This window comes from Bordetella genomosp. 7 (assembly GCF_002261265.1).
Taxonomy (GTDB): Bacteria; Pseudomonadota; Gammaproteobacteria; order Burkholderiales; family Burkholderiaceae_B; genus Bordetella_A.
Window position 1 is genome coordinate 113323 of the sequence record NZ_NEVK01000006.1, and the last position, 55790, is coordinate 169112.

Annotated in this window: 55 protein-coding genes and 1 pseudogene (2 of these 56 only partly in view); 15 read left to right on the forward strand and 41 right to left on the reverse strand. The window is 66.0% G+C overall.

Annotated features, from left to right (window positions below; translation table 11 throughout):
- Positions 1–396, forward strand: the final stretch of a protein-coding gene (locus tag CAL19_RS11430) for an ABC transporter substrate-binding protein (protein WP_094796830.1). The gene continues 1107 nt to the left of window position 1, outside the view; only the last 396 of its 1503 coding nucleotides appear in the window; its start codon lies beyond the left edge, outside the window; it ends in the stop codon at positions 394–396.
- Positions 397–416: 20 nt separating this feature from the next.
- Positions 417–2216 carry a gamma-glutamyltransferase family protein gene (locus CAL19_RS11435; protein ID WP_170941540.1) on the forward strand — a complete coding sequence of 600 codons (1800 nt, stop codon included), beginning with the start codon at positions 417–419 and terminating at the stop codon, positions 2214–2216.
- Between the two features lie 381 nt (positions 2217–2597).
- Here CAL19_RS11435 and CAL19_RS11440 read toward each other — a convergent pair whose 3' ends face one another.
- Positions 2598–3296 (reverse strand): GntR family transcriptional regulator, encoded by a 699-nt coding sequence (locus tag CAL19_RS11440; RefSeq protein ID WP_026639051.1) that lies wholly within the window; start codon positions 3294–3296, stop codon positions 2598–2600.
- A 104-nt stretch (positions 3297–3400) separates the two neighbouring features.
- On the opposite strand from CAL19_RS11440, the gene araD reads away from it, so the two are divergent.
- From araD to CAL19_RS11455, 3 genes are read left to right on the forward strand one after another with little or no spacing between them, the layout of a single operon-like run.
- Complete coding sequence (araD, locus tag CAL19_RS11445) at positions 3401–5134, forward strand: L-arabinonate dehydratase (protein ID WP_094796832.1); 1734 nt, start codon at positions 3401–3403, stop codon at positions 5132–5134.
- A 42-nt stretch (positions 5135–5176) separates the two neighbouring features.
- Positions 5177–5896, forward strand: a complete 720-nt coding sequence (locus tag CAL19_RS11450) for a ribonuclease activity regulator RraA (protein ID WP_432759163.1) — start codon at positions 5177–5179, stop codon at positions 5894–5896.
- Between the two features lie 51 nt (positions 5897–5947).
- Positions 5948–6937 carry a Bug family tripartite tricarboxylate transporter substrate binding protein gene (locus CAL19_RS11455; protein WP_026639054.1) on the forward strand — a complete coding sequence of 330 codons (990 nt, stop codon included), beginning with the start codon at positions 5948–5950 and terminating at the stop codon, positions 6935–6937.
- Positions 6938–6968: 31 nt separating this feature from the next.
- Here the strand turns inward: CAL19_RS11455 and CAL19_RS11460 are convergent, their stop codons facing one another.
- Together CAL19_RS11460 and CAL19_RS11465 are read right to left on the reverse strand one after the other, a co-directional pair.
- Entirely contained in the window at positions 6969–7565 is a 597-nt protein-coding gene (locus tag CAL19_RS11460) for a carboxymuconolactone decarboxylase family protein (RefSeq protein WP_094796833.1), read from the reverse strand.
- Positions 7562–8746, reverse strand: a complete 1185-nt coding sequence (locus tag CAL19_RS11465; RefSeq protein ID WP_094796834.1) for a YbfB/YjiJ family MFS transporter — start codon at positions 8744–8746, stop codon at positions 7562–7564. Before CAL19_RS11465 ends, CAL19_RS11460 begins: the two co-directional genes overlap by 4 nt.
- Positions 8747–8809: 63 nt before the next feature.
- On the opposite strand from CAL19_RS11465, the gene CAL19_RS11470 reads away from it, so the two are divergent.
- Positions 8810–9688, forward strand: a complete 879-nt coding sequence (locus tag CAL19_RS11470; RefSeq protein WP_094796835.1) for a LysR substrate-binding domain-containing protein — start codon at positions 8810–8812, stop codon at positions 9686–9688.
- 30 nt (positions 9689–9718) lie between these two features.
- Here the strand turns inward: CAL19_RS11470 and CAL19_RS11475 are convergent, their stop codons facing one another.
- Positions 9719–10681, reverse strand: a complete 963-nt coding sequence (locus CAL19_RS11475; protein WP_094796836.1) for a GlxA family transcriptional regulator — start codon at positions 10679–10681, stop codon at positions 9719–9721.
- A gap of 135 nt (positions 10682–10816) precedes the next feature.
- Here CAL19_RS11475 and CAL19_RS11480 point away from each other — a divergent pair, with 135 nt between their 5' ends.
- Positions 10817–11173 carry a DUF1428 domain-containing protein gene (locus tag CAL19_RS11480; RefSeq protein ID WP_026639058.1) on the forward strand — a complete coding sequence of 119 codons (357 nt, stop codon included), beginning with the start codon at positions 10817–10819 and terminating at the stop codon, positions 11171–11173.
- A 22-nt stretch (positions 11174–11195) separates the two neighbouring features.
- On the opposite strand, the gene CAL19_RS11485 is transcribed toward CAL19_RS11480, so the two are convergent.
- On the reverse strand, positions 11196–12107 hold the full coding sequence (locus CAL19_RS11485; protein WP_231494550.1) for an SDR family oxidoreductase: 912 nt from the start codon (positions 12105–12107) through the stop codon (positions 11196–11198).
- A 57-nt stretch (positions 12108–12164) separates the two neighbouring features.
- On the reverse strand, positions 12165–13436 hold the full coding sequence (locus CAL19_RS11490; RefSeq protein WP_094796837.1) for an NTP/NDP exchange transporter: 1272 nt from the start codon (positions 13434–13436) through the stop codon (positions 12165–12167).
- A gap of 254 nt (positions 13437–13690) precedes the next feature.
- Between CAL19_RS11490 and CAL19_RS11495 the strand changes: the two genes are divergently transcribed.
- The 3 genes from CAL19_RS11495 (at position 13691) to trhA (ending at position 15541) form a co-directional block, all read left to right on the forward strand.
- Entirely contained in the window at positions 13691–14104 is a 414-nt protein-coding gene (locus CAL19_RS11495) for a winged helix-turn-helix transcriptional regulator (RefSeq protein ID WP_026639061.1), read from the forward strand.
- Between the two features lie 118 nt (positions 14105–14222).
- Positions 14223–14720 (forward strand): VOC family protein, encoded by a 498-nt coding sequence (locus CAL19_RS11500; RefSeq protein WP_094796838.1) that lies wholly within the window; start codon positions 14223–14225, stop codon positions 14718–14720.
- A gap of 164 nt (positions 14721–14884) precedes the next feature.
- Complete coding sequence (trhA, locus tag CAL19_RS11505) at positions 14885–15541, forward strand: PAQR family membrane homeostasis protein TrhA (RefSeq protein ID WP_026639062.1); 657 nt, start codon at positions 14885–14887, stop codon at positions 15539–15541.
- A 7-nt stretch (positions 15542–15548) separates the two neighbouring features.
- On the opposite strand, the gene CAL19_RS11510 is transcribed toward trhA, so the two are convergent.
- Positions 15549–16385, reverse strand: a complete 837-nt coding sequence (locus tag CAL19_RS11510; protein ID WP_026639063.1) for a class II glutamine amidotransferase — start codon at positions 16383–16385, stop codon at positions 15549–15551.
- Between the two features lie 265 nt (positions 16386–16650).
- Here CAL19_RS11510 and CAL19_RS11515 point away from each other — a divergent pair, with 265 nt between their 5' ends.
- Both CAL19_RS11515 and CAL19_RS11520 read left to right on the forward strand, forming a co-directional pair.
- Positions 16651–17889, forward strand: coding sequence for a sulfite oxidase (locus CAL19_RS11515; RefSeq protein ID WP_094796839.1), 1239 nt, complete (start codon positions 16651–16653; stop codon positions 17887–17889).
- Positions 17886–18263: a c-type cytochrome gene (locus CAL19_RS11520; RefSeq protein WP_094796840.1), complete on the forward strand. Its 378-nt coding sequence runs from the start codon at positions 17886–17888 to the stop codon at positions 18261–18263. Before CAL19_RS11515 ends, CAL19_RS11520 begins: the two co-directional genes overlap by 4 nt.
- Positions 18264–18282: 19 nt before the next feature.
- Here CAL19_RS11520 and CAL19_RS11525 read toward each other — a convergent pair whose 3' ends face one another.
- Complete coding sequence (locus CAL19_RS11525) at positions 18283–18705, reverse strand: VOC family protein (RefSeq protein WP_094796841.1); 423 nt, start codon at positions 18703–18705, stop codon at positions 18283–18285.
- Between the two features lie 115 nt (positions 18706–18820).
- On the opposite strand from CAL19_RS11525, the gene CAL19_RS11530 reads away from it, so the two are divergent.
- On the forward strand, positions 18821–19867 hold the full coding sequence (locus tag CAL19_RS11530; RefSeq protein WP_026639067.1) for an NADP(H)-dependent aldo-keto reductase: 1047 nt from the start codon (positions 18821–18823) through the stop codon (positions 19865–19867).
- A gap of 42 nt (positions 19868–19909) precedes the next feature.
- Here CAL19_RS11530 and CAL19_RS11535 read toward each other — a convergent pair whose 3' ends face one another.
- The 13 genes from CAL19_RS11535 to aceA all read right to left on the reverse strand — a co-directional run bounded on the left by CAL19_RS11535 (position 19910) and on the right by aceA (position 30563).
- Positions 19910–20632 (reverse strand): haloacid dehalogenase type II, encoded by a 723-nt coding sequence (locus CAL19_RS11535; protein ID WP_026639068.1) that lies wholly within the window; start codon positions 20630–20632, stop codon positions 19910–19912.
- A 9-nt stretch (positions 20633–20641) separates the two neighbouring features.
- The gene (locus CAL19_RS11540) at positions 20642–21403 is read right to left on the reverse strand and encodes an ABC transporter permease (RefSeq protein WP_094796842.1); all 762 of its coding nucleotides are present in this window, start codon (positions 21401–21403) and stop codon (positions 20642–20644) included.
- Entirely contained in the window at positions 21400–22326 is a 927-nt protein-coding gene (locus CAL19_RS11545; protein WP_026639070.1) for an ABC transporter ATP-binding protein, read from the reverse strand. Before CAL19_RS11545 ends, CAL19_RS11540 begins: the two co-directional genes overlap by 4 nt.
- 199 nt (positions 22327–22525) lie before the next feature.
- Positions 22526–22780, reverse strand: coding sequence for a hypothetical protein (locus CAL19_RS11550; RefSeq protein ID WP_231494551.1), 255 nt, complete (start codon positions 22778–22780; stop codon positions 22526–22528).
- The gene (locus CAL19_RS11555) at positions 22777–23001 is read right to left on the reverse strand and encodes a FixH family protein (RefSeq protein ID WP_094796843.1); all 225 of its coding nucleotides are present in this window, start codon (positions 22999–23001) and stop codon (positions 22777–22779) included. Before CAL19_RS11555 ends, CAL19_RS11550 begins: the two co-directional genes overlap by 4 nt.
- 19 nt (positions 23002–23020) lie before the next feature.
- A complete protein-coding gene (gene ccoG / locus CAL19_RS11560; RefSeq protein ID WP_094796844.1) occupies positions 23021–24538 on the reverse strand; it encodes a cytochrome c oxidase accessory protein CcoG in 1518 nt (505 codons plus the stop codon).
- A complete protein-coding gene (ccoP, locus tag CAL19_RS11565) occupies positions 24538–25488 on the reverse strand; it encodes a cytochrome-c oxidase, cbb3-type subunit III (protein WP_026639074.1) in 951 nt (316 codons plus the stop codon). The genes ccoG and ccoP overlap by 1 nt, the downstream gene beginning before the upstream one ends.
- The gene (locus tag CAL19_RS11570) at positions 25485–25652 is read right to left on the reverse strand and encodes a cbb3-type cytochrome oxidase subunit 3 (protein ID WP_026639075.1); all 168 of its coding nucleotides are present in this window, start codon (positions 25650–25652) and stop codon (positions 25485–25487) included. Before CAL19_RS11570 ends, ccoP begins: the two co-directional genes overlap by 4 nt.
- Before the next feature lie 3 nt (positions 25653–25655).
- Entirely contained in the window at positions 25656–26348 is a 693-nt protein-coding gene (gene ccoO, locus CAL19_RS11575) for a cytochrome-c oxidase, cbb3-type subunit II (protein ID WP_026639076.1), read from the reverse strand.
- A 10-nt stretch (positions 26349–26358) separates the two neighbouring features.
- Positions 26359–27840 carry a cytochrome-c oxidase, cbb3-type subunit I gene (gene ccoN / locus CAL19_RS11580; protein WP_094796845.1) on the reverse strand — a complete coding sequence of 494 codons (1482 nt, stop codon included), beginning with the start codon at positions 27838–27840 and terminating at the stop codon, positions 26359–26361.
- Between the two features lie 86 nt (positions 27841–27926).
- Positions 27927–28070: a cbb3-type cytochrome oxidase assembly protein CcoS gene (ccoS, locus tag CAL19_RS11585; protein ID WP_094796846.1), complete on the reverse strand. Its 144-nt coding sequence runs from the start codon at positions 28068–28070 to the stop codon at positions 27927–27929.
- Entirely contained in the window at positions 28067–29053 is a 987-nt protein-coding gene (locus CAL19_RS11590; RefSeq protein ID WP_026639079.1) for a membrane protein, read from the reverse strand. Before CAL19_RS11590 ends, ccoS begins: the two co-directional genes overlap by 4 nt.
- A 184-nt stretch (positions 29054–29237) precedes the next feature.
- Positions 29238–30563 carry an isocitrate lyase gene (aceA, locus tag CAL19_RS11595; RefSeq protein WP_026639080.1) on the reverse strand — a complete coding sequence of 442 codons (1326 nt, stop codon included), beginning with the start codon at positions 30561–30563 and terminating at the stop codon, positions 29238–29240.
- A 313-nt stretch (positions 30564–30876) separates the two neighbouring features.
- On the opposite strand from aceA, the gene queF reads away from it, so the two are divergent.
- Positions 30877–31698, forward strand: coding sequence for an NADPH-dependent 7-cyano-7-deazaguanine reductase QueF (queF, locus tag CAL19_RS11600; RefSeq protein WP_094796847.1), 822 nt, complete (start codon positions 30877–30879; stop codon positions 31696–31698).
- A gap of 15 nt (positions 31699–31713) precedes the next feature.
- Here queF and CAL19_RS11605 read toward each other — a convergent pair whose 3' ends face one another.
- From CAL19_RS11605 to CAL19_RS11665, 13 genes and pseudogenes are all read right to left on the reverse strand, one after another.
- Positions 31714–32712, reverse strand: a complete 999-nt coding sequence (locus CAL19_RS11605) for a cytochrome-c peroxidase (RefSeq protein ID WP_094796848.1) — start codon at positions 32710–32712, stop codon at positions 31714–31716.
- Positions 32713–32833: 121 nt separating this feature from the next.
- On the reverse strand, positions 32834–34117 hold the full coding sequence (locus tag CAL19_RS11610) for an MFS transporter (protein WP_094796849.1): 1284 nt from the start codon (positions 34115–34117) through the stop codon (positions 32834–32836).
- 60 nt (positions 34118–34177) lie between these two features.
- Entirely contained in the window at positions 34178–34750 is a 573-nt protein-coding gene (gene pgsA / locus CAL19_RS11615; protein WP_026639084.1) for a CDP-diacylglycerol--glycerol-3-phosphate 3-phosphatidyltransferase, read from the reverse strand.
- A gap of 88 nt (positions 34751–34838) precedes the next feature.
- A complete protein-coding gene (gene uvrC / locus CAL19_RS11620) occupies positions 34839–36668 on the reverse strand; it encodes an excinuclease ABC subunit UvrC (RefSeq protein WP_094796850.1) in 1830 nt (609 codons plus the stop codon).
- Complete coding sequence (gene nagZ / locus CAL19_RS11625; protein WP_026639086.1) at positions 36631–37686, reverse strand: beta-N-acetylhexosaminidase; 1056 nt, start codon at positions 37684–37686, stop codon at positions 36631–36633. The genes uvrC and nagZ overlap by 38 nt, the downstream gene beginning before the upstream one ends.
- A 40-nt stretch (positions 37687–37726) precedes the next feature.
- Complete coding sequence (gene acpS, locus CAL19_RS11630; RefSeq protein WP_094796851.1) at positions 37727–38164, reverse strand: holo-ACP synthase; 438 nt, start codon at positions 38162–38164, stop codon at positions 37727–37729.
- 84 nt (positions 38165–38248) lie between these two features.
- The gene (locus CAL19_RS11635) at positions 38249–38989 is read right to left on the reverse strand and encodes a pyridoxine 5'-phosphate synthase (RefSeq protein WP_026639088.1); all 741 of its coding nucleotides are present in this window, start codon (positions 38987–38989) and stop codon (positions 38249–38251) included.
- Positions 38986–40488 (reverse strand): efflux transporter outer membrane subunit, encoded by a 1503-nt coding sequence (locus CAL19_RS11640; protein ID WP_026639089.1) that lies wholly within the window; start codon positions 40486–40488, stop codon positions 38986–38988. The genes CAL19_RS11635 and CAL19_RS11640 overlap by 4 nt, the downstream gene beginning before the upstream one ends.
- Positions 40485–43709 (reverse strand): efflux RND transporter permease subunit, encoded by a 3225-nt coding sequence (locus tag CAL19_RS11645; protein WP_026639090.1) that lies wholly within the window; start codon positions 43707–43709, stop codon positions 40485–40487. Before CAL19_RS11645 ends, CAL19_RS11640 begins: the two co-directional genes overlap by 4 nt.
- Positions 43710–43768: 59 nt before the next feature.
- Complete coding sequence (locus tag CAL19_RS11650) at positions 43769–45028, reverse strand: efflux RND transporter periplasmic adaptor subunit (protein WP_094796852.1); 1260 nt, start codon at positions 45026–45028, stop codon at positions 43769–43771.
- A gap of 155 nt (positions 45029–45183) precedes the next feature.
- Positions 45184–45567: a helix-turn-helix domain-containing protein gene (locus CAL19_RS11655; RefSeq protein WP_094797155.1), complete on the reverse strand. Its 384-nt coding sequence runs from the start codon at positions 45565–45567 to the stop codon at positions 45184–45186.
- Positions 45568–45748: 181 nt separating this feature from the next.
- Positions 45749–46934, reverse strand: a pseudogene (locus tag CAL19_RS11660) (DUF3734 domain-containing protein).
- Positions 46934–47524, reverse strand: a complete 591-nt coding sequence (locus CAL19_RS11665) for a DUF4136 domain-containing protein (protein ID WP_038852188.1) — start codon at positions 47522–47524, stop codon at positions 46934–46936. Before CAL19_RS11665 ends, CAL19_RS11660 begins: the two are co-directional and overlap by 1 nt.
- Positions 47525–47717: 193 nt before the next feature.
- On the opposite strand from CAL19_RS11665, the gene CAL19_RS11670 reads away from it, so the two are divergent.
- Positions 47718–48521, forward strand: a complete 804-nt coding sequence (locus CAL19_RS11670; RefSeq protein ID WP_094796853.1) for a TOBE domain-containing protein — start codon at positions 47718–47720, stop codon at positions 48519–48521.
- Positions 48522–48603: 82 nt separating this feature from the next.
- On the opposite strand, the gene CAL19_RS11675 is transcribed toward CAL19_RS11670, so the two are convergent.
- The 7 genes from CAL19_RS11675 to CAL19_RS11705 all read right to left on the reverse strand — a co-directional run.
- On the reverse strand, positions 48604–49398 hold the full coding sequence (locus tag CAL19_RS11675) for an ABC transporter ATP-binding protein (protein ID WP_094796854.1): 795 nt from the start codon (positions 49396–49398) through the stop codon (positions 48604–48606).
- A gap of 2 nt (positions 49399–49400) precedes the next feature.
- The gene (locus CAL19_RS11680; protein WP_094796855.1) at positions 49401–50291 is read right to left on the reverse strand and encodes an ABC transporter permease; all 891 of its coding nucleotides are present in this window, start codon (positions 50289–50291) and stop codon (positions 49401–49403) included.
- A gap of 99 nt (positions 50292–50390) precedes the next feature.
- On the reverse strand, positions 50391–51365 hold the full coding sequence (locus tag CAL19_RS11685; RefSeq protein ID WP_026639098.1) for an ABC transporter substrate-binding protein: 975 nt from the start codon (positions 51363–51365) through the stop codon (positions 50391–50393).
- A 199-nt stretch (positions 51366–51564) separates the two neighbouring features.
- A complete protein-coding gene (locus CAL19_RS11690) occupies positions 51565–52548 on the reverse strand; it encodes a Bug family tripartite tricarboxylate transporter substrate binding protein (protein WP_026639099.1) in 984 nt (327 codons plus the stop codon).
- A gap of 155 nt (positions 52549–52703) precedes the next feature.
- Positions 52704–54245, reverse strand: a complete 1542-nt coding sequence (locus CAL19_RS11695) for a malonate--CoA ligase (RefSeq protein ID WP_094796856.1) — start codon at positions 54243–54245, stop codon at positions 52704–52706.
- A gap of 5 nt (positions 54246–54250) precedes the next feature.
- Positions 54251–55045, reverse strand: coding sequence for an enoyl-CoA hydratase/isomerase family protein (locus CAL19_RS11700; RefSeq protein ID WP_026639101.1), 795 nt, complete (start codon positions 55043–55045; stop codon positions 54251–54253).
- 6 nt (positions 55046–55051) lie between these two features.
- Positions 55052–55790, reverse strand: the 3' portion of a protein-coding gene (locus tag CAL19_RS11705) for a malonyl-CoA decarboxylase domain-containing protein (RefSeq protein ID WP_170941520.1). 563 nt of this gene lie beyond the right edge of the window; the window shows 739 of its 1302 coding nt (coding positions 564–1302); its start codon lies beyond the right edge, outside the window; its stop codon occupies positions 55052–55054.

Below are 55790 nucleotides of genomic sequence, written 5' to 3' on the forward strand. Positions count from 1 at the left end.
GCGGGTTTCGATATTTCATTGCGCCCCATGGAATTCGCCGCCCTGCAATCCGCCCTGCCGCGCGGCGACTTCGAGGTCGGCCAGACGGGATGGTCCGGGCGGGTCGATCCCAGCGGCAACATCTACCAGTACATCACCTGCAAGGGCAGCCTGAACGACGGCAAATACTGCAATGCCGAAATGGACAGGCTCATGAACGAGGCGCGCAGCATCGCGGACGAAGACCAACGCAGGCAACTGTACGCGCAGGCCATGCAGATCATGCAGGAAGACGACCCCCGCATCTATCTGTTCTACCTGCCCTGGATTTTCGGCACCCAGGCCAAGGTGCAGGGTTTCGTGCCCTACCCCGACGGCCTGATCCGTCTGAAAGGCGTCACGGTGGCCCGGCAATGAGCATCGATTCCGGATACCGCATGTTCACCACGCGCCCGGAAATCCTGGGCACCTTCGGCGTGGTGACCTCGACGCACTGGCTGGCCAGCAGCGCCGGCATGTCGTTGCTCGAACATGGCGGCAACGCCTTTGACGCAGCCGTGGCCGCGGGCTTTGTGCTGCAAGTGGTCGAACCGCATCTGGTGGGCCCCGCCGGCGAAGTGCCCGTGGTGTTCCATTCGGTACGCACGGGGCGCACCGAAGTCCTGTGCGGGCAAGGCCCCACGCCGGCCGGCGCCACGCTGGCGCACTATCGGTCGCTCGGCCTGGACCTGATACCTGGCAACGGGCTGCTGCCGGCCGTCATCCCGGGCGCCTTCGACGCGTGGATGCTGCTGCTGCGCGACCATGGCACGCTTACGGTGCGCGACGTGCTGGAGCCGGCCATCTACTACGCCGACCACGGCCATGCGCTGATGCCCCGCATCGCCAACACGATCGCGGGCCTGAAAGATTTCTTCACCACGCATTGGCCCACCACGGCCCAAGTCTATCTGCCCGGCGGCGCGCCGCCACAGGCGCGCAAGCTGTTTCGCAACCCATGGCTGGCGGCCACCTGGCGGCGCGTGCTGCGTGAAGCCGAAGCGGCAGGCGCCGATCGCGAGCGCCAGATCGAAGCCGCGCGCCACGCGTTCTATCGCGGGTTCGTGGCAGAATCCATCGACCGCTATGTGCGCAGCCACGAGGTCATGGACGAAAGCGGCCGCCCCCAACGAGGCGTCATCACCGCGCACGACATGGCGGGCTGGTCCGCCAGCTACGACGCGCCCGTCACGTACGACTACCACGGCCATACCGTCGCCAAGGCGGGCGCCTGGAGCCAGGGGCCCGTGTTCCTGCAGACGCTGGCGCTGCTCAAGGGCCTGGACCTGCAATCGGCCGGGCCCAACGACGCCGAATTCGTGCACCGTGTCACCGAGGCCATGAAACTGGCGTTCGCGGATCGCGAAGTCTATTACGGCGATCCGGCATTCGTGCGTGTGCCGCTGGATCACCTGCTGTCCGATCCGTACAACCAGGCGCGGCGCGCCCTGATCGGCGAACACGCCTCGCACGAGCTGCGGCCCGGAAGCGTGCCCGGCCACGAAGCGCAGGTCGAGCGCGTCATGGACGTGCTGTCGCGCCTGTCGCGAGTTGCGCAGCCGGGCAAGACGGGCGGCAAACCCGCGCCGGCCGACATGCGTGCTTCGGCCAGGCGCGGCGACACCACCCACGTGGACGTCATCGATCGCTGGGGCAACATGGTGTCGGGCACGCCGTCCGGCGGCTGGCTGCAGTCCTCGCCCGTCATTCCCGATCTGGGCTTTCCGCTGAACACGCGCGCCCAGATGTTCTGGCTGGAACCGGGCCTGCCCGGCACGCTGGCGCCGGGCAAGCGGCCACGCACCACGCTCACCCCTTCACTGGCCCTGCGCGACGGACAACCCTACATGGTGTTTGGCACGCCCGGCGGCGACCAGCAGGAGCAATGGCAATTGCTGCTGTTCCTGCGCCACGTGCACCATGGCCTGAACCTGCAGGAAGCCATCGACCAGCCCATGTCGCACACGCAGCATTTTCCGTCGTCCTTTTATCCGCGCGACCGCAAGCCGGGCCATCTGGCCGTCGAAGCCTCATTCGGCCCGGACGTCATCGCCGACCTGCGCCGGCGCGGCCATCTCGTCGAAGAAGAACCGGAATGGTCCACCGGCCGCCTCACCGCCGCCGCCCGCGACCCCGACGGCCTGCTGCACGCCGCCGCAACCCCGCGGCTGATGCAGGCCTATGCAGTAGGCAGATAACACGGCCGCAGACTCCGACGTATCCGGCACGCGGCAATGGCAGGCATCGGCAGATGCCGTGACACCTGGCGCGTTCAAGGCCACGGACGGTGTCTGACACCTCCGGAGTCAGACACCCGGACACGGAAAAAGGCGCTCGGCCTTGCCCGGTGTCTGACACCCTTGGGTGTCAGACACCATACACCCGATGCACGAATCACGGGTGTCGGCCACCATCACCGCCGTTGCCCCGGTGTCTGACGCCCTCGGGTGTCAGACACCACACACCCGATGCACTAATCATGGGTGTCAGCCACCATCACCGCCGTTGCCCCGGTGTCTGACACCCTCGGGTGTCAGACACCACACACCCGATGCACTAATCACGGGTGTCGGCCACCATTACCGCCGCACAAACTCCGGATACCGCTCGCAAATCTCGTCCACCTGGCTGAGGGTGCCCGACAAATGCTCCCGCAGCGCCTCCTGCGCGCCCGCCGCATCATGGCGCGCCACAGCGTCCACGATCCGCTGATGGTCACGCAGAATGCGCTCGGCCTTGCCCTCCTCGGGCAAGTGCAGCCTGCGCAGCCGATCCACATGCCCGCTATAGCGCTGCTCCAATTCCCATAGCCCCGCCACGCCCGCGGCCTGGTGCATCTCGCGATGAAACGCCCGGTCGGCGTCCAGGAACGCCTGGTATCGGTCCGCCCCGCGGTTGGCCCGCTGCATATCGATATGCGCGCGCAGCCGCTCGACCAAGGCCGGGTCGTCGCGCTCGGCCAGCATGCGCACTATTTCCAGTTCCAGCGAGCGCCGCAGAAAATGCGCCTGGCGCGCCGCCGCGATATCGATGCGGCTCACCACCGTCGTGTGCTGCGGGAAAATGTCCACCAGCCCCTCGTCGCGCAACTGGATCAACGCATCACGTATCGGCGTCTGGCTCAGGCCGAACGCCTCCGCCAGCTCGGCCCGCGCCAGGGGCGCGCCAGGCTTCAATTCCAGCGACACAATCAATTCGCGCAGTTTCTCGAACACCTGCGGGGCCGCGTGGCGCGAACGGTCCAGGCGCAAGTCGACAGGCAAGCTCAATGTAGGCATAGGCAGAGACAAAGATGAGACCGGGATTGTAACCGCCGCTAGCTCATTGACGTACTAATATATTAGTGTTTTAATTTGCCACACCTTTTGGCGGACACCTTTCCATGCCCCGTTCCTACGAATCCCTGCGCAGCGCCCGCTGGATGGCACATGACGACCTGCGCTCTTTCGGCCATCGCTCGCGCATGATGCAAATGGGCTACGCGCCCGAAGACTGGGCCGGCCGCCCGGTCATTGCCATCATCAACACCTGGTCCGACCTGAACCCCTGCCACAGCCATTTCAGGCAGCGCGTCGATGACGTCAAGCGCGGCGTATTCCAGGCGGGCGGCTTTCCCGTCGAACTGCCCGCCATTTCGGTTTCGGAATCCTTCGTCAAGCCCACCACCATGCTGTACCGCAACTTCCTGGCCATGGAAACCGAAGAGCTGCTGCGCAGCCATCCGGTAGATGGCGCGGTGCTGATGGGCGGATGCGACAAGACCACACCCGGCCTGCTCATGGGCGCGGCCAGCGCCAACCTGCCCTGCATCTATCTGCCCGCCGGCCCCATGCTGCGCGGCAACTGGAAAGGCAAGGTCCTGGGTTCCGGTTCCGATGCCTGGAAACTGTGGGACGAACGCCGCGCCGGCAACATCACCAGGCAGGAATGGACGGAAGTCGAAGGCGGCATCGCGCGCAGCTACGGCACCTGCATGACCATGGGCACGGCCAGCACCATGACGGCCATCGCCGAAGCCATCGGCATGACGCTGCCCGGCGCATCATCCATCCCGGCCGCCGACGTCAACCATATGCGCATGTCGGCCGAATGCGGCCGACGCGTGGTCGACATGGTGTGGGAAGACCTCACGCCGCAGAAGATCCTGACCCATGCGTCCTTCAAGAACGCGATCAATGTGGCCATGGCCATGGGCTGCTCGACCAACGCCATCGTGCACCTGGTCGCCATGTCGCGCCGTGCCGGCTGCGCCGTGGGGCTGGACGACTTCGATGCCGCCAGCCGCAAGGTGCCCGTCATCGCCAACATCCGGCCCAGCGGCGACACCTACCTGATGGAAGACTTCTACTACGCCGGCGGCCTGCCCGGCCTGATGTCGCGCCTGGCCGACGGCCACCTGGACCTGTCGGCCCGCACCGTCACAGGCCGCACGCTGGGCGAGAACATCGCGGGCGCGGCGGTGTACAACGATGACGTCATCCGCACGCTGGACAACGCCATCTACCAGGAAGGCGCGCTGGCCGTGCTCAAGGGCAACCTGGCGCCGGACGGCTGCGTCATCAAGCCCAGCGCATGTGCGCCGCAGTACTTGCAGCATACCGGCCCCGCCCTGGTGTTCGATGACTACCCCAGCATGAAAGCCGCGGTAGACGACGAGAACCTGGACGTCACGGCCGACCATATCCTGGTGCTGCGCAATGCCGGCCCGCAAGGCGGCCCCGGCATGCCCGAATGGGGCATGCTGCCGATCCCGGCCAAGCTGGTAAAGCAGGGCGTGCGCGACATGCTGCGCCTGTCCGACGCGCGCATGAGCGGCACCAGCTACGGCGCATGCATCCTGCATGCGGCGCCCGAGGCCTATATAGGCGGCCCGCTGGCGCTGGTGCGCACCGGCGACCTCATCACCGTAGACGTGCCCGCGCGCCGCATCCACCTGAATATCAGCGACGCGGAACTGCAGGCGCGCCGCGCGGCCTGGACACCGCCCCCCAGGCGCTACGAGCGCGGCTATGGCTGGATGTACTCGCAGCACATCCTGCAGGCCAACGACGGATGCGACTTCGATTTCCTTGAAACCGGCTTCGGCGCCCCCGTGGCCGAACCCGACATTTTCTGACCGGGCCTGCCTGGCCCGACCGACACGAGACCCACGATTGCCATGACTGCCCTGTCCGAAGAAACCCGCGCCCGCCTGTCGGCCGTAAGCACCGCGACCCTGTGCACGGCGCTGTTCAAGCGCGGCCTGCGCAACCAGTTCATCCAGGACGTACATCCGCTGGCCTCTGGCCTGCCCAACATGGTGGGGCCTGCCTACACTTTGCGCTACATCCCGGCGCGCGAAGACCTGAACCCCATCCAGGTATTCGAAGACCCCCGGCATCCGCAGCGCGTCGCCATCGAGGCCTGCCCCGCCGGCGCCGTGCTGGTCATGGACAGCCGCAAGGACGCCCGCGCCGCATCGGCGGGGTCCATCCTGGTGACGCGGCTGATGAAGCGCGGCGTGGCCGGCGTGGTTACCGATGGCGGTTTCCGCGACTCGCCTGAAATCGCGCGGCTGGGCATTCCGGCCTACCACCAGCGTCCGTCAGCGCCCACCAACCTTACCCTGCACCAGGCCATGGACCCGAACGTGCCTATCGGCTGCGGCGACGTGGCCGTGTTTCCGGGCGACATCATCGTGGGCGATGCCGAAGGCGTGGTGGTGATCCCCGCGCACCTGGCCGACGACATCGCGCGCGAAGCCGAAGAGATGACGGCTTTCGAAGATTTCGTTACCGCGGAAGTCCAGGCGGGCCGCAGCATCGTCGGCCTATACCCGCCCACCGACCCGGCAACTCGCGAGCGCTACGCGGCCTGGCGCGCGCAACACGGGCGCTGACCGCGCCGCCCCCGGCCCAAACGCTTTCACCAACAACTACGGAGACAACTCATGAACCCAATCCGACGACGCGGCACGGCACTGATCGTGGCCGCCGCCACGCTGGCCTCGTGCGGGCTTGCCGCTCACGCGGCCGAATGGCCGGCCGCCAAACCCATTTCGTATGTCGTGCCCTTTACCGTGGGCGGCTCCACCGACGTAGTGGGCCGGCTGCTGGCGCAGAAGCTGGGCGATCGCCTGCAGCAGAGCGTCGTCGTCGAGAACAAGCCCGGCGCGGCGGGCGCCATCGGCGCAACGTATGTCGCCAAGGCGCCGGCCGACGGCTACACCCTGTTCGGCGGCACCATCAGCACGCACGCCATCAATGCCAGCCTGTACAAGAACCTGCGCTACGACCCGGTAAAGGATTTCGAGCCCGTATCGCTGGTGGCGACCTTGCCCAATGTGCTGCTGGTCGATCCCAACCTCGGCGTCAATTCCGTGGCCGAGCTCATCGACCTGTTAAAGCGCGAGCCGGCCAAACGCACCTTTGCGTCGTCCGGCCCGGGCACGTCCACACACCTGGCCGGCGAACTGTTCGCCGACACGATAGGCGTGCCTCTTACGCACGTGCCCTACAAGGGCACGCCGCCCGCCATGGTCGATGTATCGTCGGGCGCGGTTACCTTCATGTTCGACCAGATGACGGCCGCGCTGCCCCTGCTGCAAAACGGCAGGCTCAAGCTGCTGGCGGTCACCACGCCCAGGCGCATTGCGCTGGCGCCCGATACGCCCACTATGGAAGAAGCCGGGGTGCCCGGCTTCCAGATGGCGTCGTGGCAGGCCGTCTATGCGCCCAAGGGCACGCCCAAAGCCGTGGTCGACCGGCTGTCTCAGGAAATCTCGGCCATTCTCAAAGAACCCGACGTGCAGGAAAAACTGGGCAAGACCATGGGCATGGAGCTGGTCGGCAGTACGCCCGAGGCCTTGCGCGACCTGATGGCCAGCGAAATTCCGCGGTGGGCCGAAGTGGTTGAAAAATCCGGCGCCACGGTCGATTGATCGCCCCTGCTGGCGGGCGCGCCCGGCGATCTCAAGCCGGGAACCCCGCCAAAGCGGTGACACCGCCCGGCGCGGGCGTGCGGGCGATGTTCATGATCCAGCAGATGCAGGCGAAATAGCCGATGAGCGCCCCGATCTCTATCACGCCCTGCTCGCCCCAGCGCTCGAGCGCCGCGTCATACGTCAAGTCGCTGACGCCGTGCCGGTGCAACAGCTCAACGGTGAATGCCCAGGCTTGCGCTTCTTCGTCCGTCATGGAGCGCGGCCGCGCGCCCTGCGCCAGGGCCTTCAGTGTTGCTTCCGATACGCCCGCCTTGATCGCCAGCGGATAGTGGGTCGCCCATTCGAACTGGTTGCCCAGCTCGCGCGCAACAATACACATGACAAACTCGTTGACGTTGCCCGGCAGTGTCGACTCAAAACGCAAGTACTCTCCGACACTGGCCAGGCGCTCAAGCAGAACCGGGCTGCGCATCAACGGAATAAAAGGCCCCTTCACGCCTTTCCTGGGCCCGGCAATCAGCGCTTGCGCAGCGGCGCGCTGTGTATCGTTCATGCTGTCCTGGGGCGGCAAAGGCAAACGCTCGGTAGTGTCCGGGCCGAACCCCTGATGTATAGCGGCATTCATTCCTTTCTCCTGATGATGCGGTCTTCGTGGTGGGTGAAAACAAGCAGGCCGCTACTGACCACCAAGGCGGCGGCGGCAAGCCATAGTGCAGCGTTGAACGGCCATCCCGCGCCCATCAACGCATTCGCAATGAGCGGCCCGGCGAGTTGCCCGACGGCAAACGCGGCGGTCATGGCTGCCAGCCATTCACGCGCCGTGGGTCCAAGCCTGTGACGCACTTCCTGCAGGCCAAGTAAGGTGATCAGCATGAAGGTGCCGCCCACGCACAGCGCAGCCAGTGCAAGCCCGAACAGGCCGGGAACCAGTATGGGCAGCAATACCCCCGCGGCCATGATCAGTTGGGCGGCAGCCCATGCGTGCTTGCGCGGCCAGCGCGCAAGCACGGTGACGGCCAGCGTCGACAGCGCCGCCGCCAGGCCGAATATGGGCCAGACCCAGCCGAACAGCGCCGGGTCGTCCAACAGCGCGCGCGCCTGCGAGGGCAAGTAGGTAGCCGGCAAAATGTAGCCAAAGCCGAACAGGCCATAGCACAGCACCAGCCGCCACGCGCCCCTTGCATTTCCGCTGGCGGGATGAGCATGCGGGGCCGCGCCCGCTTCGGTGGCCACCGCGGGCTGACCGCCCGACCACACGAACGACACGCCTGCCAGCGCGAGCACGGCCAGCGCCATCCAGAGACCCGCCGAGCGCATTCCCGCCAGAAGACCGGCGTGACACACCAGGCCCGCCAGGGCGATGCCAGCCCCCACGCCCGCAAACACGACGCCATCCAGCCGGGCGCCGTCAAACTCCGCCAGCCGGGCAAGCACCACGGACGCCGTTCCCACGAGCACCCAGGCGCTGGCGGCCCCCGCGATAAAGCGCATTGCCAGCCACCACACCAATGGGCCGGAAACCGCCATCGCCGCCGTGCCGGCAACGACCAGCGCCAGCCCCCATCGCATCAAGCGCGCGGCGCACGCCCCACTGCGGCCCGCCAGTACGGCGCCGACGAGATAGCCAAGATAGTTGGCGCCCGCCAGCCACCCCGCGGCATGCAGCGACAGCCCCAAGTCCGCCTGCATGACAGGCAGCTGCGGGGTAAACGCGAACCGGCCGATGCCCATTGCAACGGCCAGCGCGACGAGTCCGCGCAGGGCGATGCCCTGTTTGCTGGATGGGGTTGCCGGTGACGTGGCCATGCGTCATTCTTGCTCCGCATAATATTCTTGTATATTGAATATTTAAGAATTACGGTTCTTGAAATGAGAAAGTTCGACCTGGAAGATCTGGCCATCGTGCGCGCCGTCGTCACGCACGGCGGTGTCACGCGCGCCGCCAAGGCGCTGCACCGCGTGCCTTCCAACGTCACCACTCGCATCAAGCAGCTTGAAGCGCGCCTGGACGTCCACCTGTTCGCGCGACGCGGGCGCAACCTGGTGCCGACAGAAGAAGGCCGCCTGTTGACCAGCTATGCCGACCGGCTGCTTCGGCTGGCGCATGAAGCAGAATCGGCGCTGGTAGAAGGCCGGCTCCTGGGCACATTGCGACTGGGCTCGCTCGAAAGCACGGCGGGCACTCGCCTGCCCCATCTCCTGACGCGCTACAACCACGAAAACCCGGCCGTGCGCATCGAGCTCGTCACAGGAACCACCGGCGCGTTGATCGGCCGGCTTACGCGCCACGATGTCGAGGCCGCCTTTGTCTCCGAGCCTTTCCATGCGCCGGGCCTGCTCTCTCAACCGGTATTTGAAGAAGAGCTGGTGCTGATCACCGCGCGGCACATCCGTTCATTGAACGGCATCGGCGACACGAAGCGCGTCACCCTCATTGCATTTGCCAGAGGGTGCTCATACCGCCGGATATTCGAACAATGGCAAGGCGAACGTGGAATCATCACCCCTGGTGTACTGGAGTTCACGTCCTATCCCGCCATCGTGGCCTGCGTCGCGGCCGGCACGGGGGTGGCAATCGTGCCGCGCTCTGTCCTTGCCGGCCTGAAGTCGGCCGCATCGGTGCGCGCGCACGCATTGCCTGAACATCTGGCACACAGCCGTACGCATCTGCTCTGGCACGAAGGGCAGGAATCCCCGGCGTTGCGCAGCCTGCGCGATCTGTTGGCTGCGCACCAGGCGGGCAGTTAGCCGTTTTGCCGCCCCACGCGCCCGGCCCTGCTAGACGTAGCGGGCGCGGTATTCCACCGGCGACATGCCGCAATATTTGCTGAAGATCTCCCGGAACGCCTTGCTGTCGCCGTAGCCCACGTCGTACATCACTTCGGCCACGGTCTTGCGCGAGCTTTCGAGTTGCTTCTTGGCCGCTTCGACGCGGATGCGCTGCAGGTATTCCACGATGCTGTTGCCGGTGGCCTGCCGGAAGCGGCGCTCCAGGGTGCGGCGGCCCAGTGCATGGCGTCGCGCCAGGCCCTCCACGGTAAGCCGTTCGGCATAGCGCGACTCGATATGCTGCTGCACGGCCCGTACGGTGTCGTCGGCATGCTCCTTCTGCCCCACAAACACCGCGAACGGCAGCTGGCTTTGCCGGCTCCAGTCAAGCTGGAAGAACTTGGCGCACCAGATCGCCGTATCGCGGTCGGTGTATTTCTCGACCAGGTGCAGCACCAGGTGCGCCGCCGAAAAAGCGCCGCCGCTCGTATACAGGCCGCGCTCGGCGATGACGACACGGTCGCACACCCAGCGCACCGCCGGAAACCATTGCGCATACGATGCCTGCGCGGCCCAGTGCACCACCGCCTGCCGGCCGTCGAGCAGGCCGGCCGCCGCCGCAAGCGCGGCGCCCAGGCACAGGCATGCCAGCTCGCCGCCATTCTTGTAGTACTGCGCCAGCCAGTCGATAAGCGGGCCGTTGCGGGCCACCGCGTCGGGCGCCGGCCCCTGCAGCGGCGGCACGATGCAGATGTCCACGGGCCCGGCGTCATCCAGCAGCGCGTCGGCCTGGACGTGGATACGGCCCTGGTCCAGCTGCACCTGGGGCGTCGCGGCCAGGATGCGCACCGCAAAGCGCGGCGCGCGGCCCTGCGACTGCAGATACTGGTTGGCCACCAGGAAGCCCTGGCGCGCGTTCTCCAGCGACGCGATGTTGGCCCCCAGCGGCAGCAGGAAAGCAATGTTTTTCATGTGTGCAGCATACCCCCGGCCGCTGTCGCAATCCACCCGCTAGATTGTCGCAATTCCCCATGCGCAGCGGGCAAAATTATCGCTACAGTGGCGCTTCGGCCTCGCGCGCCGACATCCCAACCAAGGAGCATTGCCATGAGCGAACAATACGTAGACGGCTTCCTGCTTGCCGTTCCCCAAGACAAGCTGGACGCGTACCGCGCCATGGCCACGACGGCAGGCGCCGTGTGGAAGGAACACGGCGCGCTCGACTACCGCGAATGCGTCGCCGACGACCTGAACACCGACCCGCAGTTTGCATCGTTCACGCAGGCCGCCCGCGCCAACGACGATGAAGTCGTGATCTTTGCCTGGATCCTGTATCCGTCCCGGGCCGACCGCGACCGCATCAACGCTGCAGTCATGGCCGACCCGCGCCTGCAATGTTGCGAAGGCGTGTTCGATACCCAACGCATGGCATGGGGCGGTTTCCGCACGCTGGTGCACGCCTGAGGCGCGCCCGATGCATGCCGCGTCAGCGCTGCTGGGCCGCCGCGTCCGCCAGGCGGTCCAGCACCTGCCGGAAGCGGCCGTCTCGCTCGGCCCAGCGCAACACGCGGGCGCGTTCCACCACGATCTCGTCGGGGGTGGGCTGCTGGCCGAACAGCGCCATGACTTCGTCAATGAACAGATCCAGCGGCATATAGCCTTCGCGCACCGACTGCCCAGGCGTCAGCTCCGTCTGCACCGCGGGCGGAATCAGTTCCACCACCTTTACCCGGCCTTTCAACTGCTCGCGCAGCGACACACTGTAAGAATGGACGGCCGCTTTGGTGGCGCTGTATACGGCCGCATCCGGACGCGGTACAAAACCAAGCCCCGACGATACATTCACCACCGCCGGATTCGGCCGCGCCTTCAGATGTTCGATCAGCGCATTGGTCAGGCGGATCGGGCCCAGCAGATTGGTGGCAACCTGCGCCTGGGCATCGGCCAGGTCGCCCGCCGCCCCCGGATTATCGAAGCGCATGATGCCCGCGTTATTGACCAGGATGTTCAATTGCGGATGCTCGCGCACCACCTGCCGTGCAAACGCATCGATTGCCTGGGGGTCGGTGACGTCCAGCTCGGCCGCGTACATGTTCTGGCGCCCCGAGATCACTTCTTGCAGCGGCTGCAGCCGGCGTCCGGCCACGATGACGGTGTTGCCCAGGTCATTGAAGCGCAAGGCAAGCTCGCGTCCTATGCCGGACCCGCCACCGGTGATCAGTATGGTGTTGCCGCTCGCATGCATGGTCGGCTGGCCCGCGCGCGCAGTGGCGCGGGCTTTTTCGACTGCATAGCCGGCCTCGGGCAGTGCGACGGCGCACATCGCCGTGGCCGCAAACAACGTGCGGCGCAGCCATCGAGATATCCCGCTCGAAAAAGACAGCGTTTCAGTTGGCATCACAGAGCTCCTGTCAGGGTTGCACGTCGGTCACGACGTGGGGGCCGGCGTCCTGGCTCAGGCGGCCGGCGGCCGCTCCTCGAGCGCCTGCTCCCGGCGCCCGAGAAAAAAACCGCACAGCCCCCAGCACACCGCCAGCACGGCGCCGAAAATCATGGCCGCCGCGGGGCTGTCGCTCACCACATCAATGGCGCGCTTGATCCAGCCGCTGACGGCATCCCCGCCGCGGTAAACCACTGTGTCGATAAAGTTCTTCGCCTTGTATTTCTGCTCGGCCGGCACCACCGCGTACAGCATCTCGCGGCCCGGGCGCACGAGCGCGTATTCGCCTACCCGGCGGATGACCATCACGACGACAAACACCGCGAACAGCGGGGCGATGGCCAGGGCGATAAATCCCACGGCCATGGCAACCGGCACCGATACCAGCAGCACGCCCACGCCCAGGCGCCTGGCCAGCCGCCCCGTGATGAACGCCTGAATGAACAGCGACAAGGCCTGCACGGCCGCGTCAATCGCCCCGAAAACCTGGGTCTGCGTCGTGCGGTCCGGAAAATACTCGGCCACCAGGCGCGCCTGCTCGAAGTACAGGAACGTGTTGATGCTTGCCAGCAGCAGCACAAACGCCGTAATGCCCAACAGATACGGCGAGCGCAGCGTCTCGGTCGCGCCCGCAAAGGGGTTGCCCCCCAGCGGCTTGCGCCGCGCCGCCTCGTCTTGCCCGGCGGCCATGGCCGGGTGCGCATCGCGCCAGCGGTGCAGCCACGCCGCGGCCGCCGCGCTGCCCAGCAACAGCGCGGCCGACATCGCCAGCAGCCCCGCGTGGCCCAGGGGGCCTACCAGTACCGCGCCCAATATGGGCCCGGCCAGCCCGCCTATGCTGGCGCCGCTGGCGATCAGCGCAAAGGTGCGTCGCGCCTGGCCGGGCACGAGCACGTCGGCCAGCACACTCCACGCCAGCGAAATCGCAAACAGATTGAACACCGACAGCCAGATGTAGAAAGCGCGCGCGATCCAGATGTCCTGCGGCGCGGCCTGCAGGCCGGCGGCGAACCCTCCAAGCACCAGCGCGCAGCCGCCATACAGCCAGGGCAGCAGGGTGCGGCGCGGCAATCTCGAAGCCAGCCACCCGGACACCGGCAGCACGACCAGCGTGGCGACGAAGGTGGCGGTAAACAGCCACTGCAGATTGCGAACGCCGCCTGCCACGCCCATGGTCTCGCGCACCGGCCGCAGCATGAAATAAGACGTGAACAGCAAAAAGAACATCAGCAGCCCGGCCACCACGGCGGGCACTTCCCGCTGTTCTACATTGAACAGTCTTGCCATGGCGCCGGGTCTCGGCGGGCTGGACGAAACAGGCATGAGATTGCATCCAGGAAGGTGATGTCGTGCAGAATAAGTAGGTCACATACTTTTGGGAAGTAGGCACCGAAAAGTGCCGTAGTTACCTGGAAGAAACTATTGCGGCAGCACCGGGTACGGCCGCGCTTGACCAAACCCGCATCCGGGCACAGCATGCACAGACGCCGCCGCATCCAGGCCATACCGCCCCGTTAATACCGCCCCGCAAGAGAGCAAGCATGTCCATCGACGTCGCCAGGCACAAAGAAGTCCAGCGCAAGCTGCAACGCGAAAAAAAACCCGATCCGCGCGTGCAGGCGCTGGTCAACGAGGTCATCGCACGGGTGGCAGACAAATGGACGATGATCATCCTCGACGTGCTCGCCGAGCACGGCGCGCTGCGCTTTACCCAGCTGTCCCGGCTCGTGGGCGGCATCAGCCAGAAAATGCTGACCCAGACGCTGCGCGAAATGGAGCGCGAAGGCCTGGTCATCCGCACGGCATATCCGGTGATCCCGCCGAAGGTCGAATACCACCTGACGGACCTCGGCCTCAGCCTGGGCGACGCGTTCTGCGGCGTCTGGGAATGGGCCCAGCAAAACCTGGACACGATCGAACGGGCGCGCACCGAGTTCGACCGGCGCGCTGCCTGAAAGGCGGCTGTTTCCCGATGGCATCAAAATAACCGGCCTGGGCCTGTCGATCCGGGCCCGCGCCAATCGTCGTAGGTTCAACGGGCCACCATCCCGGCCCACTCTACCGGAGCTCAACATGACCCAAGTAAAGCCCATTCCCGACGGCATGCATTCGCTGACTCCCCACCTGATGTGCGAAGGCGCGGCGCAGGCCATCGACTTCTATGTGCGCGCATTCAACGCGGTGGAGCTCGCCCGCCTGCCCGGCCCGGACGGCCGCATCATGCATGCCTGCCTGCGCATCGGCGATTCGACGCTCATGCTGGCCGACGCCTTTCCCGAATGCGGGGGCGCGGGCCCCAAGGCGCTGCAGGGCTCGCCCGTCTACCTCCACTTGTATGTCGAAGACGTGGACGCGGCAATGGCCCAGGCACAGGCGGCCGGCGCCACCATCACCATGCCCGCGGCCGACATGTTCTGGGGCGACCGCTATGGCCAGCTGACCGACCCGTTGGGGCACAAGTGGTCGATCGCCACGCACAAGCAGGACCTCACGCCTGAACAGGTGCAGCAAAACATGCAGGCCGCGTTCGCCCAGGAAGGCGGCCACGGCTGCAAACCCGACGCACCCTAGGCTTGGCCGGCGGCGGCCGCCCCCGCGCCCCGGCCGCACCGATGCAAGAGCCGGCGCTCGGGGCCGGCCCTTGTTCGACGTCAACCCCTGCGTCGCCCATATCTTGCACCCCCGGTCTTCCGCACCTAAGGTGTTTGATCATCCATCCGCCGGACACCCCGCCCATGCTTGCAGCCGACCGCCCCCAGACCCGGGGCGAAGAAATCGCCAACAGTGTCAGTCACGGCATGGGCGCGCTCGGCGCCATGCTGGCCGCTCCCCTGCTCATTGTCGTGGCGGCACGCCGCGGCGATGCCGCCCTGGTGGCCGCGGCCGCCATCTTCGCGGCCAGCATGTGCCTGCTGTACCTGGCTTCCACGCTGTACCACGCGCTGCCGCGCGGCCGCGCCAAGCGGCTCTTCAACGTGCTGGACCATTCGGCCATCTACCTGCTGATCGCCGGCACCTATACCCCCTTTGCGCTGGGGCCGCTGCGCGGCCCGTGGGGCTGGACCCTGCTGGGCCTGGTGTGGGGGCTGGCGGCCATGGGCGTGGCGCTCAAGGCCAGCCGCCGCCTGGACCGCCCCGCCCTTTCCATCGGGCTGTACCTGGCCATGGGCTGGCTGGTGGCGATCGCCGTCGATCCCGTGTTGCGGCACGTGCCGCCCGGCGGATTATGGCTGCTGCTGGCGGGCGGGCTGGCCTATACCGGCGGGGTCGTGTTTTTTGTGTTCGATTCGCGTTGGCGCTACGCCCATTTTGTGTGGCACCTGTTCGTGCTGGCGGGCACGGCGTGCCATTTTCTTGCCGCATTGTGGTACGCGGTGCCCCCGGCCGCCTGACGGCCCGTCAGCCACGGTCCGGCGCAAACGGGTAACGCCGCACCTGGCCGCCGCCGGCCACAATGGCCGTCGATTCGGGCACTTCTTCCCATGCCCCCGGCAGCTCGACCAGCGGCTCCGACAACAACAGGTAAGCGTCGTCATCCAGGGCCGCGATGCGCGGCTCGTCGGGATACAGGTGCTTCAGGTGACGCACATCCGTGCTGTGAAAGAGCGAACGCGAGTTGCGCTCGCTCGAATAGCGCACCGCCACCAGATGCTTGCCATCCAGCGCGCATACCGTCATGTTCAGCGGATGCTCGACCCCGTGCCGGTACCCCGCTTCTTCCACCACCGCGGCCATGCGCTGCAGCGCCGTCACCGGCTCGGACTCCAGCCCCAGGGTAAGCGCCAGCAGAAACATCACTTCCGAATCCGTCGATCCTTCCAGCGAAGCAAAGTAGCGCGGCGCGATCTGCATCATCAGTTCGCGCCGCAGCACGGGGTAGTTGCGGATCAACCCGTTATGCACGAACAGCCATCGGCCGTGGCGAAACGGGTGGCAATTCGTTTCCTGGGCCGGCGTATCGGTCGCCGCGCGGATATGCGCGACGAACAGCGGCGCGTGGATGGCGCGCGCCGCCTCGCGCAGGTTGCGGTCGTTCCAGGCCGGGTGCACGCTGCGATAGCGAAACGGCGGCTCGGCGGGGTCGTGGCTGTACCAGCCCACGCCAAAGCCGTCGCCGTTGGTGGTGGTGGCGCCCAACCGCGAATGCAGGCTCTGGTCGATCAGCGAATGCTTCGCCTTGAAGAGCACGGTTTCGAGCTGCATCGCGTTTCCGGTATAGGCCAGCCAGCGGCACATGGGCGGCTCCTGCAGAGTAAGAACGATATATAACTATTTTTTCGTAGGAATCGGCCCGCCTGCGACCGATTGACATATGGGCCGGCTTTGCCGATGATGACACACAGCCGCCAGCATAATGGCATGCGGCGGCGGGTGCACGGCTGCCCTTGGGCGTGCTGCACCGAAGGGGCGCGCAGGCGGCGGCTTTGCATGCGGCCAGGCTGGTATCCATCATAAAGAAACCGCGCCTGCCCCGGCAGCGCGCGGCAACCGGAGAGCCGCAATGCAAAAACCGCTTACCAACCTTGCACGCCGCCGGCTGCTGGCCGGCAGCGCCGGCGCGCTGGCTGCCGCCGGCATGGGCGCCACGGGCCTCGCACGGGGCAGTTCGGCAACGCCGGCGGCCCCATCCGCCGCCCCCGCTGCCAAGCCGCTGCCGCCCTACGCCGCCTGGAAAGACCCCGACAGCGTCATCGTCCATAGCGCCAACACCATCGAGACCCGGCGCAGCGCGTTCGGCGATGGCGTCATCACGCCGTCGCGCGAGCTCTACGTGCGCAACAACCTGCCGCCCCCGGACGAATCCGTACTCGACGACCGCGACGCCTGGGCCATCGAAATCCAGGGAGTCAAGCAGCCCCGCACCCTCACACTGGGCGAACTCAAGACGCTGGGCGTGGAAACCATGGCCACCGTGCTGCAATGCTCGGGCAACGGCCGGGGCTACTTTCCGCACAAACCCAGCGGCACGCCCTGGCAGGTAGGCGCGGCCGGCTGCGTGCTATGGACCGGCCTGCCGGTGCGCGCGCTGGTCGAGCACCTCGGCGGCCTGGAAGGCGACCCGGCCTACCTGACAGGCACGGGCGGCGAGAAACTGCCCGACGGGCTCGATCCCAACACCGTCGTCGTCGAGCGCTCGGTGCCGCGCGACACCCTGCAAGACGCCATGCTGACCTGGGACATGAACAACGAGCCGCTTTCCCTGGCCCACGGCGGGCCGCTGCGCCTGATCGTGCCGGGGTATAACGGCGTCAACAACATCAAGTACATCAAGCGCCTGGCGTTCACCGCCGACCAAAGTCCCGCCAAGATCCAGCAGACCAGCTACCGTCTTGCGCCGCTGGATGCCAAGCCCGGGCCCGAGTATCCGTCGGCGTGGGCCATGACGCCCAAGTCGTGGATTACCGCACCGGGCGCGGACGGCGCCGCCGTCAAGGCGGGCCGGCAGCTGGTGCGCGGCGTGGCATTGGGCGGCATCCACGCCGTCAAGCGTGTCGACGTGTCCATCGATGGCGGCAAGACCTGGAAACAGGCTGCGCTGGTCGGGCCCGACCTGGGCAAGTATGCGTGGCGCCAGTTTGCGTTGGCCATGGAGCTGCCCGCCGGAGAACACCTGCTGGCCAGCCGCGTCGAAGATACCGAAGGCAACGTGCAGGTCGAAGAACGCGTCGAGAACGTGCGCGGATACATGAACTCCAGTTGGCGAGACCACGCCCTGAAGGTCACGGTGTCTCAGGCATGACGCAACCGATGCATGCGGTGCGGCGGGGCGGGCCGGCCCACCGCGCCAGGCCTTGGCGCATGTTGGCCGGGGCGGCGGCCCTGGCGTGCAGTGCCGCAGGCGCCATCGCCGCCGAACCCGCTGACGCCGACGCCGGCCGCGCGCTGTTCACCAAAGACACCACACCGGCCTGCGCGGTATGCCACACCCTGGCCGATGCGGGCGCCACCGGCACCATAGGGCCGAACCTGGACGAGCTCAAGCCAGACGCCGCGCGCGTGGCCCAGGCGATACGCAATGGCGTGGGCGTCATGCCCGCCTTCGAAACGCTCAGCGATGACGACGTGCAACGGCTGGCCCGGTACGTCGCGGGCGCAACCGGCGCCGCCCCATAGCGCGCACATGCCGCGGGGCTCAGTCCTGCGGCAGCATCTGCGGGTTCCAGGCCACTTCCCACACATGGCCGTCCGGATCCTGGAAGTAGCCCGCATAGCCTCCCCAGAACGTACTTGCCGCGGGCTTGAGGATGCTGGCGCCGGCTTCGCGGGCCTGCTTCATCACCTGGTCCACCTCGGCCCGATCGGACACATTGTGCGCCAGCGATAACTCGGCCGGACTGCGCGCCCCTACCGGCAGCCCGGTATCGTGCGCCAGGCTCGCGCGCGGCCACAGCGCAAGCTTCAGGCCGGGCTGCAGATCGAAGAACGCCACGGCGCCATGTTCGAATTCCGTGCCGACGATGCCTTGCGAGGGCAGGCCCAGCCCGTCGCGGTAGAAACGCACGGCGCGCTCCAGGTCGTCGACGCCCAGGGTGATCAAGCTGATGCGAGGTTTCATACGATGATTCCGTTATGCGGACATGAATGCCGGTGCCATAGCCGCCGGACGCGCATTGCTGGCCATGCTACGGTAGTAACATCACCCGACCCACCACTTTACCGGGGAGCACGCATTGAAATACCGCAAACTCGGCCGTACCGATCTTGACGTCAGCCTGATCGGCCTGGGCACCATGACCTGGGGCGAACAAAACACCGAAGCCGAAGCGCACCAGCAGCTTGATTACGCATTGTCGCGCGGCATCAATTTGGTGGATACCGCAGAAATGTATCCGGTGCCGCCCAAGCCCGAAACCCAGGGCCGCACCGAAACCTACATCGGTACCTGGCTGGCCAGGACCGGCCGCCGGCAGGACATCGTGCTGGCGAGCAAGGCCGCGGGCCCCGTGCGCGACGCCAAGCGCCCCGGCCATATCCGCGACGGCAAAACCTTCCTGGATCGCAAGAACCTTACCGAAGCGCTCGACGCCAGCCTCAGGCGCCTGCAGACCGACTACCTGGATATCTACCAGCTGCATTGGCCCGATCGCACCACCGCCACGTTCGGCCGGGATTACCCCTGGGTCGACGATGACTACACGGTGCCGGTACAGGAAACGCTGGAAGTCCTTCAGGATTTCGTGCGCGCCGGCAAAGTGCGCCACATCGGCGTATCCAATGAAACTCCCTGGGGCGTGGCGCAGTTTCTCAAGCATGCCGAGGCCCTGGGCCTGCCGCGCATCGAGAGCATCCAGAACCCGTACAGCCTGCTCAACCGCACGTATGAAAGCGGACTGTCGGAGTTCAGCCACCGCGAACAGGTCAGTCTGCTGGCGTATTCTCCCCTGGCCATGGGTGTGCTGTCGGGCAAGTATCTGGGCGGCGCACGGCCCGACAACGCACGCCTGACGCTGTTCACGCGGTTTACACGCTACAGCAATGAACGCGCCGAGGCCGCGACGCAGCAATACGTGCAGCTGGCGCGCCAGCACGGACTGTCGCCGGTGCACCTGGCCCTGGCCTGGGTCAACCAGCAGCCTTCGGTCGCCAGCAATCTGATCGGGGCCACCACGCTCGAGCAGCTCAAGCAAAACATCGACAGTGTCGACGTCACGCTATCGCAGGACGTGCTCGACGCCGTCGATGCCATCCACCGGCAAAACCCCAACCCGGCGCCGTAATCGCCACCGCCGCCAAGGCCTCGCGCGGCCGGCGTGGCGCTGTTATTCCACCAGCAGGTCGGCGAGCTCATCCAGGCTGCCGACCACGGCGTCCCAGTCTTGTTGCGGGTGCAGGTCGGTGGTCTGCCCAGGGCCGTGCTCGGCAGGCCGCCGGACGAAGGCGGTGCGCAACCCGCATTGCCGGGCAGCCGCCAGGTCGCCATTGTGCGCGGCCACCATGCAGATCTGCGCGGGCTGCAAGCCCAGCACTTCCGCCGTGCGCAGGTAAGCCTGCGGCGTGGGTTTGTACGCCTGCGCGACCTCGGCTCCCAGGATGGCGTCCCAGGGCAGCCCGGCACGCTTGGCCATGTCCAGCATGAGCCGTATGTTGCCGTTGGACAGCGGTGCGATGATGTAGCGCGTTTTCAGGCGCGCCAGCCCGCCCACCGAATCGGGCCAGGGGTCCAGGCGGTGCCAGGCCAGGTTCAGCGCATCGAGTTCGCTGGCAGGCACGCCGGCCGGGTCGACGCCCACGTCGCGCAGGGCGGCTTCGAGATTCTCGCGATGCAGTACGTCCAGCCTGACGAAAGGGCGCCGGCCGCTGCTCACGGCCTGCATCGACGGCACATAATGGCTGCGCCATCTGTCGGCAAAGTCATGGGCATCCACCCTGCCAGGCGCATGCCGCTCAAGAAATGGCGCGGCCTCGCGAGCCACGCCGTTGCGCCAATCGACCACTGTGCCGAACACATCGAATACCAGCGCCTGCACTGCATGCCATGCCATGGCCGTCTCCTAGGTCTTGAGGCGATACCCCGTCTTGAAAATCCACCGTATGGTCACCAGGCATACTGCCAGGAAGCCCAGCGTCATGCCCAGGCTGATCGCCACGTTGACGTCAGACACCCCATAAAAGCTCCAGCGAAAGCCGCTGACCAGGTACACCACCGGGTTGAATAACGTCACCGTCTGCCACACGGGGGGCAGCATGTTGATGGAGTAGAACGTGCCGCCCAGGAAGGTCAGGGGCGTAATGATCATCAGGGGGATGATCTGCAGTTTCTCGAAGCCATCGGCCCACACGCCGATGATGAACCCGAACAGGCTGAACGTCAGCGCAGTCAGCACCAGGAAGCCCAGCATCCAGACCGGATGCTCGATATGGAAATCGACGAACAGCCGCGCGGTGGCCAGCATGATCAAGCCCAGGATCACCGACTTGCTGGCAGCGGCCCCCACATAGCCGGTGACGATCTCGATGTAAGAAATCGGCGCCGAATGGATCTCGTAGATGGTGCCCGAAAACCGCGGCATGTAGATGCCGAACGACGCATTGGCCACGCTTTGCGTCAGCAGCGACAGCATGATCATGCCGGGCACGATGAACGCCCCGTAGCTGATGCCGTCGATCTGCACCATGTGCGACCCGATGGCAGAGCCGAACACCACGAAATACAGCGCAGTGGAAATCACCGGCGAAGCCACGCTCTGCATCAGCGTGCGCCATGCGCGGGCCATTTCGAACATATAGATGGCGCGAATAGCGTAGAAATTCATGATTTGGCGCTCACCAGGCTGACAAAGATTTCCTCCAGGGAACTTTCCGACGAACTCAGGTCGTTGAACTCGATGCCTGCCTCGTCCAGTTGCCGCAGCAGCCGCGCGATCTCGCCGCCCCCCTGCTGGTTGTCGTACGTGTATACCAGCGCGTGCCCATCGTCGGACAGCTCCAGCCCATAGCCCGCCAGCCCCGCCGGCACGGCGGCCAGCGGCTCTTTCAGGGCCAGCGTCAGCTGGCGCTTGCCGAGCTTCTTCATCAACGCGTGCTTTTCTTCCACCAGGATGATCTCGCCCTTGCGTATCACGCCGATGCGGTCGGCCATTTCCTGGGCTTCTTCAATGTAGTGGGTGGTCAGGATGATGGTGACGCCGTTATCGCGCAGTTGCCGCACCATATCCCACATGCCGCGGCGCAATTCCACATCCACCCCGGCGGTGGGCTCGTCCAGGAACAGAATCTGCGGTTCGTGCGACAGCGCCTTGGCGATCATCACCCGGCGCTTCATCCCGCCCGACAGGGCCATGATGCGGGAATCTTTCTTGTCCCAGAGAGACAAGTCCCGCAACACCTTCTCGATATAGGCCGGGTTGGCCGGCTTGCCGAACAGCCCGCGGCTGAACGTCACGGTGTTCCACACACTTTCGAACGCGTCCGTCGAGATTTCCTGGGGCACCAGGCCGATGCGCGAGCGCGCCGCGCGGTATTCGGACACGATATCGTGCCCGTCGGCGTAGACCGTGCCCTGGCCGGGGTTGACGATGCCGCAGATGATGCTGATAAGCGTCGTCTTGCCCGCGCCGTTGGGGCCCAGCAGCGCGAATATTTCGCCGCGGTGTATATCGAGGTTGACGTTTTTCAGGGCCTGGTGTCCCGACGCGTACGTCTTGGACAGGCCCTGCACGGAAATGACGGGCTGCACACGGATCTCTGCTTGACGTTGGACGTCACATTCTACTGGGTCGTTGTGCGCGGATCATTCCGCTGGCGGCACTACACTGTTCCGCCGCCCCCCGTGCGTCAGGGCGGCGTCAGGTACTGGGTGATGGACTGCGGCCACCGTCCGGCGCCGCCGCCTGGCTGTCATGCCCGGGGCTGGCGCACCCGCCCCGCAAAAGGGGCTAGAAGTCGTCGTCTTCTTCGGCGTCGCGCGGCGTCAGCCAGGCGGTCAGGCCGCTGGCCAGGCCGGCCATCAACCACAGTACGAAGAACGACACGGTGTAGAACTCCATGCGCGCGGGCTGCCAGCGTCCCAGCACCAGCACGTCCAGCGGGTCGATCAGGGCAAAGATCACGCCGCTGCCGACCCCCGCGGCCAGGAACGACGGCCACAGAATGCGCATGGTGACGCGCCAGCGCCGGGCGAGCATGATCATGGTTGCGCCGCCGGCCTGGAGCCGTCGGCCGCGGCGGGCACGGCGCGCTCTACCACCAGCCCGCGCTTGACGGCGCCTTCGACAATGGCCTGTCCGTCAAAGCGCGTTACTGCCAGATAGATGGTGATGATGCAGCCCACCATGGCCAGCAGCGGGCCCGCCATCAGGAACCACGGCCAGGGCTCGCGATACCAGGGCTTGGGCGATGAAGAAGTTGTCATGCAAGGCTCCGGGATTGGTTCATTCGGGCATATAGAAGCTGGCGTTCTCGTCGCGCTGTACCGTGTTGCCGGCTCGGTCGCGTCCGCTTGCCCGCACCATGATGGGATGCGCGCCGGGCGCCGCCGCCTGCGCCGGCGCGCGGATGACCACGGGAACCAGCTTGTTGGCATAGGGCTCGAGTTCGATGGCTTGCGCGGCCTGGCGCTCGACGTGCACGTCCAGGCCCGGCAACCCGCTGGCCTGCAGCTGCAGCACCAGGCTGGATTCGGACGTATTGATCAACTGGATGCGGTACACGTTCTCGATGATGCCGCCTGGCGCTTCGCGCGCCAGCACGCCGCGGTCGCGTATGACATCGACCCGCAAGGGGTTGCGCAACGCCAGGGCGGCCACGAACGCCACCGCCAACGCCGTGATGATCGCCGCATACACCAGCACGCGCGGGCGCAGCAGGCGCGCCCTGGCCTGGCGCGGCGACCAGCCCTGCTCCACGGCGCGCTGCGAGGCATAGCGGATCAGCCCCTGCGGATACTTCATCTTGTCCATGACCTGGTCGCAGGCGTCGATACAGGCGCCGCATCCGATGCACAGGTACTGCAATCCGTTGCGGATATCAATGCCGGTGGGGCACACCTGCACGCACAGGCTGCAGTCGACGCAGTCGCCCATGCCGGCGGACTTGTAGTCGAGCTTGCGCGACCGTCCGCCGCGCGGTTCGCCGCGCCCCTTGTCGTAGGTCACCACGAAGGTGTCGGGGTCGACCATGACGCTCTGGAAACGCGCGTACGGGCACATGTACTTGCACACCGATTCGCGCATGAACCCGGCATTGCCCCACGTGGCAAAGCCGTAGAACAGCATCCAGAACCATTGCCACGGCCCCAGTTGCAGGGTAAGCAGATCGTGGCCCAGGCCGCGGATGGGCGCGAAGTAGCCGATGAAGGTAGAGCCCGTCCACCATGCCACCAGTATCCAGAGCGCGTGCTTGGTGAGCTTCAGGCGCAGCTTGCGCGCCGTCCAGGGAGATTCGTCCAGGCGGATGCGAGCCAGGCGGTCGCCTTCGACCTTGCGCTCGATCCACATGAAAATTTCGGTATAGACCGTTTGCGGGCAGGCGTATCCGCAGAACAGGCGCCCCGCCACGGCGGTGAACAGGAACAGGGCCAGCGCGGATATCACCAGCAGCACGGCCAGGTACACGACGTCTTGCGGCCACAGCACCAGCCCGAAAAGGTAGAACTTGCGCGCGCCCAGGTCGAACAGCACGGCCTGCCGGCCTTCCCATTGCAACCAGGGCAACCCGTAGAACACCAATTGCGTCAGAAGCACGAACACGACGCGCCAGCGCGCAAAAACGCCGCTGACCGAGCGCGGGTAGATCTTGCCGCGCACCTCGTTGAGCGCGACCTCGACCGCGTTGGCGCCGTTGCCCCGGTCATCGGCACGCAGGTAGGGCCGCCAGGGCGGCGCGCCGCCGTCGGCGCCCTGCTGCGACGATGAAGAGCCGGGGGCTCCCGAGGCATCGGTTACGGACATTACTGCTCCGTCGTTTGCGGCGCGCCGGCCTGTGCAACCGTCGCAGCGTTCGACAGGCCCCACACCCAGGCGGTCAGGATGCGGATCTGCTCGGGCGTCAGCACCGTATCGTGTGCCGGCATGATGTTGTCGCGCCCTTCCAGGATGGTCTGCACGATCGTGGCCTCGGAGCTGCCGTACAGCCAGGTGCCGTCCGTCAGGTTGGGCGCGCCCAGGGCCTGGTTGCCCTTGCCGTCCACGCCGTGGCAGGCCACACAGTAGTTGGCGTAGACACGCTGGCCGCGCAGTACCTTCAGCGGGTCGGCCGCCAGCTTGGACAGCGAACGCACATAATGCGCCGCGTCGCTGGCCGAGGCCGGGTCGATGGTGCCCTTCCAGGGGGGCATGATGCCGTGCCGGCCCTGGGCGATGGTTTGCTGTATGGCTTCGGGCGTGCCGCCATACAGCCAATCGCCGTCGGTCAGGTTGGGAAAGCTGCGCGAGCCGCGCGCGTCCGAGCCATGACACTGCGCGCACGTGTTCAGGAACAGGCGTTCGCCGATCTGGCGCGCGGACGCGTCGGCCGCGATGTCGGCCACCGGCATGGTGGCATAGCGTTCATACACGGGCCGCACCTGCTCGGCCAGTTGCTCCTGGTGGCGCCGCACCTCGTCCGCCGTGGTATAGCCCAGCACCCCCTGGAACATTCCCAGGCCGGGCATCAGCACCAGGTAACCCAGCGCAAACACGCACAAGAGCAGGTACATCCAGGTCCACCAGCGCGGCACCGGGTTGTTGAGTTCGGTAAGGTCTTCATCCCATACGTGGCCGGTGTCTTCCACCGCGCCTGCCGTGGGCTGGCTGCCCAGCCAGCGCCGCTGCGTGTAAAGCAGCCAGATACACCAGGCAATGCCGCCCAATGCAATGAAGGCGATGAAGTAGCCAAAGAATGCGTGGCTGAAATCGCTCATGGCCGCGTTGCTCCTTTTGCGGGTCCGGTTTCATCGGGCAGCGCGAACGGCAACAGCGCCGATTCTTGGTTGGCGCGCTGGCGGCCGCGCGAGTACGCCCACCAGACTATGCCCAGAAAGGTGGCCATGGAAATGGCCGTCATGATTCCTGTGATGATCAGCATGGATCAGTTTCCTTGTGCGCCGGCGCCCTGCCCGGCCGCCTGCCGGGCCTGCTCGGCTTCGGCCTGCCGCGCCTGGCGCAAGCCCACGCCCAGGCCCTGCAGGTAGGCGACCAGGGCGTCTTCTTCGGTCTTGCCCGCGATGTCGCCGGGCGCGGCGTCGATCTCGGTGTCGGTGTAGGGCACGCCCAGCTTGCGCAGTGCTCGCATGCGGTCTTGCACGTTCTGGCCATCGAGGCTGGCGTGCTGCAACCAAGGGTACGAGGGCATGTTCGACTCGGGCACCACCAGGCGCGGATCGCGCAGGTGAATGCGATGCCATTCATCGGAATAGCGCCCGCCCACGCGCGCGAGGTCGGGGCCGGTGCGCTTGGAGCCCCACAGGAAGGGGTAGTCGTACACGGACTCGGCCGCTTCGGAATAAGACCCATAGCGCTGCACTTCGGCTTGCAGCATGCGCACCTGCTGCGAGTGGCAACCCACGCAGCCTTCGCGGATATAGACATCGCGGCCCATCAGGCGCAGGGCGCTGTATGGCTCGATGCCGGGCGCAGCCTGCGTGGTGGAATGCTGGAAAAACAGCGGGATGATCTGCACCAGGCCCGCGAACGACACCACCAGGATGCTGGCGATGATCATCAGGCCGATGTTCTTCTCGAGCGTCTGATGCGAAAAAAAACCGTGTTGCTTGTTGGCCATGGAAATCTCGTCAGGCGATGGCGGGAGTGGCGGCTGCAGGGCCGGCCGGCTGTTGCGGGCGGTCGGCCGGGATGGCCGGATTGACGGCGCGCTGGCCGCGCAGCGTCATCCAGACGTTCCAGGCCATGATGACCATGCCCGACAGATACAGGGCGCCGCCGGCAAGCCGGATCAGGTAGTACGGCACCCGGGTCTTGAGCTCTTCGACAAAGCTGTAGACCAGCGTGCCGTCGGCGGCGGTATCGCGCCACATCAGGCCTTGCTGCACCCCGGCGATCCACATGGAGGCGATGTACAGCACCACGCCGATGGTGGCCACCCAGAAGTGGAGTTCGACGGCCTTGGTGCTGTGCATGGCGGTGCGGCCATACAGGCGCGGAATCAGGTAGTACAGCGACCCGAACGTGATCATCGCCACCCAGCCCAGCGCGCCGGAGTGCACGTGGCCGACTGTCCAGTCGGTGTAGTGCGACAGCGCGTTGACCGTGCGGATGGACATCATCGAGCCTTCGAACGTGGACATGCCGTAGAACGACAGCGCAGTGACCATGAACTTGAGGATAGGGTCGGTGCGCAGGCGGTGCCACGCCCCCTGCAGGGTCATGATGCCGTTGATCATGCCGCCCCAGGAAGGCGCCAGCAGAATCAGCGAGAAGGTCATGCCGAGCGACTGGGTCCAGTCGGGCAGCGAGGTGTACAGCAGGTGGTGCGGCCCGGCCCACATGTAGGTGAAGGCCAGCGCCCAGAAGTGCACGATGGACAGGCGGTACGAATAAATGGGACGCCCCGCCTGCTTGGGCACGAAGTAATACATCATGCCCAGGAAGCTGGTGGTCAGGAAAAAGCCGACCGCATTGTGCCCGTACCACCACTGCACCATGGCGTCCTGCACGCCGGCGTACGCCGAGTACGATTTCCACAACGACACCGGCATTTCGATGTTGTTGAAGATGTGCAGGATGGCAATGGTAAGGATGTAGGAGCCGAAGAACCAGTTGGCGACATAGATATGCCGCACCCGCCGCCGCACAATCGTGCCGAAGAACACCACCGCGTAGGCCACCCACACCAGCGTGATGAGGATGTCGATGGGCCATTCGAGCTCGGCGTATTCCTTGCTGCTTGTGTAGCCCAGCGGCAGGGTGATGGCCGCCGCCACGATGACGACCTGCCAGCCCCAGAAGGTGAAGGCGGCCAGCTTGTCGCTGAACAGGCGTGCCTGACAGGTGCGCTGCACCACGTAATAAGACGTCGCGAACAGCGCGCTGCCGCCAAAGGCGAAGATCACTGCATTGGTATGCAACGGACGCAGGCGCCCGTAGCTGAGCCAGGGAATATCGAAGTTGAGCTGCGGCCATACGAGCTGCGCGGCGATCAGCACGCCGACGGCCATGCCCACTATGCCCCAGACGACCGTCATGACAGCAAACTGCCTGACGACCTTGTAGTTGAACGCTTGGAGTCGATCGGCAGTATTACTGCTATCAATCATGGTCTGTCCCCCAGTTGATACGGAGATTGAATGATCCGCCGACTCGAAAACGCCCGTCTTGATTTCGATCAAGCGTAGGACAATTCCTACAAATCGGGATCGCGCAAAATGGAACTGCCGGCCTCTTCGGCGTCGTCGAACTGGCCGTTGAAGATGGCCCAGCCCAGCGCGGCGCCGATGGCCAGCACAAAGACGAGCGACAGGGGCAGTAATAGATAGAGGATTGTCATGGGGCAGCGGCGGCTTCGCCAGCCAGGTGACCGCCGGGATGCTGCGGCGCCGCGTAGCGGCGGAACAGATGCCAGGCGTGACCGGCCACCGCCAGCGACGACAGCAGCATGGTGAGCGCGGCCAGCCAGGGCGCAACCCAGCCCGCCAGGGCCAGCGGCGTCATGAGCAGGTGCCAGGCAAGCGACCCATACAGGCTCAGTCGCGCCACGCGCGTGGTGGCCGCCAGCAAGGCCCGCAGGCGCGCGGCGTCCATGCCGCGCTGGGCGGCCCCGTGTGCCGCGGCCAGCGCGGTGGGCACTGCCATGGCCATGGCACAGGGGCAACTGATGACGAGCAGCGCCACCATGACGGGCACCGCATGGCTGGGGTCGAGCCACCACCATGCCGCGCCGGCCGCCAGCGCCAGCGCCACCTGTGCCGCGGTGAACCGCGCCGCCAGGCGGTCGGCGGCCGACCCCAGCGCGCGCTGGCGCCTTTCGAGCCGGACATAGGAACGCCCGGGCGCCGCGCCGGCGCACGGCGCCACGGACTGGCGCGCGCACAGGGCCAGGTAGCGGGCCGTGAGCAGGAAGGCCACGAACATGGTGACGGAGTCGAAATAGACTTCGCCGCGCCCGGTAAGCGTGGTGTACACGCTGGGCACGAAGGCGGCCACGATACCCAGCGCCACGGGCACGTCCATGCCCGCCTGGCGCCGGCGCAGGCTGCGGGCCGCCCCCTGCCAGATGGGCCAGGCCGAATACAGCACGACCGGCACCGTGAGCGCCAGGCTGGCCCAGTTCATGAGCACGATGGCCCAGTCGAGCGTGGCCAGGGCGTCGGGCGCAATGCCCTCGTGGCGCACGTAACCCGGCCAGGCGAACATCATGACCTGCATCATGGCCAGCCAGGCCCAGCCCAGGCGCAGCAAGGCATGGCGCCGCTCTTGTTTCAGGTGGGCCGGCAGGCCGGGGGGAACCGCGAAGATGGATTTAGCGCGCATGCGCCCGATCGTAGCGAGTAGGCGCGGCCTTACGCTTGATATATGTCAAGAAACAGCCAATACCGGATTCATCCCGAGCACGGCGCGAGAACGGCCAGCAAAAAAAGGGTGCCCGAAGGCACCCCAACCACCCTGCTACAGCTAAGCACACAACGGCGCCCGGCCAGAGCCGGACGCCCAAGCATCACGCGGCTCGTACGGCGGCCGGATCGCCATGTTCGAACTGGGCCTCTTCGGTAGAGCCCGTCAGCGCGGTGGTGGACGACTGGCCGCCTTCTATCACCTGCGTTACGGCGTCGAAGTAGCCTGTGCCCACTTCGCGCTGGTGCTTGACCGCCGTAAAGCCCAGCTCCGCCGCGGCGAATTCCTTCTGCTGCAGTTCCACAAAGGCGCTCATCTGGCGACGCGCGTAGCCATGCGCCAGTTCGAACATGCCGTAGTTCAGCGCATGGAATCCGGCCAGCGTGATGAACTGGAACTTGTATCCCATGGCACCCAGTTCGCGCTGGAACTTGGCCACCGTGGCGTCGTCCAGGTTTTTCTTCCAGTTGAACGAAGGCGAGCAGTTATAGGCCAGCAGTTTGCCCGGGAACTGGCGATGGATGGCTTCGGCGAACTTGCGCGCGTATTCCAGGTTGGGCGTGGACGTTTCGCACCAGATCAGGTCGGCGTACGGCGCGTAGGCCAGGCCGCGCGAGATGGCCTGTTCGATGCCCGCCCGGGTGCGGAAGAAACCTTCGACAGTACGCTCGCCGGTAATGAAAGGACGGTCGTTCTCGTCGACGTCGCTGGTGACCAGGTCGGCCGCATCGGCATCGGTACGGGCCAGCAGCACGGTGGGCGTGCCCATCACGTCGGCTGCCAGGCGGGCCGAGACCAGTTTGGACACTGCCTCGCGGGTGGGCACCAGCACCTTGCCGCCCATATGGCCGCATTTCTTCACCGAGGCGAGCTGGTCTTCGAAGTGCACGCCGGCCGCGCCGGCCTCGATCATGGCCTTCATCAGTTCGAAGGCGTTGAGTACGCCGCCGAAGCCGGCCTCGGCATCGGCCACGATGGGCGCGTAGTAGTCGATGTAGCCGGCGTCGCCCGGATTCTTGCCTTCCATCCACTGGATCTGGTCGCAGCGCGCCAGGGCGTTGTTGATGCGACGCACGACCTGCGGAACCGAATTGGCCGGGTACAGCGACTGGTCGGGATACATCTCGCCGGCCAGGTTCGCGTCGCCCGCCACTTGCCAGCCCGACAGGTAGATAGCCTTCAGGCCCGCCTTGACCTGCTGCATGGCCTGGTTGCCGGTGAGCGCGCCCAGCGAATTGACGAACGGCTCGCTGTGCAGCAGGTCCCACAGGCGGCTGGCGCCTCGATGCGCCAGCGTGTGTTGGACCGCCACCGAGCCGCGCAGGCGCACCACCTCTTCGGCGCTGTAGGCGCGCTTGATGCCTTGCCAGCGCGGGCTCTCGGCCCAGTCTTTCTGCAGGTTGCGGATTTCGGTTTCGCGATTGCTCATGATGTGCTCCAGTTAGAGAGAAGACAGAAACCTGTGGCGGCCGCGGCAGCGCCCGCGTTGGATAAAAGTCTATGCCTGTGCTGCAGAGCAATGTGAACTTATGTCTTATATAAGACCAAAAATTTTATTGTTAAAAAACAGGTATTTACTTGGTTATTTTTATATCGTGGAATGAAATTCCCTGCCGTGAAATGCCGCGACGCTGCTGCGCAGCACTGCCTTTCATAATGCGCGATGCCCATTTCACGATACGGGAACGAAGCGGCGGGCGACGGCCTACAATGCGTCTTTTAGTGCCCGTGCCGCCCTGTCCATGTCTTTGTCGAACGCCCCGTTGGGCCAATCTGTTTCCTACCCGGCGCAGTACGATCCCGGCCTGCTCTTTCCGATTCCGCGCGCCCATAACCGGGCAAGCCTGAATGTGTCGGACACCCTGCCCTTCACGGGAGCCGACATCTGGAATGCGTACGAACTGTCGTGGCTGAATCCCAAGGGCAAGCCCCAGGTGGCCATGGCGACGTTCACCGTGCCGGCGGAAAGCCCCAACATCATCGAATCCAAATCGTTCAAGCTGTACTTGAATTCGTACAACCAGGATCGCGTGCGCGACGCCGCCACCATGCGGCAGCGACTTGTCGCCGACCTGTCGGCAGCCGCCGGCGCCCCTGTGCAGGTAGACCTGATATTGCCGGACCGGTTTGCGTTGGCGCCGATGGCCGAACTGGACGGCGACAGCCTTGATGAACAGGATATCGAGATAGACGCTTATTCCCCCGACGCCGGACTGCTGGCCTGTGCGGGCAACGAAGTCGTCCAGGAAACGCTGAGCTCGCGCCTGTTGAAGTCGAACTGCCCGGTCACGGGGCAACCCGACTGGGCAAGCGTGCAGATCCGTTACCAGGGCCGCGCCCTGGACCGCGCGGCCCTGCTGCGCTACCTGGTGTCGTTCCGCAACCATGCCGAGTTCCACGAGCACTGCGTGGAGCGCATTTTTACGGACATCATGACGGCTTGCCGGCCCGAGCAGCTGACGGTATATGCCCGCTATACCCGCCGCGGCGGCCTGGACATCAACCCGTGGCGCAGCAACGCTGCCGCTGCGCCACCGGCCCAGGCACGCACGGCGCGGCAATAGCCGCGCCAACCCGCCCTAGTTTGCAAATGGCACGGGCCTGGGCGTATCGTCGGCCGACGCAGGCAGGACAGGCAGCTGCAGGCGGGGCTGCTTGCCGGTGAGGGTTTTAAGAAAGGCGACAATCTGGGCGCTTTCTTCTGGCGTGAAGGTGCGGCCCAATTGCAGGCGCCCCATGATGTCCACCGCCTGCGCCAGCGTGTCGGCCGCGCCATCATGGAAGTACGGATAGGTGAGTTCCACGTTGCGCAGCGTGGGCACCTTGAACATGAAGCGGTCGGCATCGGCGCCGGTGACGGCCGCCCGCCCCTCGGCGGCGTTGTCGGTGGCATACGGCACGACCACACCCATTTTCTGGAATGAATTGCCGCCGGCGGCGGGCCCATTGTGGCAAGCCACGCAGCCGCTGTTCTTGAACAGGTTGTAGCCTGCCAGTTCCTGTACGGTGAGCGCCCCCTGGTCGCCGCGCAGCCATTGATCGAAGCGCGAATCGGGGGTGACCAGCGTTTCTTCGAATGCTGCCAGCGCACGGGTGACTTCGTCGATCGTGATGTTGTCGGTGCCGAACACTTGCTTGAATTCGGCGCGATAGCCCGGTATGGAACTGAGCACCTGGATGGCCAGTTCGTGCGACGAGGCCATTTCGACGGGATTGGCGATGGGGCCGCCGGCCTGTTCGCGCAGGTCTTTGGCGCGCCCGTCCCAGAACTGCACGAAGTTGAGGCTGGAGTTCAGCACCGTAGGCGAGTTGATGCCGCCTTGCTGCCAGTTGTGCCCGATGGAAGCCTTCAGGTTGTCTGACCCGCCGCGGCTGAGGTTATGACACGAATTGCAGGAGATGAATCCGGATTTCGACAAACGCGGCTCGAAGAAGAGCTTCTTGCCCAGCTCGACCTGCGCCGGGTCTTTGATGACGGCAGGTTCAATGGGTTGAATGGGTTCTTGTTGCTGTGCATATGCTGCCGTGGCGACGATGGTCGACAACGCGGCAGCCTGGAACAGGCGGGTAATGATCATGCTGTGCTTTCCCTACGATAGCCTTATCGGCGGTAGGGTTATTACAGCAATATCCTGCAGGAAGCACCTTGCGGGGCGTCAAGCCCGGCCGCCCGCAGCGCGGCGGCATGCCGCCGCAGAGTCAGGTGGCGGGCGTGGTCGCCACCGGCGGCGAACGGCGCGCCTGCAGCGCCACCCATTGGGCCAGCAGGGCGGCCATGGCGAAGGCCAGGCCAGCGCCGATCCAGGGGCCGCGGCTCAGGCCCGCATCGAGCAGCAGGCCGAAAGCCAGGGGCCCCAGCGCCGAACCCACGTCCATGCCCGAATACACAAGGCCGTACACCGACCCCACGGTGCCCTTGGGCGTGACACGGCGGATCAGCATGTCGCGCGAGGGAGCCGCGACGCCCGAGCAGAATCCCGCCAGGCCGACCACGGGCGCGGCCAGGGCGGCGGGCACCCAGCCTGCGGCGAGCACGACCAGGGTCAGCCCCGCGAGGATGAGCGAGACGGTGACGGTGCGTTCGGTGCGCGACGAATCGGACACCAGGAACCCGCCCGCCGCCATACCCACGGCCGATGCGAGCATGTAGCCGGACAATGCGGAACTGGCGACGACCCCGGACAAATCGTAGAGCTGGTCCAGCAAGGGGATGGTGTAGTTCTGCACCGACGAAAGCGCGATGGACGTGCAGGCAAAGAACAGGAAGGCCCCCCAGAGCGCAGGCTTGGCCAGGAGCGCCAGCAGGGTGGGAAGCACGCCGTCCTGGGCCGGCGCATCGCCCTTGCCCGCCGCTGCGGCCGGCCGGGCGCGCGACCCCGGGCTGGCCAGCAGGTCGCGTCCCAGTACCGTCAGCAGCAGTATCGCGGCCACCAGGCCGGCCGCGCTGAACGCGGCCACGCGCCAGTTGGCCAGCAGGGTGATGGTCGTGATGAAGACGGGGGTCAGGGCCCAACCCAGGGTGCCGGTCAGGCCGTGCGTGCTGAACGCATGCCCCAGGCGCGGCGCGCTGACACGGTGGTTCATGATGGAGTAGTCAACCGGATGGAACACCGAATTGCCCACTCCGCCAATGGCGGCGGCCATCAGCAACATCGCGTACCCGTTGGCCGAGCCGATCATGATGCCCGACAGCACGAAGCACGACAGCCCGAACCACAGCACGGGACGCGCGCCGATGCGATCGACGACGAACCCCGAGGACGCCTGCCCGATGCCGGACACCACGAAAAACGTGGACACCAGCAGGCCCAGTCGCGCAAAGTCCAGGTCGAACGCGGCGCCCAGCGACACATACAACGACGGCAGCACCAACTGGAAGAAATGCGACGAACCGTGGGCGATACCGATCAGCAGAATGGTGAACCAGTCGCGGCGGCGTATGTCCGGGGCATCCAGGAAGCTGCTATCTGAACCTGAAGACATGGCAAAAGGCGGCCAGGGGCCGGGAAAAACAAGCGCGGCGCCAGCGCGCCGGCGCGCTGGTTACTGGGACTTTTCGCGGATGGCGGGCCAGGCGCGCTGCAGGTAATACAGCATGGACCAGACGGTAAGCACCGCCGCGATGACGATCAGCACGTCGCCGACCAGGCGGCTCGGCACGCCGTACAGCGGCTGGTTGTACAGCAGGCACGGGATGGCCACCATCTGTGCGGCCGTCTTGAACTTGCCCAGGCGATGCACCGCCACGCTGGCGCTGGCGCCTATCTTGGCCATCCATTCGCGCAACGCCGAAATGGTGATCTCGCGGCCGATGATGATGAGCGAGATGAACGCGTCGACGCGCCCCAGATCCAGCAGCACGATCAGCGCCGCACATACCATGAGCTTATCGGCCACGGGGTCGAGAAACGCGCCGAATGCCGAAGTCTGGTTCCAGCGGCGGGCCAGCCAGCCGTCGAACCAGTCGGTCAGGGCCGCGATGATGAAAGCGCAGGCAGCCAGCGTGTCGCGGGTGGGCTCGGCCATCCAGCCGGGCGGGATATAGAACAGCCCCACCACCAGCGGGATCATGGCGATGCGCAGCCACGTGAGGATAATAGGCACGTTGATAGGCATAATGAACGTATGCTACATCACCGGCGGGAAAAGAGCCCGGGCCGCGTTGCCCGGCGCCCTGCCCCGTGCGGCGCGGCAAGGCCGGGGCTCACCCGCGCAGGGCTTCGTAAATGCGTTCGGCCAGTTCATGGGAAATGCCCTCGACCGATGCCAGGTCTTCCACGCTGGCTGCGGCCACCCCGGCGAACCCTCCGAACCGCACCAGCAGGCGTTGCCGGCGGCGCGCCCCGATGCCTTCGATTTCCTCCAGGCGCGACACGTTGCGCGACTTGGCGCGGCGAGCCCGCATTCCGGTGATGGCAAACCGGTGGGCCTCGTCGCGCACCTGGGCGATGAGCATCAGCGCGGCGGACCCCGGGCCCAGCGCCACGGGGGGCCTGCCATCGGCGAACACCAGCGTTTCCAGGCCCACCTTGCGCCCTTCGCCCTTTGCCACGCCCACCAGCGTCTGGATATCCAGGCCCAGTTCGGCGAATACCTGGCGCGCGACCTCGACCTGCCCCTTGCCGCCATCGATGAGCACCAGGCCCGGCATCGGCGCCTCGCCGTCGGCCACCTTGCCGAAGCGGCGCGTCAATACCTGACGCATGGCCGCGTAATCGTCGCCCGGCGTGATGCCGGCGATGTTGTAGCGGCGGTAAAGCGATGGCTGCATGTCGTGATGCCGGTACACCACGCACGACGCCTGAGTGGCCTCGCCAGCCGTGTGGCTGATGTCGAAGCACTCGATGTGCAGGCTGTCCAGCGCCGTTTCATCGGTATCCAGGTCGAGCACCTCGGCCAGGGCCAGGGTGCGGGCGGCGCGCGCGCCCGACTCGGTCAATGCGCGCGCAAGCGCCATCTCGGCATTCTTGGCCGCCTGCTCCAGCCAAGACCGGCGCACGCCCTGCGGACGCGTCAGCACGCGCGCGGGACGCGCGCCCGCCTGCTCGGCGAGCAGGGTCATCAGCGCGGGATCGGGCAAGGTGTGCGTACACACGAGCACGGGCGGCAAGGGATTGTCGGTGTAGTGTTGCGCAATGAACGCCTCCAGCACCTGGGGCGCGTCCTGCCCATCCACATGCACGGGAAAGAACGGCTTGTCGCCCAGGTGGCGGCCCGCGCGCACCATAGCAAGGTTGACGCAGGTCTTGCCCCCGGCCGAGGCCACGGCGATGATGTCGGTGTCTTCGCCGGCGGTGTCTTCCATGGTTTGCTGGTGCAGGACGCGCGCGAGCGAACCCATCTGGTCGCGCGCCGCGGCGGCTTCCTCGAAGCGCAATTCGCTCGAAGCCTGCAGCATGCGCTGCTCGATCTCGCCCATGACTTCGCGCGCTTCGCCATTGAGAAAGCGCGCTGCGCGCTCGACGTCGCGCGCGTACTCGTCGGCCTGCACGGCGCCCACGCAGGGAGCCGAACAGCGGCCGATCTGGTGCAACAGACAGGGGCGCGACCGGTTGGCGAACACCGTGTCTTCACAGGTGCGCAAGCGGAATACTTTCTGCAGGATCTGTATGGTTTCGCGCACGGCCCACGCATTGGGAAACGGCCCGAAAAACTGGCCGCGCTTATTGGTGGCGCCGCGGTAATAGGCGATGCGCGGCCACTCGTGGCCGGTGATCCACAGATACGGGTATGACTTGTCGTCGCGGAACAGGATGTTGTAGCGCGGGCGCAGGCTCTTGATGAGGTTGTTCTCGAGCAGCAACGCCTCGGCCTCGGAGCGCGTCACCGTGACTTCGACGCGCGCCACCTTCGCCACCATCTGGGCGATCCTGGGGCTGGCCAGGTTTTTCTGAAAATACGACGACACGCGCTTTTTCAGGTCGCGCGCCTTGCCTACGTACATGACCACACCGTCGGCGTCTATATGGCGATAGACGCCGGGCAGGTGCGGAAGATCAGCCAGGAACGATTTGAGATTGAATTCGTCGGGCATTCTGATAGCGGGTTTCGGCCTGCAAAGTGTCCCAGTCGGGGGCGGCAAAGCGCGGCATCAGGCGCCGGATGCGCTCGACCGATTCCGGCGGATGGGCGACATCCAGGCGTTCGAGCAGCTCATCGGCCAGGTCGGGACGGTTGCACACCAGTACCATATCGCACCCTGCCTGCAGCGCGGCCTGCGCCCGGGCCAGAATGTCGCCCGCGACCGAGGCGCCTTCCATGGTGAGATCGTCTGAGAACACCACCCCGTCGTAGCCCAGCTGGCCGCGCAGGATGTCTTGCACCCAGCGGCGCGAAAAGCCTGCGGGATGCTTGTCGACCTTGGGGTAGATGACGTGCGCCGGCATGACGGCAGGCAACACCGCGTCGCCCAGCCACGCATAGGGCGCGGCGTCGTCTTTCAGGATGCGCTCGAGCGTGCGTGGGTCGACGGGAATTTCGTGGTGCGAGTCAGCGCCCACGAAACCGTGCCCCGGAAAATGCTTGCCGCAGGCTGCCATGCCGGCCAGCGCCAGGCCTTGCGCGAGCGCGCGCGCCAGCATGGTGACGACCCGCGCGTCCCGGTGAAATGCCCGGTTGCCGATGACCTGGCTGACGCCGTAATCGAGGTCGAGCACCGGCGTGAAGCTCAGGTCTACCCCGCAGGCTCGCAGTTCGGCGGCCAGCACATAGCCAGCCTCGGTGGCCATGCGCATCGCGGCCAGCGGATCGGCGTCCCACACTTTGCCCAACGCCTGCATGGGCGGCAGCGGCGTAAACCCGTCGGTGCGGAACCGCTGCACCCGGCCGCCCTCGTGGTCGACGGCAATGAGCAAGGGCTCCTGGCGCGCACGATGGATCTTGCGGGTCAGCGCGCGCAACTGTTCGCGGCTTTCGAAGTTGCGGGCGAACAAGATGACGCCGCCCACCAGCGGATGCCGCAGGCGCCGCTTTTCTTCTTTGGTCAGGGTGGCGCCGGCGATATCGACCATGACGGGGCCGGGGGGCAGCGCAGTTTTGCGTTTCTTTGCCATATTGGCTTGTCCTTGGGTTATGCGTGTTTCGCGAGCCGCCTCAGGGCTTGCGCTCGACCACCACGTAGGCGGCGGCGAGGTCGGATTCATCGGTGATGGACACGTGGGCGGAGCCAAAACGCTGTTCGTACCATTCGGACAGGTCGGGCGCGAGCACCAGCACCGGCCTGCCGCCCGGTGCGTTGAGCGTCTGCACGCGGGTCCAGGTCATGGGCATGCGCATGCCCAGGCCGATGGCTTTCGAGAAAGCTTCTTTGGCGGCAAAGCGCGTGGCCAGGAAACGCACGCCGCGCGCAGCATCGCGGGCCCGGCGCGCGTGGAATTTTTGCAGTTCCTGCTCGCCGAGGATTTTCTGCGCAAAGCGGTCGCCGTGCCGCGCAAGAGCCGCCTGGATGCGCTCGATGCGGATCAGATCCATGCCGATGCCGGCGATGGCGCCGGCAGGCATGGATGGCGATGGGGTGGGCGTATCAGACATGGAATACGGGTCGCACGCGGATGCGGGGCGCCTATCGCCCCATATCCGGGATCATACGCGACCCCGCCGCGCCGCCGGACAGCCCTAGCGGCCCCGCTGCGCCTGCAGGCGCGCCTGCACCATCAGGGCTTTCATGTCGCGCACGGCCTTTTCCCAGCCGTCGAACACGGCCTGGGCAACGATGGCGTGGCCGATATTGAGCTCGGCAACGCCATCGAGCGCGGCAATGGGCCCGACGTTGCCGTAGTGCAGCCCGTGGCCGGCGTTGACCCGCATGCCGTGGCGCAGGCCTTCGGCCACGGCCGCGCGCAGGCGCTGCAATTCGGCTTCGGCCTGGCCCTGGCCAGCTTCGGCGTAGGCGCCGGTGTGCAGTTCGATGACCGTCGCGCCCGCCTGCGCCGCAGCCTGGATCTGGGCGATATCAGGGTCGATGAACAGCGACACCCGGATACCGGCATCGTGCAGGCGCGACACCGCGTCGCGCACCGTGCCCTGCGCACCCAGCACATCGAGGCCGCCTTCGGTGGTGAGCTCGGTGCGCTTTTCCGGCACCAGGCAGACATCCTGCGGACGCACGGCGCAGGCGATCTGCAGCATTTCGTCGGTGATCGCGCATTCGAGATTCATACGGGTGCGCAATACCGGCCGGATGGCATGGACGTCGGCATCCTGGATATGGCGGCGGTCTTCGCGCAAGTGCAGCGTAATCAGATCGGCGCCGGCGTCTTCGGCGCGCAGCGCGGCCGCCACCGGGTCGGGATACGCAGTGTGGCGCTGCTGGCGCAGCGTGGCCACGTGATCGATATTGACGCCTAGTTCAATCATGGTGTTTTTGCAGAAGAAACCTGAGTGGCTTCGGTCCAGCCGCCGCCCAGCGCCTTGTACAGCTCCACGCGGTTGTTCAACGCTTCGAGACCGGCCTGGACGAGCCCCAGCTGCGCACTGAAAAAGTCGACCTGCGCAGTCTGGACCTGCAGGTAGCTGTCGATGCCATTGGTATAGCGCAGGTTCGACAGTTCGAGGGTGCGCGAGGTGGATTCCTGCAACGAGCGCAGCGCGTCGAGCTGCGCCGCATAGGTGGCCTCGCCCGCCAGGGCGTCGGAAACTTCGCGAAACGCCTGCTGGATGGTCTGCTCGTACTGCGCCACCGCAATGTTGTTGCGCGCCGTGGCCAGGTTCAGACCTTCCCGGATACTGCCGCCCGCAAAGATGGGCGTGGTGATCGACGGTGTGAAGTTCCAGGCGCGCTGCCCGCCTTCGAAGAGCGACCCCATCGACGTGCTGGCGAAACCCAGCATGCCGGTCAGGGATATGGTGGGGAAGAACGCGGCGCGCGCCGCGCCGATATTGGCGTTGGCAGCCCTGAGCTGGTTCTCGGCGCCGATGATGTCGGGCCGGCGCACCAGCAGGTCAGACGGCAGGCCGGCCGGCACTGTTGCCAGCAGCTGGTCGCGGCCGAATTCGGCGGGGGCAGGCAGGTTATCGGGCAATGGCGTGCCCACCAGCACCGTCAGCGCGTTGACGGACTGCGCACGCACCCGCGCCAGTTGCGCCAGGTCGGCCGAGGCCGAATCGAGCAGGCCTTTGGACTGATTGAGCTCCAGCTCGGACGCCACGCCGCCGTCGTAACGGCGCTTGACCAGGTCGTAGGATTCCTGGCGCGACGCAAGCGTCTTGCGGGTAAGGTCGAGCTGCACTTCGGCCGCGCGCAGCGTGAAATACGCCTGCGCCACCGCGCTGACCAGGGTGATATGCACGCTGCGCTGGGCCTGTTCGGTGGCCAGGTACTGCTGGTAGGCCGCCTCGGACAGATTGCGCAGGCGCCCGAACAGATCGATCTCGAACGAGGTCAGGCCGATGCCTGCCTGGAAGGTGTTGCCCACGGTGTCGCGGCCCTGCGGGCTCAGGTTGGCCGGCACGCGCTGGCGCGTGCCTTCGCCGCCCAGCCCGATGCTGGGCCACTGGGACCCGCGCTGCACGCCGTACTGGGCCCTGGCCTCTTCCACGCGCTCGACGGCGATACGAAGGTCGCGGTTGTTGACCAGCGAGAGCTCGATGAGGGCCTGCAGGCGCGGATCGCGGAAGAACTCGCGCCAGCCTATATCGGCGGCGGGCACGGCGCCGGGCGGCGCCACGGCCTGCGCGGACTGCTCCGACAGGGACGTGGGCCGGTCATAGCCGCCGTACTGCACCTTGGGCTGCGCCGGCCAGTCGCCGGGCACCGGCGACGCGGGGCGGTGGTAATCGGGGGCCAGCGAGCATCCGGCCAGTATCGCGACCAGGCACGCCGACAGGGCGGTTCGTTTATGGATCAGGGCTGTCATTGCTTGCCCTCCTGGCCGGGCGCCGCGTCGGGCCCATGGCCGGATTGTTCGGACTGCGCCTCGCGGGCGCGCTTGGCGGCCTGCTCGGCTTCGAATTCCTTGAGTTCATTGCCCAGCAGGCGGGGCTTGGTCTTGAACAGGCTAAGCACCACCACGAAGAAAGTGGGCACGAAAATGACGGCGAACGGCGTGGCCGCAAGCATGCCGCCCAGCACGCCGATGCCCACCGCGCGCTGGCTGGCGGCGCCGGCGCCCGTGGCGATCGCCAGCGGGACCACCCCCAGGATGAACGCGAGCGAGGTCATGAGAATGGGGCGGAAACGCAACCGCGCCGCCTCGACTGTGGCCTCGTAGAGACCCATGCCGCGCGCGTACTGGTCTTTGGCGAATTCCACGATCAGGATGGCGTTCTTGGCCGCCAGGCCGATCACGGTGACCATCCCCACCTGGAAATAGACGTCGTTGGACATGCCCATGGCCGACACGAGGGCGACCGCGCCAAGCATGCCCAGCGGCACCACCAACATGACCGACAGCGGGATCGCCCAGCTTTCGTACAGCGCGGCCAGCACCAGGAACACAATCAGCAGCGACAGGCCCAGCAGGATAGGCGCCTGCGCACCCGCCTGGCGTTCCTGGTACGACAGGCCGTTCCATTCGTAGCCGAACCCGGCCGGCAGCTGCCCCACCAGGCGCTCCATTTCGGCCATGGCTTCGCCGCTGGTGTAGCCCGGCGCCGCGTCGCCGCTGATGCGCATCGACTCGTAGCTGTTATAGCGGACCACCTGCACCGGCCCCTGCGTCCATTTCGCGGTGACGAAGCTGGACAGAGGCACCATGCCGCCCTGGTTGTTGTTGACGTTCATGCGCAGGATGTCTTCGACCTGCATGCGATGACGCGCCTCGGCCTGCACCCAGATGTTCTGCATGCGCCCCATGTTGGGGAACTTGTCGATGTAGGCCGACCCCAGCGCCGTGGACAACAGCGTGGCAACTGCATCGAAATCGACGCCCAGCGCCGCGGCCTTGTCGCGATCGACAGTGAGGTTCAGCTGCGGGCCCTCGCCCAGGCCGGTAATGCGCACCTGCGACAGCACCGGACTTTGCATGGCCATGCCCATCAGCTGGCCGGTGGCTTGCGCCAGCGCCGCCGAACCCGCGTTGGCGCGATCCTGCAGGCGGAAGTCGAACCCGGTGGCGTTGCCCAGCGACGAAATGGCGGGCGGCACCAGGGTGAATACCTGCGCGTCATGGACGCCCATCAAGAGTTTCTCGATCGCCTTGAATGCGATCGCCCCGGCGGAGTCGGCGCGGTCTTTGCGCTCGGAGAAGTCTTTCAGGGTAGAGAACGCAATCGCGGCGTTCAGGCCGTTGCCGTTGAAGCTGTAGCCCTGCACCGTGATGATGTTCTCGACCGCGGGCTGCGCCATGAAGTACTGCTCGACCTGTTCGATCACATCGACCGTGCGGTTGGCGCTGGCGCCGGTGGGCAGTTCGATGTTGCTGACGACGTAGCCCTGGTCTTCCTCGGGCAGGAACGACGAGGGCAGGCGCAGGTAGAGCCAGCCCAGCAATACCACCAGCAGCAGGAAGAACAGCATCATGCGGCCGCCCTTGTGCAGAATGCGCGCGACCCAGTTCTGGTAGCGGTGGGTGGTGGCGTCGAACTTGCGGTTGAACCAGCCGAAGAAGCCCTTCTTGGATTCGTGATGACCCTTGGGCACCGGCTTGAGAATGGTGGCGCACAACGCGGGCGTGAAGGTCAGCGCCAGGAAGGCCGAGAAGAAAATGGACACGGCCATCGCCACCGAGAACTGGCGGTAGATGACGCCCACGGACCCGCTCATGAAAGCCAGCGGCAGGAACACCGTGACCAGCACGAGCGTGATCCCGACGATGGCGCCGCTGATCTGCGGCATGGCTCTCTTGGTGGCCTCTTTGGGGGGCAGGCCTTCGGTGGTCATGATGCGCTCGACGTTCTCGACCACCACGATGGCGTCGTCGACGAGGATCCCGATCGCCAGCACCATGGCGAACATGGTCAGCACGTTGATGGAGAAACCCAGCGCCAGCATCACCGCGAAGGCGCCCAGCATGGCCACCGGCACCACCAGGGCCGGGATCAGCGTGTAGCGCACGTTCTGCAGGAACAGATACATGACCAGGAACACCAGCACCATGGCTTCGGCCAATGTGTGCAGCACCTGCTCGATCGAAATCTTGACGTACGGCGCGGTGTCGTACGGGATGTCGTACTTGATATTGCCGGGGAAATACTGAGACAGGGTCTCCATCTGCGCGCGCACGCCCTCGGCGGTGGCCAACGCATTGGCGTCGGGCGACAGCACGATGGCGAACGCGGCGGTGGGCTTGCCGTTCAGGCGGGCGCCGAACTGATAGTTGTCGGCGCCGACCTCGATGCGCGCCACATCGCGCAGGCGCACCGTGGAACCGTCGGTGTTGGCGCGCAGCACGATATTGCCGAAGGCCTCGACCGTGGAAAGCTGGCCGTTGACGATGACAGTGGCGGTGGAACGCTGGCTGGCCGGATTGGGCGGCGCGCCCATGCTGCCCGCCGATACCAGCACGTTCTGGCGACTGATGGCGGCGTTGACTTCGGCGGGGCTGAGATTGAACCCCACCAGTTTGTCAGGGTCGATCCAGACGCGCATGGCGCGCGGCGCCGCGAACAGCTGGAACTGGCCCACGCCGGGCACCCGCGAAACCGGGTTCTGGACATTGCGGGCGATGTAGTCGGCCAGGGCGGTCTGGTCCAGCGAGCCATCGGTGGACGACAGCGTGACGATCATCAGGAACCCGGCGCTGGTCTGCTCGTAGGTGATGCCCTGCTGGTTCACGGCGACAGGCAGCTGCGCAGACACGTTGGACACGCGGTTCTGCACATCGACCTGCGCCATGTCCGGGTCGGTGCCCGGCGCGAAGGTGGCGGTAATGGTGGATTGGCCGTACGAGTCGCTGACGGATTCGTAATACAGCAGGCCCTTGGCGCCGTTGAGCTGGTCTTCGATGATACTGGTCACCGACTCGGCCACTTCTTTGGCCGAGGCGCCCGGGTACGTCGCCGTAATCGTGATTGCGGGCGGCGCCACGTCGGGATACTGCGCGACCGGCATGTTGGGAATCGCCAACAGCCCGGCCAGCAGGATGAACAGGGCGACTACCCAGGCGAAGATTGGACGATCGATAAAAAATTGCGGCATGTGGGCTGACTCAGGAAGTGCTCACGAAAAGCGGCATGCGGCGCAAGGCCGCGTGCCGTTCAGGACGGCTGCCCCGCGGCCGGTTTTGCGGACTTTTCCCCGTCGCCCGCGGGCTGGGCCTGGCCATCGGCCGGCTTGCCGGGTTGTGCGCCCGGTTGCGCCGCCCCCGGTTGAGCCGGCTTGGCCCCGGGCTGCCACGGCGAGGCCTGCACAGGCGCGCCCGCACGGATCTTCTGGAAGCCTTCCACCACGACCACTTCGCCGCCCTTCAGGCCGCTGGTGATGAGCCATTGGTTGTCGATGACCGGACCGGTGGTCACCGGCACTTGCTCGACCTTGTTGTCCTTGACCAGCATCAGGCTCTGCAGGCCATCGGCCGTGCGCTGCAACGCCTGCTGGGGCACCAGCAGCGCATTCTGGTCGATGCCTTCGTTCACGCGCACGCGCACGTACATGCCGGGAAGAAGAATGCTGTCGGGGTTGGGCACCTCGGCGCGCAGGTTGACCTGCCCCGTGGTGGGATCGACCGTAATGCCGGTGAACAACAATTTGCCGGCGTGCTCGTAGACGGAACCGTCTTCGAGCACGACTTCGACGCGGGCGGCGTTATCGCCCACCCGCTGCATCTGTCCGCTGGCAAAAGCCTTGCGCAGCTTGGCCAGGTCTACCGTGCTTTGCGTGAAGTCGATGTAGATGGGGTCGAGCTGCTGCACCACGGCCATCTGGGTGGCCGAGGTGCCTTCCACCAGCGCGCCCTCGGTAACCAGCGGCTTGCCGATGCGGCCATCAATGGGCGAGGTGACATCGGTGTAGCCCAGGTTGATCTCGGCGGCGTCGAGATTGGCCTTGGCCGCAGCCACTGCCGCTTCGGCCTGCCGGCTGTTTGCCACGGCGTTGTCGTATTCTTGCTTGCTGACGGCGTTGGCCTTGACCAGCGGCGCATAGCGATTGGCCAGGGCCTTGGCGCTGAACAAATCGGCCTGCGCCTGCTTGAGCTGGGCGGCCGCCTGGTCGCGCGTTGCGCGGTATGGCGCGGGATCGATCTTGAAGAGCAACTGCCCTTCCTTGACATCGCCGCCCTGTTCGAACTCGATACGCTGGACGATACCCGTCACGCGCGCACGGATCTGCGCGTCGCGCACGGCGTCAACCCGGCCGGGCAGGTCGGACACGATGGAAGCGGGCTTGGGCTGAACGGTAATAACGCTGACCTGCGGCATGCCCGGGTTCATTTGCGGCTGTTCTTTGCAGCCTGCCAGAGCCAGCGCCACAAGCGCGGCAGCCCCGATTCCCGAGACACGATGAGGCGAAAAACGCATGGATTCCTCACGGAGTAGAACCGTGGGCACGCCAGCCGGTGCACACGGGATCGGACACCAGGAGACGCGTCCGAGAAGCCCGTTACTGTACCGTATTTTTGCGGCAAAACGGCAGTTTTTCGCGCAATGGCGCTGTATTGCGGCCTGTATGCCGGCTATGAGGGCATGCCTTCGGCGATCAGGTGGCCCAGGAATACATAGCCCATGCCATGCACCGTGTGCAACGGCAATGCGGCGCCCAGCGCCGCCACTTTCTTGCGCAGCCTGCTGATGGCGACATTGATGGTGCGTATGCTGGCATGGGGAACGCGCTGCGCGAGCGCGTCTCGCGTGAGTTCGCGCTGCGGGCTGGCCAGCAGGCACAGAAAGCATGCGCGTTCGACGGCTGTAAGGTGCAGGCGCTGGCCATCGGGTGTGCTGAGTATCCAGCCCTGGTACAGCAGGCCCCACCAGCCGTCGGCGCCGCTGCCCACGGCCTGCGCGGCATGCGCAGGCGGGTGAAAGGCGGGTACAGGGGAAGCGAATGCAAGCGTGGACATGCGGAATTCGGAATGCTGAGAGGGCGACGAGTTGAAATAAGCGCGGCGCAACATCACATGGAGTTGCCCGTGTGCCCGAAAGGCTACTGGAGTTGTACAGGGCGTCGCGCGACGCCCGGGCACGCCCCTGCAGAAATCAGACCAACTTACCCACTACAGATACCAAAGCCCTGCGCGCCGGTCAGTCGGGGCGCCGATGCACATCGTGAGTGATGAAGCTCTCGTCGGCCGAAGGAGGCTCGAGCACCGCCGGATCCGCCAGCGTGCGGCGGATGTCGGCCAAGCCGCTCTGCCAGTGGTCACGCATGGCCTCGGAGCCGAATTCGTAGTCTTTGGACTGGCGCTCGTAGTGTTTTGCTTCGTAGATCAGGTTGATGACATTGACCGCCGGCGTGCAGGCCTGCTCGCGGATGTCGGCCAGCGCGGCGCTGTTGCGCTCGTGCTCGGGCAGGCGTTCGAGCAGGCGCTGCAGCGAACGCCGCAGCCTGAGCACGCGCCTGTACATGTCGGTGACAGCGCGGGTGCGGCTGGAATACTGGATGTCTTTCTGACGTTCGGCGACTTCTTCCAGGCTGGTGGGCAAGGGGCCGCGCGCAGGCCAGAGGTCGACCTGGAAGGCCAGCGTATCGGGCATCGGGTGCGCCGACAAAATGTGCGCCAGCGGCGTGTTCGACACCACACCGCCGTCCCAATAGTGTTCGCCGTCGATTTCCACGGCAGGAAAGCCCGGCGGCAAGGCGCCCGAAGCCATGATGTGCTCGGGTCGCAGCTGCACACGCGTATTGTCGAAATAGGAAAAATTGCCGGTGCGCACATTGACCGCGCCCAGGCTGACGCGCACATCGCCGCGATTGAGCAGGTCGAAATCCACATACTGGCCAAGGGTGGTCTTCAGCGGCTCGGTGTCATAGAAGCTGGTGGCTGCGGGCCCGCCGCGCAGCCAGTACGGCGGCGGGTAGCGCGGCCGGAAGAATCCCGGCTGGCCCACTGTCAGGGCCTGGAACGCGGCGAGCTGCGCATTCATGGCGGGCGAACCGTAGCCGAACGGCACGCCCTGGAACATGCGCGCCATCGTGTCGCCCCACGGCAGCGCCGAAAATCCGGTGGGCCGGCATATGCTTTCCCAGAACCCGCGCAGGCGCTCGACCCGTTCATCGGGTGGCGAGCCGGCGATGATGGCCGCATTGATGGCGCCGATCGAGATGCCGGCCAGCCAGTCGGGGCGCACGCCGGCCTCGTGCAGGCCTTCGTAGACACCGGCCTGGTACGAGCCCAGCGCCCCCCCCGCCCTGCAGGACCAGCGCCACCGTATCGTAGGCGGCCTGGCCCGGCTTGCGCGCCCCGCGTCGCGGATTCCGCCGCACCATTACTTGGGCGCGGGCACTTGCGCCACGCCGCTGCCGGCCCGGAACGGATAGCGGCTGAATATCTGGGCGACGTTGGCTTCGACGCTGGAAGCCGAATTGGCCTGGGCGACGTTGTCTACGACGCCGACGCTGACGCCTTCCCAGACCAGTTGCTTGCGGCGGGCGTCGACCAGGTCGATATTGAGCGTGCCCTCGTTGTACTGGTATACATCGCTGCCCCAGCCGTAGCCCGGCCAGCCGCCGTAAAAGCCCGCGCGATAGCCGTAGTACGGCACGGGCATCGGCATGCCGGGGGTGACCTCGGTTTTCTGCTGCAGCTTGGCGTTGAAGTTGACCAGCAGGTCGGGCGACTGCTCGTTATAGGTGTAGCCACGCATTTCCATCTGGCTGCGCGTCGCGGTCTTCAGGCGTTCGGTGAGCAGCGTGCTGTAGCCCGACTTGTCCGTGCCCAGCGCAGACATGAAGCCGAAGCTGCGATATTGAGCGAAATCGGCGTTGTGGTCGTAGTCGCTACGGATGGTGGGGCCGGAGGCGCAGGCCGACAACAGGCTGGCGACCGCCAGGGCGGGCAGGAACGCATGGCATTTCATCAAGGTCTCCGTATGTGAGTACCGTGCGCATCATGCCGCGAAGCGGGCAAACTTGCAATGCAATCTCATTCTCATTGTGCAGGTCCTGCGGACGCGGCACGGCGTGGGCAGGCGGGGCGGCGCACCGGACCCATCGGCAACCCCTGCACGGGCCGCGCCGCTAAACTATGCGCGACGCTTTTTCCTGACCGCCATGTCCCCTGCCCCACTTGAACTCGACGGCTCGATCTGGCTGCGCGCCGGCGCCCAGACCTGGGGCGGCAGCAGCCGCATCGACCTGCTTGCCCAGATCGACGATACCGGCTCGATCAGCGCCGCGGCGCGCGCCGTGGGCATGAGCTACAAGGGCGCCTGGGACGCCATCGACACCATGAACAACCTGGCCGGCGAACCGCTGGTCTTGCGCGCCACCGGCGGCAAAGGCGGAGGCGGCGCGCGACTGACGCCGCGCGCCCGCCAGCTGGTGGCCACCTTCAGGGCTCTGCAGGCCGAGCATCAGCGCATCATGGCGCACCTGGCGCAGGCAGGCCTGGACGACGCCGGCAACCTGAACCTGATGAGGCGCATCATGTTGAAAACCAGTGCCCGCAACAAGCTGCTGGGCGTGGTCACTGAAATACGCCCCGGCGCGGTGAATGACGAAATCGTGCTGCGCATCGGCGGCGGCCACGACGTCGTGGCCACGATCACGCAAGAAAGCACGGCGGAACTGGGCCTGGCCGTGGGCAGCGAGGCGATTGCGCTCATCAAGGCGCCGTCGGTGCTGATCGCCCTGCCTGGCGGCCTGCGGATATCGGCCAGCAATCAACTGCCCGGCATCGTCGCGCAGGTGCGCGAAGGCGCAGTGAATTGCGAAGTGATCCTGGACCTGGACGGCGGCGGAACGGTCGCCGCGGTGATCACCCAGGACAGCGCGCGCGCCCTGGAACTGGCGCCTGGCCTGCCGGCGCTGGCGGCATTCAACGCGTCCAGCGTCATATTGGGGGTCGTTGCCTGAACCGGCCGGTTGCGGGCCGTGCCGCAACTGGCCCGTGCGGCGCGGCCTGCGCGGCGCGGCCTGCGCGGCGCGGCCTTTTCCCCTAGCCCAGCAATAGCGCGTCGTCGGCCAGCTTCTCGCCGCGTACCCGCTCGAACATGGCCAGCAGGTCGGGCACGTCCAGGCCCTTGCGCTGGTCGCCCGACACGTCGAGCACCACCTGGCCCTGGTGCAGCATGACCGTGCGATCGCCCACGTCCAGCGCCTGCCGCATGCTGTGGGTGACCATCATGGTGGTAAGCCTGCTTTCCGCCACGATGCGGGCAGTGAGCTGCAGCACGAAATCGGCCGTGCGCGGGTCAAGCGCCGCCGTGTGCTCGTCGAGCAACAGGATGCGGGAAGGCTGCAACGCCGCCATCAGCAGGCTGACTGCCTGGCGCTGCCCCCCGGACAGCAGCCCGATACGGTCGGTGAGGCGGTTTTCCAGCCCCAGCCCGAGCGTGGCCAGCCGTTCGCGAAAGCCCTCGCGCATCGAGGCCTTTACCGCGCGGCCGAAGCCGCGGCGCGCGCCCCGCAGCTGCGCGAGCGCCATGTTTTCTTCGATGGTCAGGTCTTCGCAGGTGCCGGCCATGGGGTCCTGGAATACCCGCGCCACGCGGCGGGCGCGCTGCCAGACCGGCTCGCGCGTGACATCGGCGCCCTCGATCTCGATGCGGCCGGAATCAATGGGCAGGTCGCCCGAGACGGCATTCAGAAACGTGGACTTGCCGGCGCCATTGGAACCGATGACGGTGACGAACTGGCCGCTCGGAATCTCCAGCGACAGGCCGCGCAACGCGCGGGTTTCGATGGGCGTACCGGCATTGAAGGTAATTTTGAGGTCTTCTGCGCGCAGCATGGTCAGGCTCCTTTCTTGCCGAGCAGCCGGCGCTTCATCATGGGAATGACCAGGGCGATGGTGACCAGCACTGCGGTAACCAGGTTGAGGTCTTGCGCCTTCAGGCCGATGAAGTCGCTATTGAGCGCCAGCGCGATGAAGAACCGGTATACGATGGCGCCCAGAATGACCGCCAGCGTGGCCAGCACCAGCTTGCGAGACGGCAGGATGCTTTCGCCCACGATGACCGCGGCCAGTCCGATGACGATAGTGCCCACGCCCATCGATATATCTGCGCCGCCCTGGGTCTGGGCGAACAAGGCGCCCGCCAGGCCGACCAGCGCATTGGACAGCGCCATGCCGGCCAGGACCATCCCGCCCGTGTTGACGCCCTGGGCGCGCGCCATGCGGCCATTGGACCCCGTGGCGCGCATGGCCAGGCCGGTCTGCGTGGCCAGGAACCAATCGAGCAGCAGCTTCACGATTATCACCGCCACCACCAGAATCAGCGGCCGGGCCACGTAGTCGCTGATCCACTCGGGCTGCAGAATCGTGAACACGGTCGGCTCGGTGATGAGCGGCACGTTGGGCCGGCCCATGACGCGCAGGTTGATCGAATACAGGGCGATCATCATCAGGATGCTGGCCAGCAAATCCATGATGCGCAGCCGCACATTGAGCCAACCCGTCACCAGCCCGGCGGCGGCCCCTGCCACGGTGGCGGCAATCGTCGCCAGGAACGGGTCCATGCCGCCCGAAATCAGCGTGGCGGCCACGGCGCCGCCCAGCGGGAAGCTGCCGTCCACGGTCAGGTCGGGAAACCGCAGCAGGCGGAAGGAAATCAGGACGCCCAACGCGACCAGGCTGAAAATCAAACCGATTTCCAGGGCGCCGAGCAAGGAAAACAAGGACATGGAGAGTCGGGCCCGGCGTGTCTCGTGAACGCGGCGGGCGCAGCCTTGGGTATGTTCAGTGAAAAAGCGCGGCGGCCCGCCGGCCGCCGTGCCACATTGTTACTTGACGACCTCGGCGGCCGACTTGAGCAACTCGTCCGACAGCGTGACGCCCTGCTTTTCAGCAGCGCCCGGGTTGACGAACAAGCGCAGATTGGAGCTGGTTTCCGATGCGATGGCGCCCGGCTTTTCGCCCTTGAGAATGCGCACCACGATCTTGCCGGTCTGCACGCCCAGGTCATGGTAGTCGATGCCCAGCGCCGCGATGGCGCCGCGCTTGACGCTGTCGGTGTCCGAGGCCACCAGGGGGATCTTGGCATCATTGCCGACCTTGACCAGCGACTCGTATGCCGACACCACGTTGTTGTCGGTATTGGTGTAGATGACATCGACCTTGCCGATCAGGCTGCGCGCGGCCGAAGCGACGTCCACGGTGCGCGGCGCGGCGGCCTCTACCAGCGACATGCCGGACTTCGACAGCAGTTCCTGCAGCTGCTTGACCACGACCACGGAGTTGGCTTCGCCCGGGTTGTACACCATGCCCACGCGCTTGGCGTCGGGCACCACCTTTTTGATCAGCTCGATCTGCTTGTCGAGCGCGAGCAGGTCGGAAACGCCGGTGACGTTGGTGCCGGACGCATCCATGGAGGGCACCAGCTGTGCGGCGACCGGGTCGGTTACGGCCGAATATACGACCGGAATGTCTTTGGTGGCAGCCACCACCGACTGGGCCGAGGGCGTGGCGATGGCCACAATGGCATCGGGACGGTCGCCCACGAACTTGCGCGCGATCTGTGCGGCGGTGCCGGTATTGCCCTGCGCGCTCTGGTACTGCCACTTGAGGTTCTTGCCGGACTCGTAGCCGGCCTGCTTCAAGGCGTCCTGCACGCCGTCGCGTACGGCGTCAAGGGCCGGATGCTCGACGATGGCGGTCACCGCCACCGATTTTTGTTGCGCCGCAGCAGGAACAGCGTGGATAGCCAGCGCCGCCGCCACTGCGCCCAGCGTCAGAAAATGTTTTTTTCCGATCAGCATAGGGATACTCCTTGCACCGTGTAGGTATCGTTGTTGTCACGGCCCCGCGACGGCTTCCCGTCGGCGCTCGAGCCGGTGAAACCGCGTAGTCTAACGTGTTGGCGCCGGCTTTGTGGCGCGGGAAATCCCTGAAATGGTGCACGCGCCCCGGGCCCGGCCCCGCCGCACCGACGCGGCAGGCCCGGGCCAAGCGGCACGATCAGTCCAGCGTAACGCCCGATTGCTTGACCACGTTGGCCCAGCGCTCGATCTCGCTGTCGACAAAACTGCCGAATTGCGCGCCCGTGACGCTGGGGATGGTGGATCCGTTGCCCGCCCAGATTTCCTTGATCTTGGGCGTGTTCAGCGCCTTGGTCACTTCGGCGATCATCTTGTCCACCACGGGCTGGGGCGTGCCCGCCGGCGCCCACATCGCGTACCAGGTCGATACTTCGTAGCCAGGCAGCCCCGCCTCGGCAACCGTGGGAACGTCCGGGAACGACGGCGAGCGTTGCGCCGCGGCGACGGCCAGCGGCTTGATGCTGCCGGCGCGGATATGGCCGGCCGACGAACCCAGGCCATCGAAGGCCAGGTCCACCTGGCCGCCGATCAGCGCCGACAGCATGGGGCCCGCCCCCTGGTAGGGCACGTCCACCAGCTTGATATCGGTCTGCAGGGCGAACAGCTCGCCGGCAAGGTGGTGCGTGCTGCCCTTGCCTGCCGTGCCGAAGTTGATCTCGCCCGGCCGCTTGCGCGCATACTCGATGAACTCCTGCAGGCTATTGACCGGCAGCTTCGACGCGTTGACCACCACGACTTGCGGCGGCTGGGCAAGCAGCGCGACCGGCACGAAATCTTTCTGGATGTCGTAGCTCAGGTTCTTGTACAGCGACGGCGCCACGGCGTGATGCGCCCCGCCCATGAAGAACGTGTAGCCATCCGGTTTCGCCTTGGCAGCTACGCCGGCGCCTACAGTGCCGCCCGCGCCGCCCTTGTTGTCCACAACCATGGTCTGCCCCAGCTGCATGCTGAGCTGCTGGGCAAGCGGGCGGGCAAAGGTGTCCGTGCCTCCGCCGGCGGGAAACGGCACGATCAGGGTGATGGGGCGGTCGGGCCAGTCTGCGGCGGCGGCGCTGGGCGCCAGGGCCAGGTTGACGCTCAGCGCGGCCGCCACGGCCAGCGCGTGAATTGCGTTGCGGTTCATTTCATCTCCTCAGTTAAAACAGCTCGCGAGGCTGCTTGCATGTAGTTTTGTTATACGGTGCTACGGGACGCTGTGTCGGCTGGTTCGTGTGGTGGATCTTCTCCTCTGTCGAGGTTGGAAAAGGAACGGCCCCGCGGCGGTTCCCCGTGGTTCTGCTAGGCAGCCTTGTATGTGTCGCGCAGCACGTTCTTCTGCACCTTGCCCATGGTGTTGCGGGGCAGCTGCTCGACCACGTGGATCTGCTTGGGCACCTTGAAATTGGCGATGCGCGACTTCAGCTCGGCCTGCATGGCCAGCGTGTCCACCGTCGCGCCGGCACGCGGCACCACCACGGCCACCACCGCCTCGCCGAAATCGGGATGGGGCACGCCGATCACGGCAGACTCGAGCACGCCGGGCATCTCGTCGATGATCAGTTCGATCTCTTTGGGATAAACGTTGTAGCCGCCCGAGATGATCAGGTCTTTGCTGCGGCCCACGATAGACAGGTAATCGCCGGGCACCTTGCGCCCGCCCGATTCGCCGCCCCACCGGCCTACATCGCCCGTGCGGAACCAGCCATCGGCGGTGAATTCTTCGCGAGTCTTCTCGGGCATGCGCCAGTATCCCTTGAATACGTTGGGCCCGCGCACCTGCACATTGCCGATCTGGTCTTCGCCCAGTTCCGCGCCGCCATCGTCCACCACGCGCACCTGCACACCGGGCAGCGGCTTGCCTACCGTGCCGCCCAGCCGCTCGCCGTCGGCCGGATCATAGGGGTTGGACGTCAGCATGACGGTTTCGCTCATGCCATAGCGTTCCAGAATCGTATGGCCGGTGCGCTCGCGGAATTCGCTGAAGGTTTCCATCAGCAGCGGCGCCGAACCCGAGATGAACAGGCGCATGCGCGCGCAGACGTCACGGGTAAAGCGCGCGTCGGCCAGCAAGCGCACGTAGTAGGTGGGCACGCCCATCATCACCGTGCAGCGCGGCAGGTACTGCAACGCCTGGTCTACGTCGAGCCTGGGCAGCCAGATCATGCGCGCGCCGGCCAGCAGTGCGCCGTGCGACGCGACGAACAGGCCGTGCACATGGAAGATAGGCAGCATATGCAAGAGCACATCGTCGGAACGCCAGCCCCAATAGCGGTGCAGCACCTGCGCATTGGAGGCAAGGTTTCCGTGCGTGAGCATCGCCCCCTTGCTGCGGCCGGTGGTGCCCGACGTATACAGGATGGCGGCCAGGTCGTCCGTGCCGCGCACGGCCGCCTGGAAGCTCGTGCCCAGGCCGGCGCTGGCCTCGAGCAGCGAACCGCTGCGGTCATCGTCCAGCGTGTACACATGCTGCGTGCCGGCCTGCTCGGCGAGCTTGCGCATCCATTCGGCGTTCTTGCTGGGACACACCACCACGGATGGCTCGGCGTCGCCCAGGAAGTACGCCACTTCGCTTTCGCGATAAGCCGTGTTCAGCGGCAGGTATACGTACCCCGCGCGCAGCGTGGCCAGGTACAGCAGCAACGCCTCGGGCGACTTGTCCACTTGCACGGCCACCCGGGCGCCTTCGGGCAAGCCCAGCGAGGCCAGCAGATTGGCCATGCGGGCGCTGGCGTGGTCCAGATCGTCCCACGTGTACTGCTGGTCGGGCGTCTCCAGCGCGACCTTGCTGCGGTCGGCCGGAAAACCGCCGGCCAGCACGCTATACAGATTGGCGTTGCTCACCTTGTTCAGTCTCCAGTAAATACGGGCGGCCGCCCCGCCAGGAAGGCGCTGACGCCCTCGCGATGGTCACGGCTTTCGGCATAAGAAAAGAAATCTTGATAGTCGGCTTCGGACAGCGGCGTACCTTGCAGCAGCCTTTGCGCCTGGCGTTTGTTGATGCGGGCGGCCAGCGGCGCGCCGCGCGCAATGCGTTCGGCGCTGGCACGCGCCTGTGAGGCCACGTCGGCGTCGGGCACCACCCGGGTCAGCAACCCCAGCGCCTGCGCCTGGGCCGCGTCGAACACCTGCCCCTCGAGCAGGATAGCCATCGTGGCCGCCCGGCCGGCCAACGCCAGCAGGCCGCGCATTTCGTCGGGCGCCATGGGAAAACCCAGGCGATTGATCGGCACCCCGAAACGCGACGATGCGCCGGCGATGCGCAGGTCGCATTGGCAGGCGATTTCCAGGCCGCCGCCCACGCATACCCCTTCGATCTGCGCGACCACGGGATGAGGGCATTGCGCGACGGCGGCCAGCGCCGGCGCGAGCACATGCTGGTGATAATGGCGCACCTGCTGCGCGTCGCCGCGCACCTGAGGAAATTCGCGGATGTCGGCGCCGGCGGCAAAGTTACCTTCCGCCCCGCGCACGACCACGCAGCGCACCGAGGCATCCGCGGCCAGGCTGGCAAAGACGTGGCGCAACTGTTCCCACATGGCCACGCTGATGGCGTTCAGGCGGCCGGGGTTCGACAGGGTGACCCATGCCAGCTCGCCTTCGCGTTCCAGCAATACCTGCCCTGATGTCGGGTTCTCTTGCATGCCGCCCTACCCGATGCGTGCGATGCCGCGGCTGACGCGCGGCCTGCCCTCGCCCAGCTCGGCCAGGTTCGCGTCCAGGTCATCCAGGTCGTACAGGTAATTCACCATCATGCCGCACGACTGGGCCAGCCCCTTGGCCGACGTGTCGGCCGCCCAGTTCAGGCGTTCTATGCGCGCGCCGTTGCCCAGGTGAAAGCGCGCCACCGGATCCAGCGGCTGGCCGTTTTTCATCGCCATCAGGTAATGCGCAGCCAGCTTCAAGCCCGTGCGCTGCACGATTTCCGACGGCTTGCCGGTGGCCGCCTTGGACAGGCGGGCCGCCCACCGCGCGCCATCGGGTGCGCCCGAGCGCGTACGACCCTTATCGCGCACAATGTCTTCAACCTCTTGCGCCGTCAGGCGCGACAGCCAGTCGACCAGCCCCGGTATCGGCGACAAAGTGGCGAACGAACGTACCTTGGGCACTTCTTCAAGCAGGCGTTCGATTACCCGCTTGAGCAGGAAGTTGCCGAAACTGATGCCGCGCAGGCCCGGCTGGGTGTTCGAGATGGAATAGAAGATTGCCCAGCGCGCCTTGTCCAGGTCGTGCGACGGCGCATTGGCGTCAAGCAGCGTCTGCACGTTGTCGGCGATCTGCGCCGCGAATGCGACCTCGACGAAGATCAGCGGCACGTCCGGCATCTGCGGATGGAAGTATGCGTAGCAACGCCGATCGGGCGCCGCCACCCGGTGGCGCAGGTCATCC

What these genes read in the sequence shown, in the direction of transcription:
- aceA (WP_026639080.1), bottom strand. Translation starts at nt 30,563, where the DNA reads ATGAGCAATCGCGAAACCGAAATCCGCAACCTGCAGAAAGACTGGGCC.
- CAL19_RS11665 (WP_038852188.1), bottom strand. Translation starts at nt 47,524, where the DNA reads ATGAAATGCCATGCGTTCCTGCCCGCCCTGGCGGTCGCCAGCCTGTTG.
- araD (WP_094796832.1), top strand. Translation starts at nt 3,401, where the DNA reads ATGCCCCGTTCCTACGAATCCCTGCGCAGCGCCCGCTGGATGGCACAT.
- ccoS (WP_094796846.1), bottom strand. Translation starts at nt 28,070, where the DNA reads ATGACAATCCTCTATCTATTACTGCCCCTGTCGCTCGTCTTTGTGCTG.
- ccoN (WP_094796845.1), bottom strand. Translation starts at nt 27,840, where the DNA reads ATGATTGATAGCAGTAATACTGCCGATCGACTCCAAGCGTTCAACTAC.
- CAL19_RS11480 (WP_026639058.1), top strand. Translation starts at nt 10,817, where the DNA reads ATGAGCGAACAATACGTAGACGGCTTCCTGCTTGCCGTTCCCCAAGAC.
- CAL19_RS11550 (WP_231494551.1), bottom strand. Translation starts at nt 22,780, where the DNA reads ATGATCATGCTCGCCCGGCGCTGGCGCGTCACCATGCGCATTCTGTGG.
- CAL19_RS11475 (WP_094796836.1), bottom strand. Translation starts at nt 10,681, where the DNA reads ATGAAAAACATTGCTTTCCTGCTGCCGCTGGGGGCCAACATCGCGTCG.
- CAL19_RS11555 (WP_094796843.1), bottom strand. Translation starts at nt 23,001, where the DNA reads ATGACAACTTCTTCATCGCCCAAGCCCTGGTATCGCGAGCCCTGGCCG.
- CAL19_RS11460 (WP_094796833.1), bottom strand. Translation starts at nt 7,565, where the DNA reads ATGAATGCCGCTATACATCAGGGGTTCGGCCCGGACACTACCGAGCGT.
- ccoO (WP_026639076.1), bottom strand. Translation starts at nt 26,348, where the DNA reads ATGGCCAACAAGCAACACGGTTTTTTTTCGCATCAGACGCTCGAGAAG.
- ccoP (WP_026639074.1), bottom strand. Translation starts at nt 25,488, where the DNA reads ATGAGCGATTTCAGCCACGCATTCTTTGGCTACTTCATCGCCTTCATT.
- CAL19_RS11650 (WP_094796852.1), bottom strand. Translation starts at nt 45,028, where the DNA reads ATGCGTTTTTCGCCTCATCGTGTCTCGGGAATCGGGGCTGCCGCGCTT.
- CAL19_RS11510 (WP_026639063.1), bottom strand. Translation starts at nt 16,385, where the DNA reads ATGTGCCGCTGGCTGGCCTATACCGGAAACGCGATGCAGCTCGAAACC.
- CAL19_RS11525 (WP_094796841.1), bottom strand. Translation starts at nt 18,705, where the DNA reads ATGAAACCTCGCATCAGCTTGATCACCCTGGGCGTCGACGACCTGGAG.
- CAL19_RS11685 (WP_026639098.1), bottom strand. Translation starts at nt 51,365, where the DNA reads ATGCTGATCGGAAAAAAACATTTTCTGACGCTGGGCGCAGTGGCGGCG.
- nagZ (WP_026639086.1), bottom strand. Translation starts at nt 37,686, where the DNA reads ATGGCAAAGAAACGCAAAACTGCGCTGCCCCCCGGCCCCGTCATGGTC.
- CAL19_RS11645 (WP_026639090.1), bottom strand. Translation starts at nt 43,709, where the DNA reads ATGCCGCAATTTTTTATCGATCGTCCAATCTTCGCCTGGGTAGTCGCC.
- queF (WP_094796847.1), top strand. Translation starts at nt 30,877, where the DNA reads ATGTCTTTGTCGAACGCCCCGTTGGGCCAATCTGTTTCCTACCCGGCG.
- CAL19_RS11590 (WP_026639079.1), bottom strand. Translation starts at nt 29,053, where the DNA reads ATGCGCGCTAAATCCATCTTCGCGGTTCCCCCCGGCCTGCCGGCCCAC.
- CAL19_RS11495 (WP_026639061.1), top strand. Translation starts at nt 13,691, where the DNA reads ATGTCCATCGACGTCGCCAGGCACAAAGAAGTCCAGCGCAAGCTGCAA.
- CAL19_RS11485 (WP_231494550.1), bottom strand. Translation starts at nt 12,107, where the DNA reads ATGCCAACTGAAACGCTGTCTTTTTCGAGCGGGATATCTCGATGGCTG.
- CAL19_RS11450 (WP_432759163.1), top strand. Translation starts at nt 5,177, where the DNA reads ATGACTGCCCTGTCCGAAGAAACCCGCGCCCGCCTGTCGGCCGTAAGC.
- CAL19_RS11570 (WP_026639075.1), bottom strand. Translation starts at nt 25,652, where the DNA reads ATGCTGATCATCACAGGAATCATGACGGCCATTTCCATGGCCACCTTT.
- CAL19_RS11675 (WP_094796854.1), bottom strand. Translation starts at nt 49,398, where the DNA reads ATGCTGCGCGCAGAAGACCTCAAAATTACCTTCAATGCCGGTACGCCC.
- CAL19_RS11655 (WP_094797155.1), bottom strand. Translation starts at nt 45,567, where the DNA reads ATGTCCACGCTTGCATTCGCTTCCCCTGTACCCGCCTTTCACCCGCCT.
- CAL19_RS11455 (WP_026639054.1), top strand. Translation starts at nt 5,948, where the DNA reads ATGAACCCAATCCGACGACGCGGCACGGCACTGATCGTGGCCGCCGCC.
- CAL19_RS11520 (WP_094796840.1), top strand. Translation starts at nt 17,886, where the DNA reads ATGACGCAACCGATGCATGCGGTGCGGCGGGGCGGGCCGGCCCACCGC.
- CAL19_RS11610 (WP_094796849.1), bottom strand. Translation starts at nt 34,117, where the DNA reads ATGTCTTCAGGTTCAGATAGCAGCTTCCTGGATGCCCCGGACATACGC.
- CAL19_RS11435 (WP_170941540.1), top strand. Translation starts at nt 417, where the DNA reads ATGTTCACCACGCGCCCGGAAATCCTGGGCACCTTCGGCGTGGTGACC.
- CAL19_RS11690 (WP_026639099.1), bottom strand. Translation starts at nt 52,548, where the DNA reads ATGAACCGCAACGCAATTCACGCGCTGGCCGTGGCGGCCGCGCTGAGC.
- CAL19_RS11605 (WP_094796848.1), bottom strand. Translation starts at nt 32,712, where the DNA reads ATGATCATTACCCGCCTGTTCCAGGCTGCCGCGTTGTCGACCATCGTC.
- ccoG (WP_094796844.1), bottom strand. Translation starts at nt 24,538, where the DNA reads ATGTCCGTAACCGATGCCTCGGGAGCCCCCGGCTCTTCATCGTCGCAG.
- CAL19_RS11670 (WP_094796853.1), top strand. Translation starts at nt 47,718, where the DNA reads ATGTCCCCTGCCCCACTTGAACTCGACGGCTCGATCTGGCTGCGCGCC.
- CAL19_RS11465 (WP_094796834.1), bottom strand. Translation starts at nt 8,746, where the DNA reads ATGGCCACGTCACCGGCAACCCCATCCAGCAAACAGGGCATCGCCCTG.
- CAL19_RS11535 (WP_026639068.1), bottom strand. Translation starts at nt 20,632, where the DNA reads ATGGCATGGCATGCAGTGCAGGCGCTGGTATTCGATGTGTTCGGCACA.
- trhA (WP_026639062.1), top strand. Translation starts at nt 14,885, where the DNA reads ATGCTTGCAGCCGACCGCCCCCAGACCCGGGGCGAAGAAATCGCCAAC.
- CAL19_RS11635 (WP_026639088.1), bottom strand. Translation starts at nt 38,989, where the DNA reads ATGATTGAACTAGGCGTCAATATCGATCACGTGGCCACGCTGCGCCAG.
- pgsA (WP_026639084.1), bottom strand. Translation starts at nt 34,750, where the DNA reads ATGCCTATCAACGTGCCTATTATCCTCACGTGGCTGCGCATCGCCATG.
- uvrC (WP_094796850.1), bottom strand. Translation starts at nt 36,668, where the DNA reads ATGCCCGACGAATTCAATCTCAAATCGTTCCTGGCTGATCTTCCGCAC.
- CAL19_RS11500 (WP_094796838.1), top strand. Translation starts at nt 14,223, where the DNA reads ATGACCCAAGTAAAGCCCATTCCCGACGGCATGCATTCGCTGACTCCC.
- CAL19_RS11680 (WP_094796855.1), bottom strand. Translation starts at nt 50,291, where the DNA reads ATGTCCTTGTTTTCCTTGCTCGGCGCCCTGGAAATCGGTTTGATTTTC.
- CAL19_RS11540 (WP_094796842.1), bottom strand. Translation starts at nt 21,403, where the DNA reads ATGAATTTCTACGCTATTCGCGCCATCTATATGTTCGAAATGGCCCGC.
- acpS (WP_094796851.1), bottom strand. Translation starts at nt 38,164, where the DNA reads ATGTCTGATACGCCCACCCCATCGCCATCCATGCCTGCCGGCGCCATC.
- CAL19_RS11640 (WP_026639089.1), bottom strand. Translation starts at nt 40,488, where the DNA reads ATGACAGCCCTGATCCATAAACGAACCGCCCTGTCGGCGTGCCTGGTC.
- CAL19_RS11700 (WP_026639101.1), bottom strand. Translation starts at nt 55,045, where the DNA reads ATGCAAGAGAACCCGACATCAGGGCAGGTATTGCTGGAACGCGAAGGC.
- CAL19_RS11515 (WP_094796839.1), top strand. Translation starts at nt 16,651, where the DNA reads ATGCAAAAACCGCTTACCAACCTTGCACGCCGCCGGCTGCTGGCCGGC.
- CAL19_RS11490 (WP_094796837.1), bottom strand. Translation starts at nt 13,436, where the DNA reads ATGGCAAGACTGTTCAATGTAGAACAGCGGGAAGTGCCCGCCGTGGTG.
- CAL19_RS11470 (WP_094796835.1), top strand. Translation starts at nt 8,810, where the DNA reads ATGAGAAAGTTCGACCTGGAAGATCTGGCCATCGTGCGCGCCGTCGTC.
- CAL19_RS11440 (WP_026639051.1), bottom strand. Translation starts at nt 3,296, where the DNA reads ATGCCTACATTGAGCTTGCCTGTCGACTTGCGCCTGGACCGTTCGCGC.